The organism is Brachybacterium sp. AOP43-C2-M15, from assembly GCF_052446295.1.
In the GTDB taxonomy this organism is placed as follows: domain Bacteria; phylum Actinomycetota; class Actinomycetes; order Actinomycetales; family Dermabacteraceae; genus Brachybacterium.
Map to the genome: position 1 here is coordinate 56,115 of NZ_JBQSWB010000013.1, position 51,826 is coordinate 107,940.

At 70.7% G+C, this 51,826-nt stretch carries 42 protein-coding genes and 1 pseudogene (1 of these 43 running past the window's edge); 15 read left to right on the plus strand and 28 right to left on the minus strand.

Annotation, left to right across the window (positions count from 1 at the left end; all coding sequences use genetic code 11):
• A protein-coding gene (locus ACT3SP_RS14555; RefSeq protein ID WP_444588021.1) for a Gfo/Idh/MocA family protein crosses the window boundary here: on the minus strand, positions 1–1,061 show its 5' portion. 115 nt of this gene lie to the left of the window's left edge; the window shows 1,061 of its 1,176 coding nt (coding positions 1–1,061); it begins with the start codon at positions 1,059–1,061; its stop codon lies beyond the left edge, outside the window.
• Between the two features lie 246 nt (positions 1,062–1,307).
• On the opposite strand from ACT3SP_RS14555, the gene ACT3SP_RS14560 reads away from it, so the two are divergent.
• From ACT3SP_RS14560 to ACT3SP_RS14570, 3 genes are all read left to right on the plus strand, one after another.
• Entirely contained in the window at positions 1,308–2,408 is a 1,101-nt protein-coding gene (locus ACT3SP_RS14560) for an Rv2578c family radical SAM protein (protein WP_444588022.1), read from the plus strand.
• 455 nt (positions 2,409–2,863) lie between these two features.
• Positions 2,864–4,366, plus strand: coding sequence for a hypothetical protein (locus tag ACT3SP_RS14565; protein WP_444588023.1), 1,503 nt, complete (start codon positions 2,864–2,866; stop codon positions 4,364–4,366).
• 58 nt (positions 4,367–4,424) lie between these two features.
• Entirely contained in the window at positions 4,425–4,958 is a 534-nt protein-coding gene (locus ACT3SP_RS14570) for an AAA family ATPase (RefSeq protein ID WP_444588024.1), read from the plus strand.
• Positions 4,959–4,974: 16 nt separating this feature from the next.
• On the opposite strand, the gene ACT3SP_RS14575 is transcribed toward ACT3SP_RS14570, so the two are convergent.
• The gene (locus ACT3SP_RS14575) at positions 4,975–5,694 is read right to left on the minus strand and encodes an HAD family hydrolase (RefSeq protein ID WP_444588025.1); all 720 of its coding nucleotides are present in this window, start codon (positions 5,692–5,694) and stop codon (positions 4,975–4,977) included.
• Positions 5,695–5,921: 227 nt separating this feature from the next.
• Positions 5,922–6,800, minus strand: coding sequence for a phytanoyl-CoA dioxygenase family protein (locus ACT3SP_RS14580; RefSeq protein ID WP_444588026.1), 879 nt, complete (start codon positions 6,798–6,800; stop codon positions 5,922–5,924).
• On the opposite strand from ACT3SP_RS14580, the gene ACT3SP_RS14585 reads away from it, so the two are divergent.
• Both ACT3SP_RS14585 and ACT3SP_RS14590 read left to right on the plus strand, forming a co-directional pair.
• On the plus strand, positions 6,799–7,767 hold the full coding sequence (locus tag ACT3SP_RS14585) for a helix-turn-helix domain-containing protein (protein ID WP_444588027.1): 969 nt from the start codon (positions 6,799–6,801) through the stop codon (positions 7,765–7,767). The two genes, ACT3SP_RS14580 and ACT3SP_RS14585, sit on opposite strands and share 2 nt — an antisense overlap.
• A 185-nt stretch (positions 7,768–7,952) precedes the next feature.
• On the plus strand, positions 7,953–9,476 hold the full coding sequence (locus ACT3SP_RS14590) for an HNH endonuclease signature motif containing protein (protein ID WP_444588028.1): 1,524 nt from the start codon (positions 7,953–7,955) through the stop codon (positions 9,474–9,476).
• Between the two features lie 86 nt (positions 9,477–9,562).
• On the opposite strand, the gene ACT3SP_RS14595 is transcribed toward ACT3SP_RS14590, so the two are convergent.
• The 11 genes from ACT3SP_RS14595 to ACT3SP_RS14645 all read right to left on the minus strand — a co-directional run bounded on the left by ACT3SP_RS14595 (position 9,563) and on the right by ACT3SP_RS14645 (position 23,419).
• Complete coding sequence (locus tag ACT3SP_RS14595; RefSeq protein ID WP_444588029.1) at positions 9,563–11,248, minus strand: ribonuclease J; 1,686 nt, start codon at positions 11,246–11,248, stop codon at positions 9,563–9,565.
• 196 nt (positions 11,249–11,444) lie between these two features.
• On the minus strand, positions 11,445–12,380 hold the full coding sequence (locus ACT3SP_RS14600) for a dienelactone hydrolase family protein (protein ID WP_444588030.1): 936 nt from the start codon (positions 12,378–12,380) through the stop codon (positions 11,445–11,447).
• The gene (locus tag ACT3SP_RS14605) at positions 12,377–13,756 is read right to left on the minus strand and encodes a pectate lyase family protein (protein ID WP_444588031.1); all 1,380 of its coding nucleotides are present in this window, start codon (positions 13,754–13,756) and stop codon (positions 12,377–12,379) included. The genes ACT3SP_RS14600 and ACT3SP_RS14605 overlap by 4 nt, the downstream gene beginning before the upstream one ends.
• 46 nt (positions 13,757–13,802) lie before the next feature.
• Positions 13,803–15,299: a pectate lyase family protein gene (locus ACT3SP_RS14610; protein WP_444588032.1), complete on the minus strand. Its 1,497-nt coding sequence runs from the start codon at positions 15,297–15,299 to the stop codon at positions 13,803–13,805.
• Positions 15,300–15,321: 22 nt separating this feature from the next.
• Positions 15,322–17,160, minus strand: a complete 1,839-nt coding sequence (locus tag ACT3SP_RS14615; protein WP_444588033.1) for a pectinesterase family protein — start codon at positions 17,158–17,160, stop codon at positions 15,322–15,324.
• A 276-nt stretch (positions 17,161–17,436) separates the two neighbouring features.
• A complete protein-coding gene (locus tag ACT3SP_RS14620) occupies positions 17,437–18,402 on the minus strand; it encodes a carbohydrate ABC transporter permease (protein ID WP_444588034.1) in 966 nt (321 codons plus the stop codon).
• Complete coding sequence (locus ACT3SP_RS14625; RefSeq protein WP_444588035.1) at positions 18,399–18,857, minus strand: DUF4064 domain-containing protein; 459 nt, start codon at positions 18,855–18,857, stop codon at positions 18,399–18,401. The genes ACT3SP_RS14620 and ACT3SP_RS14625 overlap by 4 nt, the downstream gene beginning before the upstream one ends.
• Positions 18,841–20,136 carry a glycoside hydrolase family 28 protein gene (locus tag ACT3SP_RS14630; protein WP_444588036.1) on the minus strand — a complete coding sequence of 432 codons (1,296 nt, stop codon included), beginning with the start codon at positions 20,134–20,136 and terminating at the stop codon, positions 18,841–18,843. Before ACT3SP_RS14630 ends, ACT3SP_RS14625 begins: the two co-directional genes overlap by 17 nt.
• A 45-nt stretch (positions 20,137–20,181) precedes the next feature.
• Positions 20,182–21,558: an extracellular solute-binding protein gene (locus ACT3SP_RS14635; protein ID WP_444588037.1), complete on the minus strand. Its 1,377-nt coding sequence runs from the start codon at positions 21,556–21,558 to the stop codon at positions 20,182–20,184.
• 125 nt (positions 21,559–21,683) lie between these two features.
• Positions 21,684–22,415 carry a YesL family protein gene (locus ACT3SP_RS14640; protein WP_444588038.1) on the minus strand — a complete coding sequence of 244 codons (732 nt, stop codon included), beginning with the start codon at positions 22,413–22,415 and terminating at the stop codon, positions 21,684–21,686.
• A complete protein-coding gene (locus ACT3SP_RS14645) occupies positions 22,415–23,419 on the minus strand; it encodes an ABC transporter permease (protein WP_444588039.1) in 1,005 nt (334 codons plus the stop codon). The genes ACT3SP_RS14640 and ACT3SP_RS14645 overlap by 1 nt, the downstream gene beginning before the upstream one ends.
• 375 nt (positions 23,420–23,794) lie before the next feature.
• Here ACT3SP_RS14645 and ACT3SP_RS14650 point away from each other — a divergent pair, with 375 nt between their 5' ends.
• Genes ACT3SP_RS14650 through ACT3SP_RS14660 form a run of 3 tightly spaced genes read left to right on the plus strand, consistent with a single transcriptional unit; the run spans position 23,795 to position 28,094 of the window.
• Positions 23,795–25,369, plus strand: coding sequence for a family 43 glycosylhydrolase (locus ACT3SP_RS14650; RefSeq protein WP_444588040.1), 1,575 nt, complete (start codon positions 23,795–23,797; stop codon positions 25,367–25,369).
• A complete protein-coding gene (locus tag ACT3SP_RS14655; RefSeq protein WP_444588041.1) occupies positions 25,369–27,342 on the plus strand; it encodes a DUF6807 family protein in 1,974 nt (657 codons plus the stop codon). Before ACT3SP_RS14650 ends, ACT3SP_RS14655 begins: the two co-directional genes overlap by 1 nt.
• A complete protein-coding gene (locus ACT3SP_RS14660) occupies positions 27,339–28,094 on the plus strand; it encodes a rhamnogalacturonan acetylesterase (protein WP_444588042.1) in 756 nt (251 codons plus the stop codon). The genes ACT3SP_RS14655 and ACT3SP_RS14660 overlap by 4 nt, the downstream gene beginning before the upstream one ends.
• Here the strand turns inward: ACT3SP_RS14660 and ACT3SP_RS14665 are convergent.
• From ACT3SP_RS14665 to arfA, 7 genes are all read right to left on the minus strand, one after another.
• Positions 28,059–28,907 carry a sugar phosphate isomerase/epimerase family protein gene (locus ACT3SP_RS14665; RefSeq protein ID WP_444588043.1) on the minus strand — a complete coding sequence of 283 codons (849 nt, stop codon included), beginning with the start codon at positions 28,905–28,907 and terminating at the stop codon, positions 28,059–28,061. The two genes, ACT3SP_RS14660 and ACT3SP_RS14665, sit on opposite strands and share 36 nt — an antisense overlap.
• A gap of 83 nt (positions 28,908–28,990) precedes the next feature.
• The gene (locus tag ACT3SP_RS14670; RefSeq protein ID WP_444588044.1) at positions 28,991–29,959 is read right to left on the minus strand and encodes a dienelactone hydrolase family protein; all 969 of its coding nucleotides are present in this window, start codon (positions 29,957–29,959) and stop codon (positions 28,991–28,993) included.
• Positions 29,956–30,552 (minus strand): maleylpyruvate isomerase family mycothiol-dependent enzyme, encoded by a 597-nt coding sequence (locus ACT3SP_RS14675; RefSeq protein WP_444588045.1) that lies wholly within the window; start codon positions 30,550–30,552, stop codon positions 29,956–29,958. Before ACT3SP_RS14675 ends, ACT3SP_RS14670 begins: the two co-directional genes overlap by 4 nt.
• The gene (locus ACT3SP_RS14680; RefSeq protein ID WP_444588046.1) at positions 30,549–31,067 is read right to left on the minus strand and encodes an SRPBCC domain-containing protein; all 519 of its coding nucleotides are present in this window, start codon (positions 31,065–31,067) and stop codon (positions 30,549–30,551) included. Before ACT3SP_RS14680 ends, ACT3SP_RS14675 begins: the two co-directional genes overlap by 4 nt.
• Positions 31,064–31,411 carry an ArsR/SmtB family transcription factor gene (locus ACT3SP_RS14685; protein ID WP_444588047.1) on the minus strand — a complete coding sequence of 116 codons (348 nt, stop codon included), beginning with the start codon at positions 31,409–31,411 and terminating at the stop codon, positions 31,064–31,066. The genes ACT3SP_RS14680 and ACT3SP_RS14685 overlap by 4 nt, the downstream gene beginning before the upstream one ends.
• A gap of 403 nt (positions 31,412–31,814) precedes the next feature.
• Positions 31,815–33,443, minus strand: a complete 1,629-nt coding sequence (locus ACT3SP_RS14690) for an alpha-N-arabinofuranosidase (protein ID WP_444588048.1) — start codon at positions 33,441–33,443, stop codon at positions 31,815–31,817.
• Positions 33,444–33,529: 86 nt separating this feature from the next.
• Entirely contained in the window at positions 33,530–35,047 is a 1,518-nt protein-coding gene (arfA, locus tag ACT3SP_RS14695; RefSeq protein ID WP_444588049.1) for an arabinosylfuranosidase ArfA, read from the minus strand.
• A 270-nt stretch (positions 35,048–35,317) separates the two neighbouring features.
• Between arfA and ACT3SP_RS14700 the strand changes: the two genes are divergently transcribed.
• The 5 genes and pseudogenes from ACT3SP_RS14700 to ACT3SP_RS14720 all read left to right on the plus strand — a co-directional run bounded on the left by ACT3SP_RS14700 (position 35,318) and on the right by ACT3SP_RS14720 (position 39,524).
• Positions 35,318–36,439: a LacI family DNA-binding transcriptional regulator gene (locus ACT3SP_RS14700; RefSeq protein ID WP_444588050.1), complete on the plus strand. Its 1,122-nt coding sequence runs from the start codon at positions 35,318–35,320 to the stop codon at positions 36,437–36,439.
• 4 nt (positions 36,440–36,443) lie between these two features.
• Positions 36,444–37,247 (plus strand): thymidylate synthase, encoded by an 804-nt coding sequence (locus tag ACT3SP_RS14705; RefSeq protein WP_444588051.1) that lies wholly within the window; start codon positions 36,444–36,446, stop codon positions 37,245–37,247.
• Positions 37,244–37,768 carry a dihydrofolate reductase gene (locus tag ACT3SP_RS14710; RefSeq protein ID WP_444588052.1) on the plus strand — a complete coding sequence of 175 codons (525 nt, stop codon included), beginning with the start codon at positions 37,244–37,246 and terminating at the stop codon, positions 37,766–37,768. The genes ACT3SP_RS14705 and ACT3SP_RS14710 overlap by 4 nt, the downstream gene beginning before the upstream one ends.
• A 271-nt stretch (positions 37,769–38,039) precedes the next feature.
• A pseudogene (locus tag ACT3SP_RS14715) lies at positions 38,040–38,888 on the plus strand (family 43 glycosylhydrolase); the annotation flags it as partial.
• A 3-nt stretch (positions 38,889–38,891) separates the two neighbouring features.
• Positions 38,892–39,524 carry a glycoside hydrolase family 43 protein gene (locus ACT3SP_RS14720; RefSeq protein ID WP_444588064.1) on the plus strand — a complete coding sequence of 211 codons (633 nt, stop codon included), beginning with the start codon at positions 38,892–38,894 and terminating at the stop codon, positions 39,522–39,524.
• 9 nt (positions 39,525–39,533) lie between these two features.
• Here the strand turns inward: ACT3SP_RS14720 and ACT3SP_RS14725 are convergent, their stop codons facing one another.
• From ACT3SP_RS14725 to chvE, 7 genes are all read right to left on the minus strand, one after another.
• The gene (locus ACT3SP_RS14725; protein ID WP_444588053.1) at positions 39,534–40,760 is read right to left on the minus strand and encodes a hypothetical protein; all 1,227 of its coding nucleotides are present in this window, start codon (positions 40,758–40,760) and stop codon (positions 39,534–39,536) included.
• Positions 40,761–40,921: 161 nt separating this feature from the next.
• The gene (locus ACT3SP_RS14730) at positions 40,922–41,833 is read right to left on the minus strand and encodes a carbohydrate ABC transporter permease (protein WP_444588054.1); all 912 of its coding nucleotides are present in this window, start codon (positions 41,831–41,833) and stop codon (positions 40,922–40,924) included.
• A gap of 1 nt (position 41,834) precedes the next feature.
• Positions 41,835–42,719 carry a carbohydrate ABC transporter permease gene (locus ACT3SP_RS14735; protein WP_444588055.1) on the minus strand — a complete coding sequence of 295 codons (885 nt, stop codon included), beginning with the start codon at positions 42,717–42,719 and terminating at the stop codon, positions 41,835–41,837.
• An 85-nt stretch (positions 42,720–42,804) separates the two neighbouring features.
• Positions 42,805–44,172 carry an extracellular solute-binding protein gene (locus ACT3SP_RS14740; RefSeq protein ID WP_444588056.1) on the minus strand — a complete coding sequence of 456 codons (1,368 nt, stop codon included), beginning with the start codon at positions 44,170–44,172 and terminating at the stop codon, positions 42,805–42,807.
• 377 nt (positions 44,173–44,549) lie between these two features.
• Complete coding sequence (mmsB, locus tag ACT3SP_RS14745) at positions 44,550–45,731, minus strand: multiple monosaccharide ABC transporter permease (protein WP_444588057.1); 1,182 nt, start codon at positions 45,729–45,731, stop codon at positions 44,550–44,552.
• 9 nt (positions 45,732–45,740) lie between these two features.
• Positions 45,741–47,342 (minus strand): multiple monosaccharide ABC transporter ATP-binding protein, encoded by a 1,602-nt coding sequence (gene mmsA / locus ACT3SP_RS14750; RefSeq protein ID WP_444588058.1) that lies wholly within the window; start codon positions 47,340–47,342, stop codon positions 45,741–45,743.
• 190 nt (positions 47,343–47,532) lie between these two features.
• Entirely contained in the window at positions 47,533–48,684 is a 1,152-nt protein-coding gene (gene chvE / locus ACT3SP_RS14755; RefSeq protein WP_444588059.1) for a multiple monosaccharide ABC transporter substrate-binding protein, read from the minus strand.
• 337 nt (positions 48,685–49,021) lie between these two features.
• Here chvE and ACT3SP_RS14760 point away from each other — a divergent pair, with 337 nt between their 5' ends.
• A complete protein-coding gene (locus ACT3SP_RS14760; RefSeq protein ID WP_444588060.1) occupies positions 49,022–50,044 on the plus strand; it encodes a LacI family DNA-binding transcriptional regulator in 1,023 nt (340 codons plus the stop codon).
• Positions 50,045–50,107: 63 nt separating this feature from the next.
• Complete coding sequence (locus tag ACT3SP_RS14765) at positions 50,108–51,748, plus strand: xylulokinase (protein WP_444588061.1); 1,641 nt, start codon at positions 50,108–50,110, stop codon at positions 51,746–51,748.
• Positions 51,749–51,826 lie beyond the last annotated feature (78 nt).

Here is a 51,826-nt window from a genome sequence, read left to right on the forward strand (position 1 = left end):
GGTCCGCCCGGCTCCGTCTCCGCACAGTGGCGCAGGAAGTCCTCCCACTGCACCTTGAAGCCGTTGTCGAAGCCGTCGGGCCCGGCGTTGTCCGGCACCTCGATCCAGTCGTCGTAGTAGTTGTGGGGGTCCTTGACGTCGGGGTTCCACACCGGCTTCGGGGTCGCCTCGCGCGGCTGGACGTGCGCGCCGTGGAGGCCGACGACGGCGGAGCCCTTCGTGCCGTCGACCTGGAACTCGACCAGCTCGTCGCGGTGGACGCGCACGTCCCAGCTGGAGTTCATCTGGACCACGGCGCCGCCCTCGAGGCGGAAGACGCCGTAGGCGGCGTCGTCGGCGGTGGCGGTGTACTCCCGCCCCGTCTCGTCCCAGCGGGTGGGGATGTGGGTGGCGGTCTGGGCGTAGACGTCCTCGATGCGGCCGAAGAGCTCCTCGATGACGTAGTTCCAGTGCGGGAACATGTCCGCGACGATGCCTCCGCCGTCCTCGGAGCGGTAGTTCCAGGAGGGGCGCTGGGCGCTCTGCCAGTCGCCCTCGTAGACCCAGTAGCCGAACTCGCCGCGCACGGAGAGGATCTCGCCGAAGAAGCCGGAGTCGATCAGGCGTCGCAGCTTGAGCAGGCCGGGGAGGTAGAGCTTGTCGTGCACGACGCCGTTGACGGTGCCGTGCTCCTTCGCGAGGCGGGCCAGCTCGAGGGCGTCCTCGAAGGACTCGGCGGTGGGCTTCTCGGTGTAGATCGCCTTGCCGGCGGCGATGGCCTTCTTGAGGTTCGCGACCCGCAGGTTCGTCACCAGCGCGTCGAAGTAGACCTCGTAGTCGTCGTCCTCGAGCGCCGCGTCGAGGTCCGTGGTCCAGCTCGTCAGCCCGTGCCTCTCGGCGACCTCGCGCAGCTTCTCCTCGTTACGGCCCACGAGCAGCAGGTCGGGCACGAGGCGGTCGCCGTCCGTGAGCTCGACCCCGCCCTGCTCCCGGATCGCGAGCAGCGATCGCACCAGGTGCTGGCGATATCCCATGCGCCCGGTGGCGCCGTTGACGATGATCCCGATCCTGCGTTCGGCCATGAGTGTCTCCTCGTTCGTGCTCGTCGTCACCGGGGTCGTCCCGCTCGACGTCCGCGGACGCCGCGCCCGGCACCCCCGGCGACGTCGCCGGCGGGCCCCCTCGGTCGTGGCCGTCGTCGTGGCCACCATGGCGACCGACACGGCGGTAACCGCTTTCCATTCCGCACAGTCAAACACGTCGCGGCGCGCGAGGCAAGCGCCGACGTCGGCCTTGACATCCCGTCGAACAGGTGTTCGACTCGGGTCATGCGGTGGAGCGGGCAGACGATCGGCGGCGCGGACCTCGAGAGCGCGCGCACCGAGGGCACCCCGCAGGCGCCGGCGCTGCTGCACCTCGCGGGCCTCGTGCGCAGCGTGCGCACCCCCGAGTTCCAGGGCGTCACCTTCCACGAGGTCACTGCGAAGTCGGCGCTGAACAAGGTCCCCGCCGCGAGCTCCATGCCGTTCCGCTGGACGGTGAACCCCTACCGCGGCTGCTCGCACGCCTGCGTGTACTGCTTCGCCCGTAGCAGCCACCGCTACCTCGACCTCGACTCGGGCGCCGACTTCGACCAGCAGGTGGTGGTCAAGGTCAATGTCGCCGACGTGCTCCGCGCCGAGCTCTCGCGCCGCTCCTGGACCGGGGAGCTCGTGGCGCTCGGCACGAACACCGACCCCTACCAGCGGGCCGAGGGCCGCTACGGGCTGATGCCGGGGATCATCTCCGCCCTCGCCGACTCGGGCACCCCGCTGTCGGTCCTCACCAAGGGCACCCTGCTGCGGCGCGACCTGCCGCAGCTCGAGCAGGCCGCCCGGCGCGTGCCGGTGGACATCTCGCTGTCGATCGCCGTGTTCGACGACGCGCTGCAGAAGGCCGTCGAGCCCGGCACCCCGAGCACCGCCGCCCGCCTGGCGACCGTCCGCGCCGCGGCCGACGCCGGCTTCGCCGTGACCGTCTTCCTGATGCCGATCATGCCGTGGCTGACGGACTCCGACGCCCAGCTCGACCAGGCCCTCGCCCGCATCGCCGAGGCCGGTGCGGCCCGCGTCGAGCACGGCGCCCTGCACCTGCGACCCGGCGCCAAGGAATGGTTCCTGGCCTGGATCGACCGCGAGCACCCCGAGCTCGCCGTCGGCTATCGGCGCTTCTACGGGCGCGACTCCTACGCCCCCGCCGCCTATCGCAGGGACCTGGCGCGGCGCCTGCGCCCCCTGCTCGAGCGGCACGGCCTGGAGGCACGGGAGGATGCGGACCAGCCCGAGCAGCGCCGAGCGGCCGCGCACCGCGCCGCCGCCGGAATGCCGGCAGGGACGGGGGCGGGAGCGCGGCCGGCCCTCGAGCTCACGCCGCAGCCGGCGCTGTTCTGACGAGCCCTCGCTCGGGCCGGAGCCGGCGGGCAAGCGCCGTCCGCGGACCGACGGAGAAGGTCACGAGCAGGTCACAGCTAGTTACCTGACGGTCATCGTCGTCGATCTCGGGGAACAGTGTCAGCCAGCGACGGAAACGGTCCGTCCCCTCGAAAGGACTCCTCATGGATATCGTCACCGGCCTCCTCGACACCATCCTCGGCATCGTCGGCGGACTGCTCGGCGGAATTCTCTGAGCACGCTCCACGACCGACGACGGGGGAGGACGCCACGGCGTCCTCCCCCGTCGTCGTCCGTCGCCCCCGGCGCGGGCATCGGACCGGATCCGTGCCGCCGTGCTCCGCCCGACACCCCGTCGGCCGCGCGTCCCTCCGCCGCCCCTCCCGTCTGACACGATGACACCGCCCGGGGCGCGAGGAGGATCGCCCCCGGCGGTGACGAGAGGAGCGCGAGCAGTGGGTGCACGAGGGACGGAGCGGCGGGTCCTCTCCCGACGAGCGTTCGCCGGCGCGGCGGCGCTCGCGGCGGCCGGAGCGCTCGGCGCGTGCACCGGGGACGACTCCCAGGTCGACCTCACGCTGATCGAGGAGCCGCCGGCCTCCACGGTGCTGCCGGGCGAGGACCTCGCGAGCACCGCCCTCACCCTCAGCGCCGCCCTGTTCGAGAGCGCCGACACCGCCGTGGTCGCCACCGAGGAGAGCGTCGAGGAGCTCGCCGGGGTCAGCGCGGGCAGTGGGCTCCCGCTGCTGGTCGGGACGGGTCGGCCGGTCGTCGAGGAGCTCTCGCGGCTGGGCGCGCGCACTGTGATCACCGTGGCCGGGACGGAGCTCGGCACGCTCGGCGAGGACGTCGAGGTCCTCGAGCACGGAGCCGAGGGGGTCGAGATCCCCGAGGCCCCGGAGGATGCCCCGTCGGCCGCGGTGACGCTGTTCGTCGACCCCGAGCTCGGCCTTCCCGCGCAGCCCGTCGCGGCCGCCCTGGTGCGGGCCGCCGGCGGCGCCGTCGTCGAGATGCCGGGAGGCGACGTCGGCCGCAGCGGCGACACGGTCGACGCGGTCACCGAGGCGACGGGCGAGGACCCGGCACGCGGCGTGCTGGCGCTCGGCACCAGCTTCGGCCCCGCCGACGCCTGGGCCGACACCCTCCGGCGCACCACCACCGTGCCGCAGCTGCCCGGCGGCGGCACGACGGTGTTCCCGGGCCGGCGGATGATCGCCGCCTACGGCACCCCGGGCATCCCCTCCCTCGGGATCCTCGGCGAGCAGGAGCTCGAGGAGACCATCACCCGCGTGCAGGAGCTGGTCGCCGAGTACCAGGACCTCACCGAGGAGCCCGTGATCCCGGCCTTCGAGATCATCAGCACCATCGCCTCCTCCGATGCGGGCTCCGACGGGGACTTCTCCGCCGAGGTGAGCCCCGAGTCGCTGCGCGACTGGGTCGACGCGGCGGGCGAGGCCGGGGTCTACGTGGTGCTGGACCTCCAGCCCGGCACCACCGACTTCCTCACCCAGGCGACGCTCTACGAGGACCTGCTCACCGCACCCCACGTGGGCCTCGCACTCGACCCCGAGTGGCGGCTGCGGCCCGGGCAGAAGCACCTCGAGCAGATCGGCTCCGTCACCGCCGCGGAGGTCAACGAGGTCTCCACCTGGCTGGCGGACCTCACCGCCGAGCACTCCCTCCCGCAGAAGGTGCTGATACTGCACCAGTTCACCCACTCGATGATCACCGACCGGCAGGACCTCGACGTCTCCCGGCCCGAGCTCGCCATCACCCTCCACGCCGACGGCCACGGCGTGCCCGGGGACAAGCTCGGCACCTACCGCGCGCTGCAGCAGGACCTGCCCGAGGGCGTCGCCATGGCGTGGAAGAACTTCTACGACGAGGACACGCCCCTGTTCACCCCCGAGGAGACCTACGACGTCGCACCGCGACCGTGGTTCGTCTCCTACCAGTGACCCCTCCCCTCCGAGCGCCGTCGAGGCGGACGGGGGCGAGACGCGGGAGAATGGCCCGATGGAGCGCTCCCGAGTCCACGTGATGGGAGCCAGCGGCTCCGGCACCACGACGCTCGCCCGGGCGCTGGCCGACCGCTGGTCGGTGCCCCATGCCGATGCGGACGACTACTTCTGGAGGCCGACCGCTCCTCCCTACACGCAGAAGAGACCGGCCGAGGAGCGCACCGCCCTCATGACGGAGGTCTTCGTGCCCCGCGAGGCATGGGTGCTCTCGGGATCGATGCTCGGCTGGGGCGAGGACGTCGTCGACCGGTGCGATGCCGTCGTGTTCCTGACCCTCGACCCCGCCCAGCGGATGCGCCGCCTCGAGGAGCGCGAGCGCGTGCGCCGCGAGGGACAGGAGATCGACCGGGCGGCGTGGTCGCACTTCCTGGACTGGGCGCGCAGCTACGACGACCCGAGCTCCACCGGGCGCAGCCGGGCCGTGCACGAGGCGTGGCTGCGCACGCTCGAGAAGCCCGTGCTGCGCCTGGACAGCGACCGGCCCGTCGGCGAGCTGGTCGAGGCCGTGCTGCGCTGGGCGCCGCGGTGATCTGACGGCCTGTGCGTCAGATCCGCGCGAGCAGCTCGTCGAGGCCGCCGATCCTCTGCGGAGATGCGGGGTGCCGCCCATCGCGGTCGAGGTGGAGAGCCTGGAGCCCGGCGGCGAGGGCACCGTCGAGGTCGAGCTCCCGGTCGTCGCCGACGTGCAGCACCTGCTGCGGGGCGACCTCCAGCGCCTCGCAGACGGTCAGGTAGGTCGCGCTGTCGGGCTTCTTCGCGGCGAGGAGCTCGCTGGTCCAGACTCCGACCACCCACGGGGAGATGCCGAGCGCGCGCACCTTCCGCTGCTGCCTCTCCTCGGGACCGTTGGTGAGGACCGCGGTGGGGATCCCGCGCCTGCGCAGCGCCCGCAGAGCGGGCAGCGCATCGTCGAACGCGACCCACTCCTGCTCGTAGCGATCGAGGATGCGTCCGTAGATCTCCTCGCACTCGGCCGCCTCGAGCGCCGATGCGCCGTCCCGGCCGAGGTCCCGCAGCAGCGAGCGCACCCGCTCGTGCCGATACGTCGCACGATCGATCTCCCCGGCGCGGCGACGCGCCATGAGGTGCTGGGCGGTGGTCTCCCAGGACTCGAGGACCTCCGGCGCGGCCTCCTCCCCCAGCTCCTGGACGTAGCGGGCCACGCCTCGCCGGGCCGAGGTCCGATGGTCGAAGAGGGTGTCGTCGAGGTCGAGGAGAACCGCTTCCACCCGTCGGCCCGTTCGATCCGTCGCGCTCTCCGCCATGGGGCCAGTATCCCGTTCCGGCCCACGCATGGAGGGCCCGATGCAGCACCAGTACGGGGTGATCGTCCACGTCCGCGAGGACGACCGGACCGTCCTCGTGCGGTTCGGGGCGTCCCAGCAGATGTACTACCGGGAGGACGAGCTGGAGCACTGGGAGTAGACCGCCACCGCCGCCGTGGATCCTGCGGGAGGCGCCTCCCGGCCGCGCCGATCCGCCCTCGCCCCGGTCAGTGGTTCCGCGCCACCCACCCCTCGCCGCACTGGCCTCCGTACTCGGAGGCCTCGATCTCCACCTCCCGGCCGCGGGCATCGAGCAGCGGCTGGTAGGAGCCGGCGACCTCACGGCTGCCCTCGGGGATGTAGTGGAAGATCAGCGAGCGGCGGAAGCGGTCCGTGCTCGTGTTCGGCCGGGAGCCGTGCACGAGGCTGCCGTGGAAGATCAGCATGTCGCCGGCCCGCAGGTCCGTCTGCACCACCCGGAGGTGCTCGGGGATGGAGACGGTGATGGTGGTGAAGGACTCCGTCGCGTCGGCCTCCTCGGGGCACTCGATCTCGTAGCGATGGGTGCCCGGCACCACCCCGAGCGCACCGTTCTCGGCGTCGCAGTCGTCGACCGCGATCCACGCCGCGATGCAGGTCTCGGGATGGGACTGCAGGAAGTAGTTGTCCTGGTGCATGGCCTGACCGCGCGCGCCGGCGGGCTTGAAGTAGAACATCGACTGCGCCGCCCACACGGGACCGACGGCCTCCGCCACGCGCCCCATGATGCGCTGCTCGAGCAGCCAGCGCCGGGCGAGACGGCCGGGGAGGTGGTCGTCCCGGTGGGGCTGGATCATCCGCGGGTAGGCGTGCAGCGGGTCGTCCTCGCCGATCTCGTGGAAGGCGCCGCCGGTGCCGTCCGTCTCGATGTGGGAGGTGAACGCCTCGCGCAGCTCGCGCACCTCCTCGTCGGTGAGCACGCCGCGCAGGTGCACGGCACCGCCCTCGTCGTAGGCGGTGGCGAGGCGCGGCCCGTCGACGTCGGCCTCGAAGGTCACGAGGCCTGCGCTGTCCGGCGCGACTGCGCTGTCCGCGGGGCCGACGGGGGTGTTCTCCACTGTGGTCATGCTGTCAGTCTGGTGGCCCGCACCCCCACCGGCCAGGTCCTCGGAGGTCACCGACATGGACGATCCTGCTGCGCGGCACCAGGTCGCACCCACCGAGGTGCCGCCTCCCGAGACGGGGAGGGTGCTGCTCGGCGAGCTCGACCAGGGCGCGAGCTACCGAGTGCGCCGCACCCGGGGCACCGAGGACTGGCTGCTGCTGCACACCGTGGACGGCGGCGGGATCGTCCACGGGGCCGACGGCACCTCCCGGATCACCCGTCCCGGCGAGGCGGTGCTGCTGCGTCCCGGCACGCTGCACGACTACGGCACCGATCCCGCCGTCGGGCGCTGGCACCTGCTGTACAGCCACTGCCATCCGCCGGCGACCTGGCTGGCGCTGCTGGACTGGCCCGAGGCCGCACCGGGCCTCGGCCGCATCCGTCTCGGGAGCGAGGTGGACGAGCGCGTGCAGCAGGCGCTGCGGGCCGCCGCGCGCGCCGCCCGCCTGACCGTCGGGCGGCCCGAGCTGTTCGCCCTGAACGGCCTCGAGACAGCGCTGCTCTGGTACGACAGCCAGAACCCGCGCCGGCACCAGCTCGACGAGCGCGTGCTCGCGGTGCTCGAGCACATCGACGCCCATCTGGTCTCGGAGGGAGCCTCGGGCGGAGCCTCGCGCGGGGCGTCGCGCGAGGCGTCGGGACTCTCTCCCCTGCCCGCCTCGCGTCTCGACACGGCCGCCCTCGCCGAGGTCGCCCACCTCTCCCCGTCGCGGCTGTCCCACCTGTTCAGCGCACAGGTGGGAACCCCGCTCGCCCGCTACGTCGAGGCGCAGCGGCTCGAGCTCGCGGCACGGCTGCTGGAGATGACGTCCGATCCGGTGGCGACGGTGGCCCGACGGGTCGGGTTCCGCGATCCGCTGCACTTCTCGCGCCGCTTCCGCACCCTGCGCGGGATGAGCCCGTCGGAGCATCGGGCCGGCCGCCGCTGACTCCGGTCCCGGCACGGCGCAGACGATTCCCCGATACCGACCTCTCCTCCCCACGGCAGGGTTGTCCACATTTTCCACATCATCGTTCCCGACCCTGGTGAGAAAGGGTTCCACGGGATAAAATGAAAGGGTCCGGAGAACACTGGCGGGGAAAATCCCAGAATACTCGGTGAGGAGGTGTCGCGATGACGTCGACCGTCGGCCCGCAGCCCATGGGCGACCACGCCGATCCCGCACCTTCGCCTCCCGTCCACGGCGCCGAGCCCCCGCACACCACGGTGCGGGCCCGCAGGCCGCTGGACCCGGACGACTTCGCCGCCCGCTCCTTCACCGAGCCGGGCTCCCTCGAGGTGCATGCCGCACAGGAGCTGTTCGCCTCCCATCACGACGAGGCCCGCGCCTACGCGGCGCGGCTGCGACGACTCGCCTCTCTCTGGGACGACACGGACGAGGACGGCGACACCTACGCGATCCTCGTCGCCGAGGCCCGCCGCGTCACCCTCGACCAGGCCCGGACGCTGCTGCGCGACGCCTTCCTCGCCGTCACCGCCCTGCCCCGCACCCTGGCGCGCCTCGAGGCCGGGCACCTCCCCGTCTCCTGGTTCGAGCAGCTCCTGCGCCGGATCCGCCGCCTCACCCCCGACCAGTGCCGGCTGCTGGACGACCGGGTCGCGGACTGGGACCTCGCGAACATCCGGCGCGACCGGTTCAGTCGGGAGCTGGGGACGCTGATCACCTGGTTCGGCACCGCGGCCGCGCAGCCGTCACCGCAGGAGCAGCGGGACGTCGAGCTCGACGTCGACCCCGCGCACGACGGCACCGCCCGCCTCCTCGTCACGGGCCCGATCCACGAGATCGTCGACCTCTCCCACCGCCTCGACGCCGCCGCCCGCGCGGTCCAGGACGAGCAGCGCCACGCGATCGCGGACGGCCGCGACGCGCCCTTCGACCTCGACGGCACCGCCACCCGCGACGGCCACCACCTGCCCCTCTCCGCCCTGCGCTACGCGATCCTCACCCGTTCCGTGCTCGAGACCGGGGGCATCGAGGCCCCCGGGAGCAGGATGCGACTGAACGTCATCGTCCCCGTGATGACGCTGCTCGGCGAGTCGGACGCCCCCGGAACCCTCGACGGGACGATCCCGCTGCCCGCGCCGATGGCCCGCCACCTCGCCGCCGGGGAGTCCACGTGGTACCGGATCCTCACCGACCCCTCCGACGGCGCCTACCTGCCCCTGCCGCCGAAGCGCTACCCGCCCACCCCGGCGATGCAGGAGCACCTGCGCCTCCTCGACCCCGTCTGCGCCGTCCCCGGATGCACCCGGAACACCTGCACCATCGGCGAATCGGACCATATCGAAGAATACGATCACCGGAATCCCGAGAACGGCGGCCGGACGGCGATCGAGAATCTTCATCGATTGTGTTGGAAGCACCACGACATGAAGACCCGAGGAATTCTCGATCCTGTTCGGGAACCCGACGGGAGCACCACCTGGCTCATCGACGGCCATCATCCTCTGCGGGAGCAGCCGAACAAGGATCTGCTCACCCCGGTGCTCGCCGACGCCCTGCAGCGCTCCTGGGAGATCTACGAGGAGATGCTCGCGTGGGAGGAGGCCCGCCATCTCGGTCTCCTCCAGGACGCCGAACCGGCCCGTCCGGACCCGGCGCCCGCACCGGCCGCTCCTGCCGACCCGCCATTCTGATCCAGCCGTCCGCCGTCGATGACGAAGGCCCCTCCGCCCCGGGACGACCGGGTGGGAGGGGCCTTCGTCCGGGCCTCTGCGACGACTCAGGCGTCGACCACGACCGCCTGGACCGCGGGCTCGCGGCGGTAGGTGCGGCGCAGGTAGCTGCTGACGGTCTCGACGATGGACTCCTCGATCTCGGCGATGTCCTCGACCTTGTCCGTCTTCGCGCGGGCCAGGGCCTTGGTCACCTGTGCCTCGGCGCCCTCGAAGGTGCGCTTGTCGTGCACGAAGCCCTTGGAGAGGAACTCGACCGGCTCGACCGGCTTGTAGGTCTTGGGATCGATCAGGGCCACCACGGTGACCACGCCGCCGCCGCTGAGCAGGCGACGCTCGGCGAGGGTGTCCTCGGTGGCGGCGCCGATGGTCTGCCCGTCGACGTACACCAGGCCGGCCTCGACCTTGCCGGAGACCCGCGCCTTGCCGTCGATGAGGTCCACGGTGACGCCGTCCTGGGCGATGACGACGTTCTGCTCCGGCACACCGGTGCGACGGGCCAGCTCGGCATTGGCGTGCAGGTGCTTGGACTCGCCGTGCACCGGCATGACGTTCTTCGGGCGCACGATGTTGTAGCAGTACACCAGCTCACCGGCGCTCGCGTGGCCCGAGACGTGCACCTTCGCGTTGCCCTTGTGGACGATGTTCGCGCCCAGGTCGGTGAGCTTGTTGATGATCCCGTAGATCGCGTTCTCGTTGCCCGGGATGAGCGAGGAGGCCATGAGCACGGTGTCGCCCTCGCCCACCTGGATCTGGTGGTCGCCGTTGGCCATGCGCGCGAGCGCCGCCATCGGCTCCCCCTGGGACCCGGTGCAGATCAGGGTGATCTTGTGATCGGGCATCGACTGGATCTTGCGGAAGTCGACGACCAGGCCCTTGGGGATGTCCAGGTAGTCGAGGTCGCGGGCGATCGCCATGTTGCGCACCATCGAACGGCCGACGAAGGCGACCTTGCGGCCGGCGGCGTGGGCGGCGTCGAGCACCTGCTGGATGCGGTGCACGTGGCTGGCGAAGCTGGAGACGATCACGCGCCGCGGCGAGGACGCGAAGACCTGGTCGATCGCCGGGGTGAGATCCCGCTCGGACATCGTGAAGCCGGGGACCTCCGCGTTGGTGGAGTCCGTGAGGAACAGGTCCACGCCCTGCTCACCGAGGCGGGCGAAGGCGCGCAGATCGGTGATGCGGCCGTCGAGGGGGAACTGGTCCATCTTGAAGTCGCCGGTGCACAGGACGGTGCCGGCCTTGGTGCGGATCGCGACCGCGAGGCTGTCGGGGATGGAGTGGTTGACCGCGACGAACTCGAGGTCGAACACGCCGGCCTTGTGCTTCTGCCCCGCCTCGACCTGGATGGTCTTGGGGGTGATGCGGTGCTCCTTGAGCTTCGCGGTGATGAAGGCCAGGGTCAGCTCGGAGCCGATCAGCGGGATGTCGGCCCGCTCCTTGAGCAGGTACGGCACGCCGCCGATGTGGTCCTCGTGGCCGTGGGTGAGCACGATGCACTCGATGTCGTCGAGGCGATCACGGATGGACGTGAAGTCCGGCAGGATCACGTCGATGCCGGGCTGATGCTCCTCGGGGAAGAGCACGCCGCAGTCGACGATCATCAGCTTGCCGGCGTGCTCGAACACGGTCATGTTGCGACCGACCTCGCCGAGGCCGCCGAGCGGGGTGATGCGCATGCCGTTCTTGGGCAGGCGCGCAGGGGGAGTGAGCTTCTTGCGGGGAGAGGGCATGAAGAGGTGTCTCTATCGTCGAAGGGTCATGGTCTCAAGAATCTGGTGTCGCGCGCGGCGCCAGGGGCCGCAGCAGCGTTCACAGCATTCACCGTACGGCAGGAGAGCCCTCGGAACCGCGCTCATGCCGCAAAAGGCCACGTTTGTCACGGCGATCCGCCTCTGCGTCCGACGATCTCCCGTCACCGATGGCGCCTCATCTCAGCCGCTGCACCAGCGACTCGAGGGAGCGCTCGGCGCGGAACGCGTGCCCCGCGTCGGTGACGACGAGCTCCGGCGCGGGCGCGCCCGTCGCCTCCCAGACCGGGGCCAGCTGCGCGAAGGAGCGACGGGTCGCCTCGATCGGGAAGATGCGGTCCCGCTCCCCCGCCTCCAGGATCAGCGGGCGCGGGGCGATGAGGGCGGCGATGTCCGCCATCTCGAGGTCCGGCAGCAGCCCGGGGACGATGTTGCACGGGCAGTGCCGGATCGAGCACAGGCTCGCCTCGAAACTGCAGAAATAGCTCGCGACCAGGGCTCCCGCGATCGTCGGATCCGCGGCCGCGAGGAACAGGGAGACAGCGCCGCCGCCGGATCCCCCGGCCACGCCCACGCGCTGGGGATCCACGCCGGGCAGCCGGCGCAGGGCCTGCACCGCGGCCTGGGCGTCGGCAGCCCGGGCCCCCATGAGCGGCCGCCCGTGCAGCAGGTACCGTGCGGCGTCGATGCCGCAGGAGTTCTCCGTCGGCTCGTAGGGCACGCCGCCTGCTGGCCGGGGGAAGCGCCGACGGCCGAAGCTGATCATCTCCGGGCACAGGACGGTGAGACCTGCCCGAGCGAGCTTGTGGGCGAGACCGTCGTGGTATTCATCGGCCGGATCCACGGCCACCAGATCATCGATGCCCCGGCCGTGCCCGGCCACGAGCACCACGGCGGCACCGGTGGCAGCCTCCGGGTCCGGACGCAGGAGGAAGGCTGGGATCGCGTCGCCGTCGGCGGTGACCACGCGCACCGCCGACGCACCGTCCTCGTCGGCGTGGACGGACGCCTCCGCCACCTCCATGAGGCGGGCGCTGTCCTCGTTCGGCGTGGTCGTCGGAAGGTCGAGCAGGGTGCGCAGCCGCTCTCGTCGGCTCTCGGGGGTGAACGTCATGAGCGGCAGTCCGCCCCGATCCGGCCGCGCACGGGACCAAAGCGAGGACCGGACCACGTCCGGACCACGGCGTCCACACGGGTGGCGTCATCGACGCAGGCGCGCAGGGTGGGCTGCCAGGACGTGTCCTCGGTCAGCTGCGCATCCTGGGGGGCCCGGGCGTTGTAGGCCTCGCGCAGGTCCACCTCACGGCGGTCCACGAGATTCCCGTGCGTGGCGACCTCTGTGCCCTCGAGCACCGAGATCAGGTCGCCGGCGTCGGCGACGCCACCGGTGGTGAAGCTGTTCGCCTCGACCCACAGATGGGAGTCGAAGCCCACCCCGAGCGAGTAGCCGTAGCCGACGGTCTGGTCGTCGCTGATCGCGTAGTGGTTGTTGTAGACATCGACCTGTCCGAACCGCACCCGCGGGGCGCGTTGGCCCACACCTTCGTACAGGTTGTGGTGGAAGGTCGCCCGGAGCTTGCCGGGATCACCCCGATCTGGGCTGTCCGTCGAGCCGACCAGGGTCAGCTTGTCGTGAGCGCGGAAGGTGTTCCAGCTGACAGTGACCAGGTCGGACCCGTTCGTGATGTCCAACGCTCCGTCATGACGCTGGTAGATCCGCCCGAAGTAGCTCGGGAGCTGGTCGTCCGTCATCGGCTCGTCGGTGAAGGCGTTGTGGTCCACCCAGATGTTCGTGGAACCGTCCACGATCCTCACGCTGTCGTACTCACTGTTCCAGTTGCCCTCGGCGCCGTCGGTCGGGTCCCAAGAAGGGAAGCAGTCGTAGGTGTCCGCGAACTCCAGGTTGCGCAGGATGACGTTGTGGGCGCCCGCCACCGAGAGCGTCGCCCCGGTGAACCCTGCGCCGTCGGTCGCGCCGATGATCGTGGTGTTCGACGGGACGGGTACGGCGATCAGGGCGCTCTGCTTCGCGGCCGCCGCACGACGGCTGTCCTCCTGAGCGCCCTCGGGCTCACGGTCGGTCCCCCAGGTCTCGGGGTCGTAGGCCTCCAGGTAGGCATCGAGGTCGAACCCGGTGCCCTCGGCGATCTCCTCGCAGGTGATCGGTGCTCCGTCCTCGTCCGCGTTCATCGGGATGTTCCCGTGCACGCGGAGGATCGCTGGGTCATCGCCCGCGCCGTCGAGAGCGGCGAGCAGCTCGGCGCGGGTGGAGACGTCGTACACGTGCTCGGAGGAGGCGTCCGAGCCGCCCGTGGTGCCGCCCTCCGCGCTTCCCCAGCCGTCGCCGTCGCCGAGCACCTGACGCTCCGTGATCGCGGTGGACCGCGCGGCGTCGCCGGTGGGGTCTGCGGCAGCGATGCCCGGCACCGTGGCGACCAGGGCGGCCGCGGCGGCGACGCAGGCGAGGCGTCGGGCAGTGCTGGTGATCATGATCTTCCTCGATCCGTCGTCAGGAGGCAGGAACGGGCGGCTGAGTTCATGTCCGCGGGTCGGAGACCTCGTGGGGCCCGCCGCGCAGCACGACGTCCGTGAGCTGAATGCCGTCGTCGACGGTCCGCAGGGGGTACGCCGCACCCTCGCCATCCGCCGGTTCGCCGTACACGTTCTCCAGCGTGAGGGCGCTGAGGGCGACGTCCTGTGCGAGCACCGTGACAGTCGCCCAGTCCTGCGCGGGCTTGTCATAGGTGACCAGGACATCCTCGGGCGAGCCGGAAGCACCTCGGATCACGAGACCGTCGCAGCCGGGCCAGACGGTGAGGACCTCTCGGTAGATGCCGGGATGGACGATGATCTCGACCTGGTGCGGGCCGCGCCAGGCGGCGCCGATCGCTGCATGGATCGAGGCGAGGTCTCCACTGCCGTCCTGAGCCACGTGGAGCCGGCGCGGGACATGCTCCCTGCGCGCATGCGGTCCCGCATCACGGGACAGAAGCTCTCGTACCGCGTCGACGGGATCGAGCTCGTAGTCGTAGTGATCAGCCGGGACCGCCTCGATCCCGGTGTCTTCCCAGCTGCCCCAGGAGCCCGCGTTCAGGTTGCCGTTCTGGGCGACCCGGGAGAGCTCATCGCTGGCTCCGATCGGATTGCGGACGGCCTCGAAGACGCTGTGCTCGACGAGCAGCTGTGTGGCCCCGCGCGACGCCATGCCGTAGGAGCTCGCGCCCTCCAGCCAGCAGTTGTAGACGTGCCCGACCTTCACCTGATCGATGCTGCCGTTGCGCTGATGGACGTTGGAGAAGCGGTTGTGGTGCAGGGTGAGCGTGGTGACGAGGTCCTCGGTCCAGCCCACGCCGAGAGTCTTGTTGTGGTCGCGGAACACAGACCAGGACACGGTGACGTTCGTGGAGTTCTTGCGGATGTCGACCTGACCGTCCCCGAGTCGCGCGAACTCGCAGTGATCGATCCACACATGGTGCGCGGTGTCCACACGGATGCCGTCGTTGTCGTTGGTATCGAGATTCCCGTCCCAGTCCCCCGCGACGAAGGAGTCGCGGAAGGTGAGGTTGCGGATCACGACGTTGGAGACCTCGGGAAGGCGCAGACCGCCTCCGACGAGCTCCGCTCCGCGGCTGACGCCGAGGATGCTCGTGTCGGCCCCGACATCGATCATCGTGCCGACCGGGAAGACGATCGAGCCCTCGACGAGGATGATCGTCGGCTCTTCCACGCTGACAGCGCCTGCGAACTCCTCGGCGGAGCCGACGGTGACCACACGGCCTCCGAGGCCACCAGTGGTGCCATGCGGCAGCGCGTTGGTGGGGAGGGACGCGAAGCCCGTGGGGTGCGGGGACCAGATGCGTCCGGACGCCGTCGATCGGCCCGTCGGGACGCGCATGAGCCGCAGCAGGTCGTGAGCGGAGGACCCGGGCGCCCGGGGCAGAGCGGCGGCGGGCGCGGAGGTCCCGAGCAGAGCGGCACCGCTGAGGGTGAGACCGGCGAGCGCCGGCAGAGTGCGGCGGGAGATGGAGTGCATGATCGTCCTTGATCTGTGAGTGTCAGGCCCAGGGAGTCCAGCCGTCGGGACCGAGCAGATAGGCCTCGCGGGTGCGGCTCTCGGCCTCCTGCTCGGTGAGCTGAGGGCGACCGTCGACGTCGCTTCCAACCGGGACCGCGCCGGGTCCGGTGTTGCCGTATTCGCGCAGGAAGTCGTCCTGCCAGGGCCAGCCGCCCATGTCGGACCATGCCGGGGTCCGGATGTGCGCACCGAGGTACGAGTCGCGCACGACGGCCGCCGGCTCGACCTCGGGATCGCTGCTGGGATGCCAGGGCCGTCCGAGGTGGACGGTCCCCGGGGCCGCCTCGGAGGTGAACCGGCAACCCACGAACAGCAGTCCGCACTGTCCTCCTGCGGTGCTCGGGGCGCAGACGTATCCGTTGTTCTCCTCGCCGCGGTCGAAGGAGCTGATCTCGCAGTCCTCGAGCACCATCGTGGCCCGGCCGTAGATGAAGTCGACATCGCCCTCGATGTACGATCCCGTCGCATAGACCCGGCCGACCTGGTCCTTCGAGGGCGTCTCGGCGAGGAACGTGTCCTGGTTCCCGAGCAGCCGCACCCCATCAAGCAGGATCCTGTCCCCGACCGTGCGGAGCGCCTGCGCCTGGCTTCCCCCGTGGGCCGCTTCGTCGTATCCGTTCACGACCGTCAGATCGCGGAGCGTCACGTCGTCGGCGAGCACGGCGAGCGTGGCTGCCCCGGTCGCGCCGAAATCGCCGCCGTAGAACTTCTCGGTGCCTGCGGAGAGGTCGTAGGTCAGGCGGACGTCCTCCGCGACACCGGACTCTCCCCGCAGCACGAGCCCCGCGGGAGTTCCCGGCCAGATCCGAACGATCTCCCGATACGTGCCCGGTGCCACGACGATCTCGATCGGGTCCGACGAGCGCCAGGCCGCTCCGACCGCCGCCCCGATGCTGGCGACGTCGCCGGTACCGTCCAGTGCGACGCGGATCCGGCGCGCGGCCCGCTCGCGTCGTGCATGCGGACCGGCGTGCTTCGTGACGACCCCGGTGAGGTCGTCGATCGGTTCTGCGGCGTATGAGTAATGGTCCGACGGCTCGAAGGTGGGCCCGGTGTGGTCCTGCCGGCCGCGGATCGAGGTGAACCGATTGCCGCGGGAGTCGACCCGGGACAGCGGATCCTTCGCGACGATCGCGTCCTCGCCGTTCTCGTAGAGGCAGGACTCCACGACCAGTTGCGAGGCACCGCGCGACATCGTCCCGTAGTGGGCCTGCCCCTGGAACACGCAGCTGTATACATGGCCGGCGGCGACGTTGTCGATGCTCGCATTGCGCTGATACGTGTTCGAGGACCAGTTGTGGTGCAGCGTGATCGTGGTCAGGACGTTCTCGGTCCAGCCGACGCCCACCGTCTTGTTGTGGTCACGGAACACGCACCAGGAGATCGTGATGTTCGTGGAATCCTTCCGGACATCGACCGTCCCGTCGCCCAGGCGCGTGAACTCGCAGTGATCGATCCACACATGGTGCGAGGTGTCCACGCGGATGCCGTCGTTGTCGTTGTCATCGCTCTTCCCGTCCCAGTCCCCCGGCACGTAGGAGTCACGGAAGGTCAGATTGCGGATCACGACGTTCGCGACACCGTCGAGGTGGAACCCGCCGCCGACGATCTCCGCTCCTCGGCTCACGCCGAGGATGCTGGTGTCCGAGGAGATCGCGAAGGTGGCCCCGAACGGTTCGATGGAGACCGCCCCCTCGACGAGCACGATCGTCGGGCCGTCCCGGAGCACCGCCTCGGCGAGCGCCTGCGCATCCTTGACCACGACGACGTCGCCGCCGAGGCCTCCGATCGCTCCCTCCGGTGCGTCCGGCGTGCTCACGCCCGCGAACCCCGTCGGCCGCGGCGACCAGACGGGGCCATCCGCCGTCCCCCTGCCCGGTGGGACTCGCATCGTCGTCAGGACCTCGCTCCCCGTGGTCGGGGAAGTCGGCGCGGCCGCCACGGGGGCGAGCGGGACCAGCGTCGTCGCGGAGGCGACGCCGAGGGCTGCAGCGAACTGGCGGCGAGACACGGAAGGCATGATCATCCTCGATCTGTCGTGGCGAACTGCGGGGGCGAGTCGGGCAGAGAGCGGGGCCTGAGCCTGAGCGGATGGTCAGCCCTTCACGGAGCCGATGAGGGCTCCCTTGACGAAGAAGCGCTGGATGAAGGGATAGACCATGAGCATCGGCAGAGTGGCCACGGTGATCACGGCCATCTTCACGGACTGCGCGGGAGGCACCACGTCCACGGCCGAGGCGTCGGCGTTGACGCCGCTGGCGACGATGACGATCTGGCGCAGCAGCACCTGGATCGGCCACTTCGAGGAGTCGTTGATGTAGAGCACCGCGTGCATGTAGGTGTTCCAGTAGGTGACCCCGTAGAACAGGCCGATGGTGGCGATCGAGGCGACCGAGAGCGGCAGCACGATGCGCACGAACACACCGAGTTCGGAGCAGCCGTCGATGCGCGCGGCCTCCTCGAGGCTGTCCGGGATGCCCTGGAAGAAGTTCCGCATGATCACGAAGTTGAAGGCGTTCACGGTCACCGGCAGCACGAGCGCCCACAGGGAGTCCAGCAGCCCGAGCTTCGAGACCACGATGAACGTGGGGATCATGCCGCCGCTGAACAGCATGGTGAAGATGACCATGAAGTTGATGACGCGTCGACCCATCAGGTACGGCTTGGCCAGGGCGTACGCCATCAGGGCCGTGACCACGAGGCTGAGCAGGGTGCCGCCGACTGTGACGATCGTGGAGACGCCCATCGCACGGAAGATCGTCGGCGTCGACAGGATGTAGCGATAGGCGTCCACTGTGACGTCGCGCGGTATGAGCAGGAAGTTGCTCGTCGCGAGTTCCCCCGGGGTGGCGAAGGAGCTGCCGATGACGTGCACGAACGGGATCAGGCAGATCAGCGAGAAGCCGCTGAGGATGATCACGTTGACCACCCGGAACGCCTGCTCCCCGCGAGTGAGCCGACGCGCCGTGGGCTTCTTGGGCTTCACCGGCTCGGGCGGCGGGCTGCCCAGCACGGCCGTGGCCGCGTCGTCGGTCGCGGGGCTGGGGGAGGGGGCGGTCATGAAGGGCTCCCATCGGTGACCGTACGCAGGGCGAACAGCCCGGCGCTGACGAAGAAGACGAAGGCGATCGGGTAGAGGATCAGCTGGCTGCCCAGCAGGCAGACAAGGCCTGCGGCGAGGAACCACCAGCCGGTGCTGCGGCGCGAGGGTCGACGGCGCGCGAAGAAGATTCCCACCACGGACAGCAGCAGGACGACGATCAGGGTCACCCCGAACCACGCTCCGAGGGTGCGGCCCGCCTCATACGCCTGGTCGAGGCCCATGTCGGACTCGGCGCCCAGCAGGCTCGGCAGTATGACGCGCTCGAAAGTGGGGGCATCGGCCTGATTCATCACCAGGGAGAACCCGCCCAGACCGACGGTGGAGAGCACCATCGCGATCCCGACCAGCCACAGCTCCGCCGTGCGACGGACCCGGGACGCGGGTCGACGACGCGCCTCAACGATGACGCTCATCGCTCCCCCTCACGTCGAGCTCGAGGTCCTCGCAGGCGGTCGCGGTGACGGCCTCTCCGTCGGCCCCGAAGACCCGAACGCGGCTGAGCTCCCCGCCCCGGACGAACCCGAGTTCGATCCCCGAGCGGGTGCGCGGCTCGACGCCCGAGGCCATCTCGGGCGAGGCCGCCCGGGGCACCGCGGCGAAGGAGACGGTCAGGTCGTGGATCGAGAGGTCCGCCAGCGGGGCCTCGGGCAGACCGTAGAGGTGACCGGCCGAGGCATGGACGTTGCGGGCGGTGAGGTGAGCCAGGTGCAGGCCGCGGATCTGCGGGGTCCCTGCGTCGACGGGTCGCGTGGAGCGGTCCCCGACATGGGGGTCCTTCCCATCGGGCCCGCAGAAGTAGAAGGGATTCACGGCGATCGGGCACAGCACGTCGTCCATGACGATGTTCGTCCCCCGCACGTCCTCGACGGTCCCGCCACGATCCCGGCGGGTCTTGATCCGGATCCCGCGATCGGTGCCCTGGAAGACGCAGTTGCTGATCACGACGTTGCGCACGCCGCCGCTCATCTCGCTGCCGATCACCACGCCGCCGTGTCCATGGACCATTGTGCAGCCCGTGATCACTATGTTCTCGCTGGCCACCCGATCCGGGGTGCGCTCCGTGCCGGCCTTGATCGCGATGCAGTCGTCGCCCACATCGATGTGGCAGTCGCTGATGCGCACGTTGCGGCAGGACTCGGGATCGATGCCGTCGGTGTTCGGGGAGTCCGACGGGTTGGTGATGCGGACGTTCGTGATCGTCACGTCGTCGCACAGCGCCGGGTGCACGGTCCACGCCGGCGAGTTGCGCAGCACGACGTCGCGGATCGTGACGCGCTCGCATCCGTGCAGTCCGATGAGCGTGGGCCGCGGGTGGGAGAGCTCGCCGCGACGGTTCCGGAAGGTGTCCCACCAGGCGAGCCCTCCGCCGTCGATCGTGCCGAGGCCGGTGATCGCGATGTCCGTCTCTCCGAGGGCGAACAGGCACGGGGAGTGCACGGTGCCGACGGCGCCCTCCCATCGCGCCTCGACCGCGGGATACAGCTCCGGCTCCGGCACGAACTGCAGCAGGGCGCCGGATTCGAGATGCAGATCGATGCCGGAGCGCAGGCGCAGCGCCCCGGTGCGGTGGACGCCGGCCGATACCCGCACCTGCCCGCCGCCGCGGCCGGCCGCCTGGTCGATGGCATCCTGCAGCCACGCCGTCGCCAGTTCGGGGGCTGAAGCGTGTTCGATGAACTCCACGGTGGGCACGGAGGCGACCTTTCGCGAGCGGTAGGGGCGTTCGCCCGAGGGTGGTCAGGCGTTGAACTTCTCGTACGCCTCGGTGTACTCCGAGATGATGTCGTCCAGGCCCTGCGAGCGGACTGTCTCGATGGCGGACTCGTAATCGGCCATCGAGGCCTGGCCCATCATGAAGTTGTTGTACGCGTCCTGGATCGTCTGCTCGATCGTCGCCCACTGGGAGTTGAAGGTCTCCGAGTTCAGCGACTGGACCGGATTCGTGATCGCGTACTCCGAGCTCTCTTCCATCATTTCGTTGGCGAGGTTCACGTACGGGTCCGAGGACGTGTAGGTGAATGCGTTCTCCGCCAGGCGGGAGCTCGAGTACGGCTGCACCTCCTGCTCCCACAGCGCCTGGTCGATGATCGTGACCGCGCCGTCGCTGTCGATCTCGTAGTGGGTGCCCTCGATGCCGTTGGTCATCAGTCCGTGGGCTTCCTCGGTCATCAGGGCATCCGCGTAGCCGAGCACCCGGCGCACGTCCTCCTCGGTCTTCACCGTCTGGGTGGACAGCGCCAGCAGGCCGCCCACGCCGCCGCCGGTGTCCGAAACGATCCGACGCGGCACGTCCTCGAAGGTGATGTCATTGATGAGGGTCCACTTGACCGAGGTGTCAGGGTTGATCGACTCCGCGAGGGCCACGTAGTTCTTCGCCTCGAACAGGCCGGTGACGACGATTCCGCCCTTGTCCTGCGCGATCGCCTGCTGCTGGTTCTCCTTCTGGGTGGTGATGAACTCCTGGTTCACACCGCCCGCCTCGAAAACGCCGCGGTACCACTCCATGGCCTCCTTCCAGGGATCGCTGATGATCGCCGGGATGACCTTCCCGGAATCGTCCAGCTGGAACGTCTCGCCAGCACCGAAGTATCCGGCGAGCGACCGGAAGGCGACCTTGAAGCTCTCCTCGCGGTCGATGAACCCCGTGACCGACTGACCGGTGCCCGTGGGGTCCCCCGCGGCGAAGGCCTTGGCGACCTCGCCGAGATCTTCGATGGTGTGCGGCACCTCCAGCCCCAGCTCGTCCAGCCAGTCCTGGCGGATCAGCACGCCGTAGCGCGCGAGGATCTTCTGGAACGGCACCCCGTAGAGCACGCCGTCCAGGCGCGCGCCGTCCAGGATCGTCGGGTCGATGCCCTGAAGGTTCTCGAACTCGGAGAGGAACGGCTCGACATCCCAGAACAGCCCGGACGTCACTCCGCTGCGGATCGAGGAATTGTTCAGCTGCGCGATCGACGTGATGTCCGCGACGGAGCCGGAGGCGAGAGCCGCGTTGATCTTCTCCTCTTTCGACGCGTCGGGCACCCACTGCATCGTGAAGTCGGTCCCGACGAGATCGGTCAGCGCCTTCTGGACCGGGCCGCTCGCATCTGGCGTGCTGGGCGTATGCAGCATCGCCATCCAGGTCAAAGGACTGTCGCCACCACCCGAATCGTTCGAGCCGCTGCTTCCGCACGCGGAGAGGGCGAGGGCGCCTGCTGCGGCGACGGGCACGGAGGTGAGGAGATTCCTGCGAGAGATCATGCCGGGGTTCCCTTCTGAGGAGTGGTCGCTCGGTCGGAGGCCGACGGCGAGCGGCGCAGGAGCGCATCGGTGCGCTCCGCGGAACGCGCTGCGATGCGCGGGAGACGAGAAGCGTGGGAGAGAGCCGGACCGGACTCGAGATCACGCAGGATGCGACGGCAGATCGCCGCGAAGACGGCGGCGGGCAGGGCCACTCCGAACAGCGCCAGCAGAGGCACGGCGAAGCGGATCATCAGCCCGTAGCCCGCGAGCACGGCGGTGGTGCCGAGGATGGTCCAGTGCAGGGAGCCGAGACCCATGAGCAGCGCGCCGGACAGCTGGGCCCGCACCCCGCGCAGATCCATCGCGGCCATCACGAAGAAGACGTGCACAGCGATGATCCAGAGCACAGCGAGGACCAGGAGGTTCGCCGCCCGGAGGTACCAATCGGTGAGGCTGAGCAGGTTCATCAGGATCACGGCGCCGGCGGCCTGCAGAACAAGTCCCATCAGCACCGGATGCCATCGCAGCTCCCGCGCGTATCGGAAGAACATCGGCGCGGCGGGCGGGGTCTCGCCATGGCGGAACCAGCGGTCGAGGTACTTCGCCAGGGCGTAGCTGGCAGGTCCCGCGCCGAGCACACCGAGTCCGAGCGCCGTCACCGCGAGCCACAGGATGTTGAGCCAGGCCAGCCGCCAGAACCCGGTGAGCCACCGGTTCAGCGTCACGAATTGCTCGAAGCCGAACATCAGTACACACCCTCTTCACCGAGCTTCTTGGCGAAGGTGTTCGCGCCCATCACGAGGATGAGACCCACCAGGCCCTTGAACAGGCCCACCGCGGTGGCGAAGCTGAGCTGGCCGTTCTGGATGCCGGCGGTGTAGACGAAGGTGTCGAAGATTTCGCCGACCTCGCGGTTCATGGAGTTCAACAGCAGGAACATGTGCTCGAAGCCGAGCTCGAGGAAGTCGCCGATGGAGAGGATGAACAGCACGATGATGGTGGCGCGGATGGCCGGCAGGGTGATGTGCCAGGTCTGCTGCCAGCGGTTCGCGCCGTCGATCTCCGCGGCCTCGTACAGGCTCATGTCCACGGCCGTCAGGGCGGCCAAGTAGACGATCGTGCCCCAGCCGGCAGTGCGCCACACGTGCTGGAAGACGTACATCGGCCGCAGCCAGTCGGGATCGGTGAGGAAGCCGACGGGGTCGCCGCCGAGGGAGACGATGAGGTTGTTGATCGCGCCGCCGTCGGTCGTGAGCATCACGTAGAACAGCGAGACCACGATGACCCACGACATGAAGTGGGGGATGTAGATGATCGTCTGCACGCTGCGCTTGAAGAGGAGGCCGCGCAGCTCGTTGAGCAGCAGCGCCAGGATGATCGGCACCGGGAACGAGATGATCATCAGCAGGAACGACAGGAACAGCGTGTTGCGCAGGAGCATGACGAAGGTGTCCTGCGTGAACAGCCGCACGAAGTGCTCGAAGCCCACCCACGGGCTGTCCAGGATCCCCAGGAACGGCTTGTAGTCCTGGAAGGCGATGATCAGGCCGCCCATCGGCAGGTACTTGAACACCAGGAAATAGGCGATGCCGGGCAGGGCCATCAGGTAGAGCGAGCGGTAGCGCCAGAGCGTCCTGCGCAGCGGCTTCCTGCGCACCTGGAGCGGGGAAGGATCCGTGGCTCCGTTGGGCACGGTCGCTGCGAGCACCGGGGAGCTCATCCGGGGGTCACCTGCGGGGTCAGCCACCATTGGCCATCCTTGCTCGTCGTCGGGCGCCCTCGTCGTGGAGAGCAAGCGAGAAACCGTTCCACGGGAAACCGGTTCCCGAACAAGGCCCAGTGTGCTGTCGCCCTCGGCGGCTGTCAACGACTTCTTCGAGATTCGCAGGAACACGTACACCCGCAAGCACTGCCGTCCATCTCATCACCCCAGGTCAACGACCGTCCGAAGGCCGGCCTCGTCGCCACCCCCGCAGCCCACGCTGCTCACGATGACCGCTGCCGGGCCCTCGATCACCCCTGGTACTGTCTGATCTCGGCGGGGAGAAACCGGTTCCCCATTTTGAGATCCCCGGCCGAGATCTCGTGTACCGACAGTCAGCACCCCGACCTGGAGGAGTACCCCGTGGAGCATCGCGCGAACCCCGTCCTCGATGCGGACTGGCCCGACCCTGACGTCATCCGCGTGGGCGACGAGTTCTGGATGATCGCCTCGAGCTTCCAGCGCGCCCCGGGGCTGCCGGTGCTGCGCTCGACGAATCTGGTGGACTGGGAGCACATCACCAATGCGCTGCCCGCCCTGGTTCCCACCGAGCACTACGCACTCCCCCGCCACGGCAGCGGGGTCTGGGCGCCATCGCTCCGCGAGCACGACGGCACCTTCTTCCTCGTCTATCCCGACCCCGATCACGGGATCTTCGTGCTCGACGCCCCGCACCCCTCCGGCCCGTGGAGCGCACCGCGACTCCTGCTGCCCGGGCACGGCCTGATCGACCCGTGCCCGCTGTGGGACGACGACGGTCGGGCGTACCTCGTGCACGGCTGGGCCCGCTCCCGGGCACGCATCAAGAACCGGCTCTCGCTGCTCGAGGTCACCCCCGACCTCACCGCTCCGCTGTCGACCTCGCAGGTCATCATCGACGGGGCGGCCATCCCGGACATGCTCACCCTCGAGGGCCCCAAGGCGTACCGGCACGACGACTGGTACTGGATCTACGCCCCCGCCGGTGGCGTGGCCGACGGCTACCAGGTCGTTTTCCGCTCCCGGGACCTGCACGGCCCCTACGAGCATCGGATCGTGCTCGAACAGGATTCGACCCCCGTCAACGGTCCCCACCAGGGTGCCCTCGTGGAGGACCCCGCGGGCGGATGGTGGTTCGTGCACTTCCAGGACCGCGACGTGTTCGGCCGGGTCACCCACGTGCAACCGGTGCGGTTCGACGCCGAGGGCTGGCCGCACATGGGTGAGCGCATCGACGACGTCCGCGGCCGCCCTGTCGCCGTCGTACCCCCGCGCGACGCCGACGACGACGCAGTCGGCGAGCCGTACCGCGAACCCTGGCGCTCCGACGACTTCCGCTCCGCGGAACTCCACCCCCGCTGGCACTGGCAGGCCAATCCGCAGACCCAGTGGTGGCGCACCGGCACCGGACGTCTGGACCTCGCCTTCGCACCGAGCCCTCGCGGTGACCTGCGGGACCAGGGGGCGATCCTCGGCCAGCAGATGCCGGGGCGGCCCTCGGACTGGACGGTGCAGCTGCACCTTCCCGGTACTGCGACCACCTCCGCGATCGGCCCGGAGCGGGCCGGCATAGTGGTGCTGGGATACTCCTATGCCTGGGCAGGACTGCGGCGCGACGCCGACGGGATCGCGCTCGTGCACTCCACCATGGAGTCGGACGGGACTGACGAGGTAATGGTCGTGCACCGACTGCTCAGCTCCGATCCCGACGCGGAGGCGAGTGTGCATCTGCACGTCACGGTCGACGCGAAAGGACGAGCTTCCTTCGCCGCGGCCGGGACGGGGCTCGACGGGCAGCGGGACATGCTGCTGGCAGACTGGCAGGCGACCAAGGGGCACTGGATCGGCGCCGAGATCGGACTGTTCGCGACCGTCACCTCCCCGATGGGTCATGATCTCTCCGAGCGCCGGGCGAGCTTCGGCCCGGTGACCGTACGACGAGAAGGACGTGACGCCTGATGGCTCGAGCCGGCGGAGGACCGACCATCACCCAGGTCGCGGAGGCGGCCGGAGTCTCGCGCGCCACCGTGTCCCGGGTGCTCAACGGCCGCACCAGCGTGGATCCCTCGATCGGCGCCCGCGTCAAGGAGGTCGCCGACAAGCTCCATTACCGACCGAACCTCACGGCCCGCTATCTCTCCACCGGCCGCACACTCACGATCGCGCTCGTCATCCCCGACCTCGGCAACCCCATGTTCCAGACGATCCTGCGCAGCCTCTCCCGCGCGGCCGAGGCCGACGGATACAGCGTGCTGGTCGCCGAGGCGCCCTCGCCCGAGCGGGAGGCTGCCGTCGCCCGGGATGCCCGTCGGCGGTGCGATGCCGTCGTGCTGGTCTCCCCGCGCATGGACGACCTCACGCTGGACGACCTCGTCGAGCAGATCTCCCCCGTCGTGCTCGTCAACCGTCGCTCCGCCCACCCGCGCATCTCCTCGGTGGGCATCGACTACGCGGCGGGTATGAGCCAACTGGTGACCCACCTCGAGGGCCTCGGCCACCGGGACCTGCTGTACGTGGCCGGGCCGCCCCGCAGCGCCGCGAACCGGGAGCGGCTCCGGGCGCTGAACGCCCTGGCCGACGCGGATCCGACGATGATGCTGCGATCGATCCACGGCGGTTCGTCGATGGCAGACGGCTACCGGGTGGCCGAGCAGGTGCTCGACTCCGGCGCCACGGCGGCCCTGGCGTTCAACGACCTGTCGGCCTTCGGGCTGCTCGCGCGCCTGAACGAGTTCGGGGTCGACGTCCCGGGAGACCTCTCCGTGACCGGGTTCGACGGCATCACGCTGACCCGCTTCGCGGTGCCGAGCCTGACCACGGTCGCCCAGGAGGAGCTCGATGCCGGGGCAGTCGCGTGGAGACTCCTTCGCCGTGGCATCGAGGGGACGGGCGCCGAGGGCTCCGGGGACTCGTCCGATGCGGACAGCTCCCGCCACGTCCTGCTCGAGCCGCAGATCCTGCTGGGCGACAGCACCGGAAGGGTTCCGCCGTCCCGGATCCCGGCCGCGTCCGCCCGTCCCGAACGGACCGCGGCCGACGAGGTCGCGCTCGAGGACAAGCCGCTGGGATGGGTGCGGGAGGGCCGCGACTGGACCCTGCTGCACGGAGGTGTGCTGCTCTCCGCAGCACTGACCGGCGCGTCGATGGCCCCGGTGCACAGCCCGAGGCCGCATCTGCATCCGGTGCGCTCGCTCGCCGGCCACGCGATGACCGTGACCAATCCTGTCGACCATCGCCACCATTTCGGGGTCTCGCTCGCGCTGCCCGACGTCAACGGCACCACCTACTGGGGCGGCCGCACCTATGTCGAGGGGCAGGGACCGACCCTCCTGGCCAACCAGGGCCGCCAGGAGTCTCTGGGGGAGGAGCTCACCGAGAACGGCCGCGACCTGCACGCCGAGGTGCGGTGGCGCACGCACGGCGGGTCGGACGTGCTGCTCGAGCAACGTCGGATCGGCGCGTACCTGCTGCCCGAGCACCGGGGCTGGGGCCTGTCATGGCGCAGCCGCCTCGAGGCGGATTCCGGAGCGGTGCACCTGACCAGCCCTGCCACCCGCGGCCGACTGGGTGCCGGATACGGCGGCCTGTTCTGGCGTCTGCCCACTGCGGACGAGACACGGATCCTGGTCGAGGGCGGCCAGGGCGAGTCTCACGCCCACGGCTCCACCAGCGAGTTCATCGTGGTCAGCCGGCGCCACGGCGACGACTGGACGAGCCTGCTGCTGGTCCAGGACGAGGCGGCGCAGGGTCGGATCGATCCGTGGTTCGTGCGGGTCATGGACTACGTCGGCGTGGGCACGAGCCTCGCCTGGACGCAGCCGCGGGACATCCCGGCCGAGGAGTCGCTCGACCTGAGGGTCCGGGCCGCCGTGCTGGATCACCTGGTGGATGCCGACGGGGTCGCCGGGATCATCGCGGCGATGCCCGCATGAGCGCCGGGGCACGACCGCTGCGCGTGGTCCTCGCCGGGGATTCGACCGTCGCGCCGTATGTGGCGACGGCGTACCCGATGTGCGGCTGGGGTGCGCATCTGGGGGCGGCGCTGACAGCCCGCGTCGCCGAGGCAGCCGCCGCCGCCGGCCCGGTGCACGTCGTCGACCTCGCGAAGAACGGCGCCACGACACAGAGCCACCGGGACGACGGTCTATGGGCGGGCGTGCTCGATGCGGCGGCACCGGGGGACGTCGTGGCGATCCAGTTCGGGCACAACGACGCCAAGCACGAGCATCTCGCTCCCTGGGGCGGGTACACCGCAGCACTGGACCGGATGGTGGAGGAGGTCCGAGCGCTCGGGGCGCTCCCGGTGCTGTGCACGCCGGTCGCCCGTCGCCACTACGAGGACGGAACGCTGCTGCACACCCACGGCGAGTATCCCGCGGCCGCCATCGCCCTCGCGGAGCGTCGGGACGTACCCCTGCTGGATCTGAATGCTCGGACCCGCGGGCTCATCGACTCCCTCGGGGAGGAGCCCTCCCGGCGCCTGTTCACGCAGCTCCCCGCCGGTGCGAGCATCCTCTACCCCGAAGGGATCGAGGACAACACGCACTTCACCGTCGACGGCGCGATCATCGTCGCCGAGGTCGTCGCCGAGCTGCTCGCACCGATGGTGCTGCATGCGCTCGCCGCGCGAAGCCAGGCACCGGACCGGTCATGCCGCCGCGACGGCGCGATCGAGCCGGGCTGAGATGTCGCCGAGCACCTCGTCGACGGGCTGCTCGGCGAGGGACTTCATGAACGGCTCGACCTTCACGGGACCGGTGTACCCGGCCGCGTGCACGGCGCCCATGAACCCCTCGAGGTCGATGACCCCGGTGTCGTAGGGCAGGCGTCGGTCGAGGTCCTGCTGCTCATCGCGCTCCCGGTCGGCGCGGGCGTCGTTGATGTCCACCGAGACGATGTCCGCGTCCGTGAGGCCCTCGAGGTCCTCCGCGCTCTCCCCGGCGGTGTACCAGTGGTAGCTGTCCAGGATGAGGCCGACGTTGGTGGCCCCGGTCTCCGCGATGAGCTCCCGCGCCTCCCGCAGGGTGTGGATGAAGGGGAAGCGCTCCGTGGACCAGAACGTCTTCGGGCCGATGTACTCCAGTCCGATGCGCAGCCCCGAATCGGCGAGCAGCTCGGCGACCAGGGAGAGACGGCCGACGTGCAGGCGCCAGTTCTGGCGGTGGTCGAGCTCGTCGTGCATGGGGCGCAGCCAGGTGCCCACCCGGGTCACGCCCGCGGAGCGCAGCAGGTCGAGGGAGCCGGGCAGCTCGACGAGGGCGTCGCGGAACTCCCCGGCGGGGGCGTCGAGCGGGACCGGCAGGCCCGCCATGCCCCATTCGAGGCCGCGCTCGCGCACGGCGTCGGCGTGCTCGGAGACGGCCGCGCGGCTGCCGAGGGCGCGGAAGAATTCCAGGTCGGGGTCGACGCCGCCGAAGCCGTGCTGCGCAGCGAGGTCGATCGAGGTGGTGTGGTCGAGGGAGAGGCCCAGGGCGCCGGGCGAGAGGGTGGAGAACATCCGAGAAGCTTATGCACGGTACGTGGCGCCGGTCACCCCCTGTCCGCATCGTTTCAAGAACGACGGGCCGGAGAGAACCGCGCTCAGTGCTCGCGGCGCCCGATGTGCTCGAGGTGCTGAGGGGGCTGGAGGTGTTCGAGCAGCGCCTCGAGCGAGCGCTCAGCCCGGAACGCGTGCCCGCCGTCGGTGACCACGAGCCCGGGAGGAGGTGCGCCGTGCGCCTGCCACACCGGGGCAAGGCGGGAGGACGCCTCTCGGGTCGCCGCGATCGGGAAGAGCGGATCCTGCTCCCCCGCCTCGAGCACGAGGGCGCGCGGGGCGACGAGAGCGGCGATGTCCGCCATCTCCAGATCCGGCAGCAGACCGGGGATGATGTTGCAGGGGCAGTGCCGGATCGAGGCGATGCTCGCCGCGAAGGTGCAGAAGTAGTTCGCGACCAGGGCCGCGGGGATCGACGGGTCCACGGCCGCGAGGAGCAGGGCGACCGCGCCGCCTCCGGAGCCGCCCGCCACCGTGACCCGGGACGCCTCCACGCCCGGCAGGCCCCGCAGCGCCTGCACGGCGGCGCGGGCGTCGGCGACCCGGCGCCCCATCACGGGCCTGCCGTGCAGCAGGTGGGAGGCCGCGTCGATCCCGCAGGAGCTCTCGCCCTCCTCGTACGGCGGCTGGTCCGCGCTGCGCGGCAGGCGCCGACGGCCGAAGCTCACCATCTCCGGGCACAGCACGGTGACCCCGGCCCGCACGAACTTGTGGGCGAGCGCGTCGTGGTACTCGTCGGCGGGGTCGGTGACGACCAGGTCGTCGACGCCCCGGCCGTGCCCCGCCACGAGGACCACGCCGACACCGGTCGCGATCCTCGGGTCCGGGCGCAGCAGCAGGGCGGGGATCGACTCGCCGTCCGCGGAGCTCACCTGCACCTCGACGGGCGAGCCCGCTGCGAGCCCACCCCGGAGGCCCTCGATGCGCCCCTGTCGTCGGTCCTCGAGATCGAGCCCCAGCAGCTCACGGAGGTGAGCGCGCAGACCGTCGGCGTCGGCGGAGGGGTCGCTCACGGCGTCCACCGCGGATCCCGCCCGAGGAAGGCGAAGAGCTCCTCCTGCTCGGTGGCGTCCTCGGGGACGGGCTGCTGCTGCCCGAACTGGCCGCTGGACCGCAGCATCTCCTCCATCGCGCGCATGCCGGTGAGGGCCTCGTGCACGAGGTCCGGATCGAGGGTGTCGTCCTGCCCGGAGGAGCGGGCCAGGTCCCAGGTGTGGAAGAAGACGTCCCCGGTGAAGGCCTGGTCGATCACCTCCGGCAGCGGACGGTCCTGACCGGTGTGGGGGTTGGAGTGCAGGTGCTGGGCGGCGGCAGGATCATCGAGCAGCTCCTGCACCTGAGCGTCGAGATGCGTCCAGGCACCCAGCGGATCCTCGTCGGCCGCGGGCCCCTCGGCGAAGCGGACGTCCGAGCCGGCGTGGACCATCCCCGGCAGCCAGGTCACCAGGTGCCCGACCACGTCGCGGGCACGCCATTCCGTCACGGGTGTGGGGGCGTCCCAGTCGGTGACGCCCCGGGCCACGTCGGTGAAGCGGGCGGCGATCACACGATGCTTCTCGGCGGGCGGCAGCTGGGGCAGGGGCGTGCTCCCCGCTCCCCCGCTCATCGCTCCGCCTCCGCGGCGAGCAGCGCGTCGAGCGCCGCATAGCCCTCGTGGATCCCGACGTCCATGCCGGACTCGAGCATCCGGTTGCGCCCCTCGAAGGAGTCGAACAGGGAGGTGGCGTGCAGCCGGGTGCGTCCGTCGCCGAGGTCCTCGAGGCGCAGGGTCTCCAGGGAGACCGCCTCGGGCCAGCCGTCGTAGGTGAAGGTCTGGACGATGCGGTCCGCGGCGACCTCGTGGAAGCTGCCGTGGAAGGAGTACTCCTCGCTGCCGTCGCGGATGTTGGTGAAGGCCCAGGCACCGCCGGTGCGCGCGTCCCAGTGGTCGATACGGGTGGAGAGGTCCGCGGGCCCGACCCAGCGGGCGTAGAGATCCGGATCGGTGTGTGCGCGATGGACCTGCGCAGGGGTGGCGCGGAAGTCCCGCGTGACGCGGATCAGAGGGACCTCGGGGTCGGCCTCGATGGCGGCGGTCGGAAGGGGGTCGGGGGTCGTCTGCTGCTGCTCGGGACTGCTCATGGCGTGTGCTCCTCGGGAGGCGTGCCGTCCAGGTCCTGCAGGACGGCGTCGAGGCGGGTCATCCGCGCCTCGACGGCTCGGCGGTGTCGGTCGATCCAGTGGGTCAGCTCCCCCAGCACCTCGGCCTCGAGGTGCACGGGGCGCCGCTGTGCGTCGCGTCGGCGGGAGACGAGCCCCGCCGCTTCGAGGACCGCGAGGTGCTTGCTCACGGCCTGCAGGGAGATGTCGTAGGGGGCGGCGAGCTCGCCGACGGTGGCGTCGCCGAGGGTGAGGCGGGAGACGAGGTCCCGCCGCGTGGAGTCGGCGAGGGCGGCGAAGGCCCTCGAGAGTGCGTCGTCGTCCATCCCTCCCTTTCTCAACTGATCGGTTGACAACTCTGACGCTACGCCCGCCGGGTGCCGTTGTCAACCTCGGAGTTGAATACCCTGGTTCCGTCGCTCTGGGGCACCGACAGGGTCGTCGGGGAACGAGCCGGGCGTGCTGCAGGTGACACCCATGACGCAAGGCCGGTCGCAGGTGCCCCGGGATCACAGAGGCCGCACGCGCCGGAGGGGCGACGGGCCGCGCTGCAGGACCGACGAGGCCGCGCCCGGCCACGTCGCCTGACGTGTCGCTATCGCGCTGTCATAGCGACACGTCAGGCGACGTGACCCCGCACGCCCCGGCCCCACGGGACCCAGCCCCAGATCACCCGGCCCCGCACGCCGACGGTCACAGTCCGCGCGAGCGCCTGCGAGGGCCCGGCGATCACTCCCCCAGCTGCAGCTCCACGGTCGCGAAGGAGTGCGGGGGCAGCGTGAGCTCGAGGCCGCGTTCGTGCTCGCGCACGTCCGGGAGCTCGGCCGGCGCGACCGCCTCGGGCTGCTCGGGGGTGTTGTGCGCCGCCGAGCTCGCGCCGGTGAGCACGCGGGCCGTGTGGCCGGTGACCGAGCGCCCGCGCAGATCGAGGACGAGCGTACGGGGCTCGGCAGCATCGAGGTTCGACAGCGACACCAGCGCCGTCTCCCCCGTCGTCGAGGCCGACGCCGAGATCATCGGCAGCGCACGGCCGTCGACCTCGGCCACCTCCTCGGGCAGCAGCACGTGCGCGGCGAGCGCGCGGGCGTCCTGGTGCCCGGCGTTCATGGCGAACACGTGGTACGTCGGGGTGAGCACGAGGGCGCCCGACTCCGGGTCGGTGAGGATCATCGCCTGCAGCACGTTCACGGTCTGGGCGATGTTGGCCATGATCAGGCGGTCCGCGTGGCGGTGGAATCCGTCGAAGTGGATCGAGGCCACCAGGGCGTCGCGCACGGTGTTCTGCTGGTACAGGAAGCCGGGGTTGGTGCCGGGCTCGACGTTCCACCAGGTGCCCCACTCGTCGAACACAAGGCCGACCTTCTTGTGCGGGTCGTAGTGGTCCATCACCGTGGCGTGGCGAGCCACGAGCTCCTCGGCGCGTGCGGCCCGCGAGAGCGTGCGGTACCACTCCTCCTCGCTGAACTCCGTGGCGCTGCCCTTGTCCTCCCAGGGCCCGGACATCGTGTAGTAGTGCATCGAGATCGCCTGGTAGGGGCCGGCCTTCCCGTCCCGACCCTCGAGGTCCTTCGCCGCGCGCATGAGGGTCTCGGTCCAGGCGAAGTCGTCGTCGCTCGCGCCGGCGGCGATGCGGGTGACGGTGTTCCCCGGATCCCCACCCTGGTCGCGCACGTAGGTGGAGTACTGACGGGCCAGCGCCGCGTAGTCCTCGGCGCGCATGTTCCCGCCGCAGCCCCAGGCCTCATTGCCGATCCCGAAGAATGGCACCTTCCACGGCTCCTCGCGACCGTTCTCGCGGCGCAGCGAGGCCATCGGGGAGTCGTCGGCGCGGGTGAGGTACTCGATCCACTCGCTCATCTCCGCCACGGTGCCGGAGCCGACGTTGCCGTTGACGTACGCCTCGGTCCCCAGCAGCTCCACGAGATCCATGAACTCGTGGGTGCCGAAGGAGTTGTCCTCGACGATGTCGCCCCAGTGGGAGTTGACCATGCGGGGGCGGTCCTCGCGCGGGCCGATGCCGTCCTTCCAGTGGTAGTCGTCGGCGAAGCAGCCGCCGGGCCAGCGCAGGTTGGGGATTCGCAGGGCGCGCAGCGCCTCGACCACGTCGTCCCGGATCCCGCGGGTGTTCGGGATCTCGGAGTCCTCCCCCACGAAGAAGCCGCCGTAGATGCAGCGGCCCAGGTGCTCGGCGAAGTGGCCGTAGAGATGGCGGCTGATGGTGGCGCCGGGCAGGTCGAGATCGATGACCACGCGGGCGGGGCCGTCGGTGGGGGTGCTGCGCGGGGCGAGGGGGCGGGACCCGGTGGTGGTCGGCGCGAGGGCGCCGACGAGGCCGGTGGTCAGGGTGCGGGCGGTCATCGGAGCTCCTCGAGGGACGGGCGGCGGCAGGGGGACGGGCATCGGCCCGGCCGGGGCGTCCTCACCCGGCCGGACCGTGTACGGGGTCAGGCCCGGCGGGCCAGACGGATCAGGGACCAGGAGATCGCGGGCAGCTCACCGGTGAGGCGGCCGTCCGCGATCGCCACGGAGTCGTTGGCCGCGGGGACCACCGTGTCGGGGGCGTCCTTGGTGTTCGCGGCGTAGGGGTCCTCGTGGTGGAGGGTGAGGGCCTCGACCAGCTCGAGGTCGCCGAAGGAGCCGAGCTCCGCGTCGAGCGCGAGCGGGGCGTCGGCGCCGCGGTTGACCACGAACACGGCGAGCGCGCCGTCGGCCTCGTCCCAGGTGGCGACCGCGTCGGCCGCGGAGCTGGTGCCGAAGCGGGCGTTGTCGAACGCCGGAGCGTCCAGGCGCACGTCGAGCACCTCGCCGCGGGCGTGCTGCGAGGTCAGCGCGAAAGGGTGGAAGGTGGTCTGCTTCCAGGCCGCGCCGCCCGGCTCGGTCATGATCGGGGCGATGACGTTGACCAGCTGGGCGAGGGAGGCGGAGGCGACACGGTCGCTGTGGCGCAGCAGGGAGATCAGCAGGTTCCCGAAGACCACCGCGTCCTGGGCGGAGTAGACGTCCTCGAGCAGCACCGGCGCGACGGGCCAGTCATCGCCGCTGGGCGGGCGGGACTCGGCGCGGTGCTGGTACCAGATGTTCCACTCGTCGAAGCTGATCATGATGCGCTTGTCCCGCTTGAGCTTGGCGCGCACATGGTCGGCGGTCGCGACGACGGAGTCGATGAAGTGGTCCATGTCGTCGGCCGAGGCGAGGAAGGAGGCCTGGTCGCCGTCCTTCTCGGAGTAGTAGGCGTGGGCGGAGATCATGTCCACGTGGTCGTACGCCTCGGTGAGGACGGTGTTCTCCCAGGCGCCGAAGGTGTCCATCGAGGAGCTCGAGGAGCCGCAGACGATGAGCTCGAGGTCCGGGTCCTCCATCCGCATGGCGCGGGCGGTCTCGGTAGCGAGGCGGGCATACTCCTCGGCGGTCTTGTGGCCGATCTGCCAGGGGCCGTCCATCTCGTTGCCCAGGCACCACAGGCGGATGTCGTGGGGGGCGTCGTGGCCGTGGGCGCCGCGCTGGTCGGAGAGGTGCGTCCCCGCGGGGGCGTTGGCGTACTCGAGCACGTCCAGCGCCTCCTGGACGCCGCGGGTGCCGAGGTTGACCGCGTACATCGGCTCGACCTCCGCCGCGCGGGCCCAGTCGACGAACTCGTCGATCCCGACCGTGTTGGGGTCCGAGCTGTGCCAGGCGAGGTCGTGGCGGACGGGGCGGTCCTCGACCGGTCCCACGCCGTCCTCCCAGCGGTAGCCGGAGACGAAGTTGCCGCCGGGGTAGCGCACGGAGCTGACGCCGAGCTCGCGGGTGAGGGCGAGGACGTCGGTGCGGAAGCCCTGCGCGTCGGCCTGCGGGTGCTCCGGCTCGAAGATGCCGGTGTAGACGCAGCGGCCGAGGTGCTCGACGAAGGCGCCGAAGGTGCGGCGGCGCACGGGAGCGACCCGGAAGGCGGGATCGAGGGTGAGGGTGACGTGCGAAGACATCGGTGTCGGCGTCCTTCTCCAGGGGTGGGGTCGGCCCGTCCACGGCGGTGCGGCGGCCGGATCTGCAACTGCTGCAAGCACTTCTACAACGTTGCAAACAGCGTTCCACAGCTCGGCCCCGACGTCAACGGGGTCCCGGACCGCCGGCGCGACCGGGGTCGGGGCCCGTCGGCCTCCCCGCCCGCGCCCTCGCGTCTCCCCGGGCCCGGCCGGACACGACCTCCGTCACGTTCGCCTCCCCGGATCGGCGACGGTGCGAGAATCGACCGCATGTCCCCGCGATCCTCCTCCGGCCGACGGCGCCCGCCGTCGCTGCGCGACGTCGCCGAGCTCGCGGGAGTCTCCATCAAGACCGTCTCCAACGTGGTCAACGACTACCCGCACGTGCGGGAGTCCACCCGGGAGAAGGTGCGCGCGGCGATCCTGCAGGTGGGCTACCGCCCGCAGATGGCCGCCCAGCAGCTGCGCACCGGCGCGAGCGGGATGATCACCCTCGCGGTCCCGTCCCTGGCCTTCACCTACTTCTCCGACGTCTCGCAGCACTTCATCGACGAGGCCCAGCGCCGCGGGCAGACGGTCGTGCTGCACTCGACCTCCGGCGGCCAGGAGGCCGAGCGCACGGTGCTCGAGGGGTTCAAGCGGGTGCTCGGGGACGGCGTCATCTTCAACCCGCTGATGCTCGCGGAGGAGCACTTCGCACAGATGGAGCGCACCAGCCAGCCCACCGTGTTCATCGGCGAGCACCTGCCCGAGCAGATCCCGCAGGGCAGCGACTACGCCCGCATCGACAACGTCGCCGCCTCGCGGGCCGCGACCACCCACCTCCTGGAGACCGGTCGGCGCAGGCTCGGGTTCATCGGTGTCATCGACACCGACCTCGGCCTGCAGCCGCACAGCTCGGGCTCACTGCGCCGGGACGGATTCCTCGCCACCCTGCAGGCCCACGGCCTCCCGGCCGAGGCAGACGTCCTCCAGGCCGTCGACGCCTGGCACCGCCCCGACGGGTTCGACGGGACCGAGCAGCTGCTGCGGCGCCACCCGGACCTCGACGGCCTCGTCTGCGGCAACGACGAGCTCGCGATCGGCGCGATCGCGAAGCTCCGGCAGCTGGGCCGACGGGTACCGCACGACGTCGCAGTCATCGGCTACGACGACACCCCCGACGCCCCGTTCGCCTCGCCGCCGCTGAGCACCATCTCCCCGAACAAGGCGGCCCTCGCCCGCACCGCGCTGGACCTGCTCGGCGAGCGCATCGCGGGCCACGACGGCCCGCCGAGGGTGGTCGACATCCCCTACGAACTGGTGGTGCGCGGCTCCACCACGGGAGCGAGCTCCCGCGACGGCTCCCGCCCCACCGACCCACCGACCTCCGACCGCCCCGAGAAGGAGTGACGCGATGACCGTCCCCACCCCGTACGAGGACCTGCTGCGCGAGGTCATGGAGACCGGGCACGCCAAGGGCGACCGCACCGGCACCGGCACCCGCAGCCTGTTCGGCAAGCAGATCCGCTACGACCTCTCCCAGGGGTTCCCGCTGATCACGACCAAGCGCGTGCACACCCGCTCGATCATCGTGGAGCTGCTGTGGTTCCTGCGCGGCGACACCAACGTGGGCTACCTCCACGAGCACGACGTGAGCATCTGGGACGAGTGGGCCGACGGGGACGGCGACCTGGGTCCGGTCTACGGCGCGCAGTGGCGCTCCTGGCCCACCCCGGACGGCGGCGTGATCGACCAGATCACCGAGGTGGTCGAGCAGATCCGCACGAACCCCGATTCCCGGCGCCTGATCGTGAGCGCCTGGAACCCGGCCGACATCCCGCAGATGGCGCTCGCCCCCTGCCATGCGCTGTTCCAGTTCGAGGTGCATGACGGGAAGCTCTCCTGCCAGCTGTACCAGCGCAGCGCGGACCTGTTCCTCGGCGTGCCCTTCAACATCGCCAGCTACGCGCTGCTGACCCACATGGTCGCCCAGCAGACGGACCTCGAGGTGGGCGACTTCGTGTGGACCGGCGGGGACTGCCACATCTACGACAACCACCACGAGCAGGTCGAGCGGCAGCTGTCCCGCGAGCCCTTCCCCTACCCCACCTTGCGGATCACCCGCCGCCCGGAGTCGATCCTCGGCTACGCGCTGGAGGACTTCGAGATCGTGGACTACCAGCACCACAAGGGCATCAAGGCGCCGGTGGCGGTGTGAGCGCTCAGGGAGCCGGCGGGATCGGACTGATCTGGGCGCAGGCGCGGGGCGGCGTGATCGGCGCCGGCGGCACCATGCCCTGGCACCTGCCCGAGGACCTCAAGCACTTCTCGCGCACCACCACGGGCTCGCCCGTCGTGATGGGCCGGCGCACCTGGGACTCCTTCCCCGCGAGGTACCGCCCCCTGCCCGGGCGCACGAACATCGTCATCACCCGCGACGACGCGCTCGAGCTGCCCGGCGCGGTGCGGGCGCGGTCCCTTCCGGAGGCCCTCGAGCTCGCGGCCTCCGAGGCCGCGCCGGGCGCGCCCACCTGGGTGATCGGCGGCGGCACGATCTACGCCGACGCGATCGAGGTCGCGGAGCGGCTGGTCGTCACCGAGATCGACCTCGACGTCGACGGGGACACCACCGCCCCGGAGATCCCGGAGGACTTCGCCCTGCGCAGCGCCGAACCGGCCGAGGGCTGGCACGTATCGGCGAGCGGCCTGCGCTACCGGATCCTCACCTACACCCGCTGAGCTCTCCGACCCGTCGCGGTCGGACCGCATGCGCTGCGGGGACGCGCTCGGCGTCAGTTCCGGGGTCGATGCCCAGGGAGCGCATGCCCTTGCCCCGGCATTTGCAACGTTGTAACGTGCTCTGCGGAGGGTCGCGGCCGCTCCATGGCGGCTGTCGCCCACCTCCGCGCTCCCGCCCCGCACCCCTGCGACCCCCTCAGCCCCGGAGCGGCACCTCGGAGCGCGGCGCCCACCGGCGGGCGGCCCCGGGGACCCGACGAAGGAGTCGATCATGGTGACCATCTCTCGACGCGGCCTGATCGCCGCCACCGCGACACTGTCCACGGCCGGTGGCGCCGCCGCCCTCGGCGCCTCCCGCGCCGAGGCGCGGCCTCCGCTCACGCAGCCCCCGCCCGACCCGAGCTTCACCGAGGTCTCCGTCCACGACCCCTCGGTGATCGCCGCCGACGGGCGCTTCCACGTCGTCGGCTCGCACCTGGCCGCGGCCCGCAGCGACGATCTCCTGCACTGGGAGGGCTACGCCGACCTGGTCACCCCGCAGAACCCGCTGTTCGAGGACGTCACCCAGGAGCTCGCCGAGGCCTTCGCCTGGGCGAACACCGACACCCTCTGGGCGGCCGACGTCTCACGGACCCCCGAGGGCCGGTTCCGCATGTACTACTGCGCCTGCGAGGGCACCTCCCCGCGCTCGGCGATGGGCACCGCGATCGCCGATCACGTCGAGGGGCCGTACCGGGACGAGGGGATCTTCCTGCGCTCGGGCATGTAGGACGAGCCCAGCGAGGACGGAACGATCTACGACGCCCAGATCCACCCCAATGCCATCGACCCGCACGCCTTCGTCGACGCCGGGGGACGGCACCGCCTGGTCTACGGCTCCTATTCCGGCGGGATCTTCCTGCTCGAGCTGGACCCGGCCACCGGGCGCCCTACGCCCGGACAGGGATACGGCATCCATCTCGTCGGCGGGAACCACGCCCGCATCGAGGCGCCCTACATCCTGCACTCCCATCGCAGCGGCTACTACTACCTGCTGCTCACCTTCGGCGGTCTCGACGCCGACGGCGGCTACAACGTGCGCCTGGGACGCTCCCGCGATGTGGAGGGGCCCTACCTCGACCCGATGGGACAGGACCTCCGCGAGGCGGCGGCGGACCCCGACCTGCCGCTGTTCGACGACGCCTCCATCGAGCCGTTCGGCGCGAAGCTCCTGGGCAACCACCGGTACGCCGACGCGGAGGAGGCCGGCCCCGGATCCGGCTACGTCTCCCCCGGCCATGTCTCCGCCTGGAGCGGCGAGGACGAGGAGGACATCTTCCTGTTCCTGCACAGCAGATTCCCCGGCACCGGGGAGCTGCACCAGGTGCGCGTGCACCGCATGCACGTCAGCGCCGACGGCTGGCTCGTCGTCTCGCCCCACCGGTACGCCGGGGAACCGGCGAGCGATGCACGCGCATCCCGCCTGCACCGCACCGACCTCGAGGGCGACTGGCAGCTGGTGGACCACGGCCGCGCCATCAGCCCGGAGGTGGTCGAGTCCCTGCCCGTCCGTCTCCACCGCGACGGGAAGATCTCCGGGTCCCGCACCGGACGCTGGAGGCTCGAAGGGGCCTCCCGCGCCACCCTGACCCTCGACGGCGAGGCGTACCGAGGCGTGGTCACCCGCGGGTGGCGGGAGAGCGCGGGGGCCTGGACCCTCACGTTCAGCGTGCTGGGGGCCGACGGCCGCTCGCTCTGGGGCACGAAGGAGCTCTGAGCCGTCCTCTCACCCCGGAGCCGCAGCGACCTCGAGCTCGGCGCCGGGGATCTCCGCGTCCCGCGCCACGGCGGCGTCCCAGGCAGGGTCGAGCTGCGCGGCGAGCTCCCGCTGGAACCTGCCGGCGAGGCCGCTCGTCGCGCCCCCGGTCCTGCGCACCACCTCGCGCAGCGTCACCGCCCCGACGGCCGCCATGGTCATGCCCTGCCCGTACAGCGGGGTGAAAGTCGCGGCCGCGTCGCCGAGATGGACCAGGCCCTCGGGAGCCGCCTCCGCCGTCTCCCAGAGCAGTCGGTGGCCGCCCGCCGCCCTGGCACTCGCCGGCTCCCCCACCGGCTCCGCGTCCGCCAGCGCGTCGGCGACCGTCGCCGCCGGCAGCTGGGCCAGCAGGTCCCGGAGCCCCGCGAGATCGCTCGGCGGGAGGTTCCGTGCGGTGCCGGCGACGGACAGCACGTGCTCCCCGTTCCCGCAGGGCTCGAGATCCACCGTGAAGGGAGCCTGCGCGCCGGCCGGGACGGACACGGTCCGCAGACCCTCGGGCAGCGCCCCATCGCGCAGACGCAGCCGCTGGCAGGTGTAGGCGACGTGGACCCGCGTGGTCAGCGCCCGAGGGCGTTCGGCTCCCAGGGCCTCGACCCAGGTGGCCGCACGGCTGCTGCGCCCGGCGGCGTCGACCACCAGGGCGCCGCGCAGCTCGTCGACGTCGGCCCCGCGCAGCCGCACGCCCCGGACGGTCCGCCCGTCGGCGTCGGCCAGGAGCCCGGCGACGGCTCCCTGCCGGGCGGTGACCGCGGGCAGGGCGAGCACCCGGCGGCGGAGCACGCCCTCGAGGACGGGCCGCGTCAGGCCCAGCGACCCCGGCGCGAGCACGGGCCCGTCGACACCGGCGCGGTCCCGCCGGACGTCGCGGTCCTTGCGGTGGTCGAGCGCCCCGGGGCCGTCGCGGTCCTCGATGCCGTCGCGCCGCCCCGGGCCGTCGAGCTCGGTGCAGCCGGCGGCCAGCAGCTCTCTCCGCAGTCCGGGCAGCAGCTCCTCCATCCGCTGCTCGCCCCGGGCGAGCAGGCGGTGGACGATCCGCCCCTGCGCGACCCCGCGCCGCGGTGCGAACGCCTCCGGTCCGTCGACGGGCAGCGGGTCACGGTCGATGATCGTGATCCGGTCGCACTGCTCGGCGAGGCCCGCCGCGGCGAGGAGACCGGCGACGCTCCCGCCCATGACGATCGCGTGGTCCAGCATCGTCCCCGGCCTCCTGCATGGTGTGCGGTCGCCGACGTTCGGCGACCGTCCTGCCATCCCACGCGAGGTGGGTCAGGTGAGGCAATCCTTCTGTGATGTTCGCTGCGGAACCTGTCGTCGCGGGCCACTCCCTCAGGGCCCGTCACGAGGCGCGGGGCGGTTCAGCCCTTCAGGCCGGAGCCCGTCACTCCCTCGACGATCTGTCGCTGGAAGAACATGTACAGCACCACCAGCGGGAGCGCCGCGAGGATCGCGCCCGCCTGGATGTCCGCGTAGCGGAGGCCGAAGCTGCCCTGCACTGTGGCGAGGCCGACGGGGATAGTCATCAGGCTCGGGTTCGACATGACGAACAGGGGCAGCAGCAGGTTGTTCCAGGTCCAGACGAAGGTGAGGATCGCGACCGCCGCGGTCACCGGTCGCGACAGCGGCATCACGACCGACCAGTAGATGCGCCACGAGCTCGCGCCGTCGACGCGCGCCGCTTCCTCGAGCTCCCGCGGGATCCCGTCGAAGAACTGCTTGAAGATGAAGACGGCGATCACCGAGGGCACCTGCGGGAGGATGACCGCCCAGTAGGTGTTCAGCAGCTGGGCGATCCGCAGCTGCTCGAAGATCGGCACGATCAGCACCTGGCTGGGGATCATAAGCCCGATGATGATCGCCAGGTAGATCACGGCTCGGCCTCGGAACTCCATGCGGGACAGGGCGAAGGCCGCCATGGAGGCGAACAGCAGCGTCAGCACGGCGGTCACCACGGAGGTCACACCGCTGGCGAGGTACCAGTTCCAGATGTCGCCCTGTCGCATGAGACCGAGGTAGGAGTCCAGCGTCGGGCTCCAGCTGCTGAGGATCTCCTGCGCACCGAGGGCGGCCACACCGTTGTCGGTCAAGGACGTCTTCAGGGCGAACATGCTCGGGATCAGCCAGATGATCGCGAAGACCACGAGCACCACCGTGGAGGCCACGGTGAAGCCGCGGCCGCTACTGCCGGCGTGGGCCGAGGGCCGGGCCGGAGCGGCGGCAGAGATGCCGGAGCGTCGGGAGCGGGCGGGGCGGGCGTCGGTGAGAGTCATGTCAGGAAGCCTCCTCGCGCTTGGCCCCGATGCGGCTGACGAGCTGCTGGGCGATCGCGATCACGAGAATGATGAGGAACAGCAGGACGGAGGCGGCGGACGCGGCACCGATCCGGTTGTCGGTGAAGGCCGTCTCGGTGATGAGGCCGAGCGCGACCTGGGTCGAGATGCCGGGGCCGCCCTGCGTCATCAGGTAGACCTGGTCGAAGATCTTCAGGCTGGCGATGATCTGCAGCAGGATCACCAGGGCCGTCGTCCGCGTGAGCAGCGGGATAGTCACGGACCGGATCTGCTGCCAGGCGGTCGCGCCGTCCACGGCGGCCGCTTCGTACAGCTCGCGGGGGATTTCCTGCAGGCCGGCCAGGTAGAGCACGAAGTTGAAGCCGATGGTCCACCAGATGGTGGCGATGGCGATGCCGATCATGGCGGTGCGCGGGTCGGAGAGGATGCCGTCGCCAGGCGTCAGGCCGAGCAGGCGGGCCGGCAGCGACCAGAGCCCGGTCGACGGGGTGAACACGAAGACCCAGATGAGGGAGATCGTGGCCGAGGGCAGGATGAACGGCAGGAAGAACGCCAGCCGGAAGAACCACTGCCCGCGGGAGACCCGGTTCGTGAGCACCGCGAAGATGAAGGAGAGGATCACCAGCGGGGGCACGGTGTACAGCGTGAACTGGAGGGTGTGCCAGAGGGAGGACCAGAAGTCGTCCCTGGCGAACATCTCCAGGTAGTTGTCTAGCCCGGCGAAGGAGCCCAGGCCGGAACGGACGGTGGAGGTGTTGAAGAAGCTCGCGATCATCATCCAGATCGTCGGGCCGATCATGAAGGCCGCGTAGAAGAGGACGAAGGGGGCGAGGAAGAGCCAGGCCTGCGGGGTCCTGCGGCGCACGGAGGCCGCCTGCTTAGCGGTCCTCCTCGGCGGAGCGGACCGTCGGGCGGTCGGGGACGTCGTCGTCATGTCGGTGGCCTTCCGGTCAGAGGGGGCTCGGCGTGGAGGTGTAGATCTCGAGCTGGTTCCGGATGGCGGCGAACGCCCGCTCCGGGCTCAGCGCCCCCTGCTGGACCAGTCCCAGCTGAGCCCCCACGGTCGCTTCGAAGGTGGAGCCGGAGCCGCCGTACCAGGCGGGGTCGTCGTACACCGCGTGGTCGGCCGCTCCGGCGTAGTGCTGCTGCGGCTCGAGCGACTGGAACTCCGAGCTCTCGAACGTGGGCAGGTAGGAGGGGACGTGACCGCCCTCTGCCCAGATGAGGCTCTGGTCGAGCATCGCCTTGATGAACTCCATCGCCAGCTGCCGCTGCTCGGGCGAGCGGTCCTTCCGCGGCAGGATGAAGGTGTGGGAGTCGGCTTGCACCGCGGGCTTGTCGAAGATCCGGGGGATCTCGGCCATCCCGAAGTCGAGGCCCTCGATCGACTGCGCCGTCGCGATCTCCCACTCGCCCTGGAGGTAGAAGCCGGCATTGCCGATGAACATCTCCGTCTGCGAGCCGGCGTAGTCGAGGTTGGAGTTCAGCCAGCCCTCGTCGACCCAGCTCGTGACCAGATCCATCACCTCGAGGAAGCTGGGCTCGTCGACGCTCAGGACGGCGCCGTCCTCTGAGAGGAACGGCGTGGCACTCTCGAGCTGGTTGTACAGGGTCCAGAAGAACCGCCACGGAGTGGAGGTCTCCGCAACGTTCGCGACCGTGATCGCGGTGCCGCCCGTGACGGCGCTGATCTCCGCCAGCGCCGCCTCGAAGGCGTCCCTGCCGTCGAGGTCGATGAGGATCCCGTCGGCGTCCAAGAGCCCGGCCTGCTCACAGACCTCCTTGTTGTAGAAGAGGGTGAACGGGTGTGTGTCCAGCGGGATGGCGATGTTCTGCCCGTCAGTGACCTGCGTCGTCCATGCCTGCTCGGCGAAGTCTGCGCTCGAGAGCCCGACGCCGGCCAGGTCCTCCTCGGTGATCGGGTCCAGGATCCCCCCGGCCCAGAGCGGCTTGGCACGGGTGAGGTGGGCGACGGCGACGTCGGGCGGCTGGTTGCCGACCGTGGCCAGCGTCAGCTTCGAGTAGTACGGGTTGCCCCAGGCCAGGGTGGTCGCCTGGAGGGCGGCGGCGTTCTGCTCGCGGTAGCCGGCCTGCATGTCCTGCATGCGCACGCCGTCGCCGCCCCCGAACAGGTTCCAGTACACGACGGTGCCGGGGTCGAGCTCCGTTCCCAGCAGACCCGCCGCCAAGGGGGTCGAGCACCCGGAGAGCACCGTTCCGGCGACTCCGAGGGCGGCCGCTCCGAGCACCCGACGACGGGACATCCCCGGGATGCCCGGAAGCTCTGCGATCGATGTTCGGGGTGGGCGGTTGCTCATCTCAGCTCTCCATCGGCCGGTGGTCCTCCGGGCCGAGCGGCCCGACGGCGTTCGTCTCATCGGTGCGGAGGGGCTGCGAGTTCGTCTCGAACGGATGCTCCGGGTCTCGCAGCGCGCCTTCGCGGCGAACGACGCATCGCAGGGGCGGACGGGCCGAGGAGCGTCTGTGCTGTCCGTCGGCGCCGAGTGCGCTGCGTCACGTCCTCGACTTTACATCGTTGCAGGAGACCGTGCAACGGATCTCCACCGCAGGTTGCGGCCACTTTTCTCGATGCATCGCGCCGTCCGCGCACGACGGCCTCCCCGGACCTCGCAGGAGGGTCCGAGGAGGCTGTCGCGCGTCCGTCGCGCGCCCGTCGGGCGCACGCCGTCGCGGCTCAGGCGCCCGCGCCTGACCTCTTCTTGTTCCAGACGTCGAAGGCGACGGCGATCAGCAGCACCACGCCGCGCACGACGGACTGGGTGGACTGGTCGATGCCCATGATCTGCATGCCGTTGGACATGACCGCCATGATCAGGCCGCCGATGATCGCACCGTGCACCTTGCCGATGCCGCCGGTCACCGCGGCGCCGCCGATGAAGGCGGCCGCGATGGCGTCGAGCTCGAACATGTTGCCGGCGCCCGGCTGGGCGCTGTTGGAGCGGGCGGAGTAGACGATGCCGGCGATCGCGGCGAGCAGGCCCATGTTCACGAACAGGAGCATGTTCACCCGCCGGGTCTTCACCCCGGAGAGCCGGGCGGCCTGGAGGTTGCCGCCCATGGCGTAGATGTGCCGGCCGAAGATCGTGCGCTGGCTGATGAAGCCGTAGATGAGCACCAGGGCGGCCAGCAGGATCAGCACCACGGGCAGGCCGCGCGAGTGCGCGAGCTGCCAGGCGAAGGCCATCACCACCGCGGCCACGGCAGCATTCTTGATCCAGAACAGGTACTGCGCCTCGACCTGCTGCTTGTACTTGAGCTTCGCGAGGCGCCCGCGGTACTGCTGGGTCGCGAACACGACGATCAGCGCCGCGGCGAGGATCAGGGTGAAGGCGTCGTACCCGTTGCCGCCGAGGATCCCGTTGAGGAACCCGCCGGAGATGTACTGGTACTCCCGCGGGAACGGCGAGAGCGAGACGTTGCCCAGCACCTGCATGGTCAGGCCGCGGAAGATGAGCATGCCGGCCAGGGTGACGATGAAGGCCGGGATGCCCACATAGGCCACCCAGAACCCCTGCCACAGCCCCACCAGCACACCGGTGCCCAGCGCCGCGATCACGCCCACCCACCAGGGCAGGCCGTTGCCGATCACCACCACGGCGGCGACGGAGCCGGTCAGCGCCACCACCGAGCCCACCGACAGGTCGATGTGCCCGGCCACGATGATCAGCACCATCCCGATCGCGAGGATCAGGATGTAGGAGTACTGCAGAACGAGGTTGGTGAGGTTGCCCGGGCTGAGCAGCCTGCCTCCGGTGAGGATCGTGAACAGCACGATGATGAACACGAAGGCGATGTAGATGCCGCTCTGGCGCAGGTTGCGCGTGAACAGCTCTCGGATGTCAGAGGTGCCGGCCATGAGCCGCGCTCACTCCCTCTCCATGGTCATGAGCTCCATGAGGCGCTCCTGCGTGGCGTCCTGGGCGGCGACCTCACCGGTGACCCGGCCCGCGGACAGTGTGTAGATGCGATCGGACAGCCCCATCACCTCGGGCAGCTCCGACGAGATGACGATGATCGCCTTGCCCGCCTCGGCGAGCTCGTTGATGATCGAGTAGATCTCGAACTTGGCGCCGACGTCGACGCCCCGGGTGGGCTCGTCGAGGATCAGCAGCTCCGGCTCGGTGTACAGCCACTTGCTGAGCACCACCTTCTGCTGGTTGCCGCCGGAGAGCTTCCCGACGGTGGACATCACCGTCGGCGTCTTGATGTTCAGCGAGGAGCGGTAGCGCTCGGCGACCGCGATCTCCTCGTTGCCGTTGATCCAGCCGCCGGTGGTGACCTTCTTCAGGGCCGCGGCGGTGACGTTGGTGCGGATGTCCTGGATGAGGTTCAGCCCGTACTGCTTGCGGTCCTCGGAGACGTAGGCGATGCCCGCGTCGATCGCGTCGGCGACGGTGCGCAGGCGCACGGGACGACCGTGCACGTAGGCGCTCCCGGAGATGTCGCGGCCGTAGGACTGGCCGAACACGCTCATCGCGAGCTCGGTGCGCCCCGCGCCCATGAGTCCCGCGATGCCGACGACCTCGCCGGCGCGGACGGTCAGCGACGCGCCGTCGACGACCGTGCGACCGGCCTGGGTGGGATGGCCGACGTGCCAGTCCTCGATCCGCAGGATCTCCTCGCCGATCCGGGCGCTGCGCTCCGGGTAGAGGTTGTCGATGTCCCGACCCACCATGCCCTTGATGATGCGGGGCACCAGACCGCGCCGCTCCTCGGCCGGGACCTGCATGTCGATGGTCTCGATGGTCGAGCCGTCGCGGATCACGGTGGTGGCGTCGGCGACCGCGGCGATCTCCCCCAGCTTGTGGGAGATGATGATCGAGGTCACGCCCTCGTCCCGCAGGTCGCGGATGAGGCCGAGCAGGTGCTCGGAGTCATCGTCGTTCAGGGCGGCGGTGGGCTCGTCGAGGATCAGCAGGCTGACGTTCTTCGAGAGCGCCTTGGCGATCTCGACCAGCTGCTGCTTTCCCACGCCGAGCTGGCCGACGGGGGTGACGGGCTTCTCCTTGAGGCCCACGCGGGCCAGCAGCTCGGACGCCCGCGCGTTGGTCTCGTGCCAGCTGATCACGCCGGCCCGGGCCTGCTCGTTGCCGAGGAAGATGTTCTCGGCGATCGACAGGTGGGGCACCAGGGCGAGCTCCTGGTGGATGATCACGATGCCCTCGGCCTCGGACTCGTTGATCGAGGCGAAGCGGACGGGACGGCCGCGGTAGTGGATCTCGCCCTCGTAGGTGCCGGCCGGCTCGACGCCGGAGAGCACCTTCATGAGCGTGGACTTGCCGGCGCCGTTCTCCCCGCAGATCGCGTGGATCTCCCCCTCGCCCACCGTCAGGGACACGTCCTTGAGGGCGATGACGCCGGGGAATCGCTTGGTGATGGACCGCATCTCGAGGAGGTGCGCGGCCGCGTCGGACGAGGACGCAGGCTGATCGCTCCCCTGATGATCGGTCCCCTGGTGTTCGGTCATGGAGCCCTCCTTCGGGCAGGGGGTCCCGGTGCGCGACGGCGCCCCGGGACCCCACCGGGGTTCTGCTGAGGAGAATGTCGACTCTGGGCCCGCCTCCTACCGCCTCGTTCCTCGGCAGCATGTCGGCGAACCATCTCTCCGGGCCCGCCTCCTACCGCCTCGTTCCTCGGCAGCACGTCGGCGAACCATCTCAGAGCTGTCCGGATTCCACCTGCTCCTCGGTGTAGTACCCGGAGTCGACCATGATCTCCTCGTAGTTGTTCTCGAGGACCATCTGCACCTCGAGCAGGTACGAGGGGACGACCTTCACCCCGTTGTCGTAGGTCTCGGTGTCGTTGGCCTCGGGCTCGTCGCCCGTGAGGATCGACTCCGCGGCGACGATGGCCTGGTCGGCGAGGTCGCGGGTGTCCTTGAAGATCGTCGAGGACTGCACGCCGTCGGCGATCAGCTTGATCGAGGCGATCTCGGCGTCCTGACCCGTGACCACGGGCAGGCCCTCCTCGATCGTCGGCCCCAGGCCCGAGTTCTGCAGGGCGTTGATGATGCCGCGCGAGAGCGGATCGGCGGGCGCCAGCACGCCGGAGAGCTCCTCGCCGCCGTTGTAGTGGGTGGTCAGCAGGTTCTCCATGCGCTTCTGGGCGGTCTCCTGCTCCCAGCGCTGGGTGGCGGCCTGCTCGATGTCCAGCTGGCCCGAGAGCACCTCGAGCGTGCCGTCGTCGAGGAAGGGCTGCAGGGTGTCGACCGCGCCCTCCCAGAACAGGTGGGCGTTGTTGTCGTCGAGGGAGCCGGCGAACAGCTCGATGTTCAGCGGGCCCTCGGGGGCGTCGTCGGCCGGCTCGAAGCTCTCGTCGAGCAGACCCAGGCCGAACAGCAGGGCGTTGGCCTGGTTCACGCCCACCTTGTAGTTGTCGAAGGTGACGTAGAAGTCGACGTTCTCGTTGTCGGTCAGCAGGCGGTCGTAGGCGATGACCGGGATGCCGGCGGCGGCCGCGGCGTCGAGCTGGGCGGAGAGGGAGGCGCCGTCGATCGAGGCGATCAGCAGCACGCTCACCTCCGAGTTGACCATCTGATCGATCTGCTGCTGCTGCGTGGGGATGTCGTCGTCGGCGTACTGCATGTCGACGACGAAGCCCTTGTCCTCCAGGCCCTTCTTGATGTTGTTGCCGTCGGCGACCCAGCGCTCGTAGGTCTGGGTGGGCATCGCGACGCCCACGGTCTGCTCGCTGGGCGGGGCGTCGGGGTCGGGGCCGCCGGAACCGGCGCCCTCGCCGCCGCAGGCCGCCAGTCCGAGCGCGGCCGCGGCGGCCGACGCTCCCAGCATGAAGGTTCTCCGGTTGTGCATGGCTTCTCCTCGTCGAAATCACCGTCTGCTGACTGCAGCAGGGACAACGCGCCGGTGCACCTGCGGCCCCGCGCGGCGTCCATGCCGCGCGCGAGGCCGACGGGGCGTCGGCGGAACTTCCGGGCCTGGTCAGGTCCGTCTCGAGCGGTCCTCACGCCGTCTGTGGCGTGCCGCCGTGGGCGGTGGGGACCGCTCGAATGATAACGTTCACATCGACGCCGCTGTCAACACGTCCCGGCCGCACCCGGGTCACAACTCGGCAACGGGGCGAGGGCCCGCCGCCCGGACCGCCCCGCGCCCGGTCGCGGCCTGATCCGTCCGACGCGAGGAGACACCGATGAGCCCCACCCCGCGCCGCCCCTCGATGGGGGACGTCGCCGCCCGCGCCGACGTCTCGTACCAGACCGTCTCCCGCGTCCTGAACGACCCGGGCATCGTCAGGCCCGCGACCCGCGATCGGGTGCTCGAGGCGATCGCCGCGCTCGGCTACACGCCCAACCGCGCCGCCCGCACGCTGAAGACCACCCGCTCCTCCCTCGTCGGCGTCCTCAACGACGGCTCCTCGCTGTTCGGGCCCGCGGAGACCACCTCCGCGATCGAGGCCGCCGCGCGCGAGGCCGGCTACTCGCTGCTGCTGACCTCCCTGCCTCCCGGCGGCGACGGGGAGCGCCAGGTGGGGGCGGAGCTGCTGGGGTCCGGGGTCGACGGGATCCTCGTGGTCGCCGGCCATGAGGGGATGACCGAGTCCGTCGCCGCGGTGGCCGGCTCGACCCCGGTGGTCGCGGTCTCCGCGCAGCCGCCGCAGGAGGCCGGGGTGGAGGTGGTCGGCATCGACCAGCGCCGCGGAGCGCACCAGGTGGTCGAGCACCTGCAGCGCACCGGCGCCCGCTCGATCGTCCACGTCTGCGGTCCGACGGACTGGTTCGACGCCCGCGCGCGCCGGGGCGGCGTCGAGCAGGCCCTGGACGAGTTCGGGCTCGACGGCGCGATCATCGGCCCCGGCGACTGGACACCCCGCTCGGGCTACGAGCTCACCGGCGATCTGATCCGCTCCGGCCCGCCGGAGGCGATCTTCGCCGCGAACGACATGATGGCCATCGGCGTGCTCCACGCCCTGCACGAGCACGGCCTGCGGATCCCCGAGGACGTCGCCGTCGTCGGCTTCGACAACACGCTCGGCGCCGAGTTCCTGCTCCCCTCCCTCACCACGGTCGCGCAGCCCTTCGCGGCCGTCGGCCGGGCGGCGCTGGGGCACCTGGTGGAGCTGATGGAGAACGCGCCCGCCCGCGCCGACCCCCCGCAGGAGCTGGCGCCGCGCCTGGTCGTGCGCCGCTCCACCCGGCCCGAGCGCACGCACTGACCCGCCGCCCCCCCGCCCGAGACGACCTTCCCCGCTCCGCCGCCCAGATGATTGAGTGATGCCATGACGCCCGCCGCCGCGCCCGCCGCAGACCACCAGGACCCCGCCTCCCGCCAGACCTCCTCCGCCCTCATCGAGGACGGCCGCGCCCATCTGGGCATCGAGCTCGGCTCGACCCGCATCAAGGCGGCGCTAATCGACGACGCCGGCACGGTGCTCGGCGCGGGCTCCCACGCGTGGGAGAACCGGTTCGAGGACGAGAGCTGGACCTACGCGCTCGAGGACGTGTGGACCGGCATCCAGGACTGCTACGCCGACCTGGTGCGCGATGTCCGCGACCGCCACGGCGCCGAGCTCACGCGACTGCGGAGCCTGGGGATCTCGGCGATGATGCACGGCTACCTCGCCTTCGACGCCGACGGCGCCCAGCTGGCCCCCTTCCGCACCTGGCGCAACACCTACACGGCCGACGCCTCCGCCGAGCTGAGCGAGGCCCTGGGCCTGAACATCCCGCTGCGCTGGAGCGTCTCCCACCTGCTGCACGCCCTGCGCGGGGGCGAGCGGCACGTGCCCGACCTCGCCTTCCTCACCACCCTCTCCGGCTACGTCCACTGGAGGCTGACCGGGAGGAAGGTGCTCGGCGTCGGGGACGCCAGCGGCATGTTCCCGATCTCCGCCTCGGGCGACTCCTTCGACGCCGAGCAGCTCGAGCGCTTCGCCGCCCTGGACGGCGTGGCGGAGCTGCCCTGGTCCCTCCCCGAGGTGCTGCCGGAGGTGCTGATCGCCGGTCAGGACGCCGGCTCGCTGACAGAGGAGGGCGCGGCGCTGCTGGACCCCACCGGGGCGCTCGGCCCCGGCGCGGTCACCGCCCCGCCCGAGGGTGATGCCGGGACCGGCATGGTCGCCACCCACGCGATCGCCCCCCGCACGGGCAACGTCTCGGCGGGCACCAGCGCCTTCGCCATGGTCGTGCTCGAAGGGCGGCTGTCGGGCCCGCGCGAGGAGATCGACATGGTCACCACGCCGGCAGGCGATCCGGTGGCGATGATCCACACCAACAACTGCACCACGGACCTCGACGCGTGGCTGGGGCTCTTCTCGCGCTTCGCCGAGCTGATCGGACGCCCCGTCGACGCCGAGGAGCTCTACGGCGCCCTGTTCGGCGCGGGCGCGGAGGGCGAGGCCGACGCCGGCGGCGTGCTGAGCTACAACTACGTCTCCGGCGAGCACCAGACGGGCGTGCCCTCGGGCCGTCCCCTCCTGGTGCGCGAGCAGGAGGCGCGCTTCAGCCTCGAGAACTTCATGCGCGCCCAGCTCTACGGAGCGTTCGGGGCGCTGGCCGTGGGCATGGAGGCGCTGCTGAAGGACGAGGGCGTGCAGCTGGACGTGATGTACGCGCACGGCGGCATCTTCCGCACGAAGGGCGCGGCGCAGCAGGTGCTGGCCGATGCGCTCGCCACCCCCGTGGCCGTCGGCGACTCCGCCGGCGAGGGCGGGGCCTGGGGGATGGCGCTGCTCGCGGCGCACACGGCGCAGGACGGCTCCGACTCCCTCGAGGACTACCTCACGACGCAGGTCTTCTCCTCCCAGGAGCTGACCGCTCTCGAGCCCGACGAGGCCGGGATGGCCGGGCACGCCCGCTGGCTGGAGAGCTACCGCACCGGGCTGCCCGTCGAGCGCCTGGCCGGCGAGACCCTGAGCTGAGGCAGGCCGTCCCGGCCCTCCACCGAGCCTCATCCACCCAGGTCAGCGCAGTGGACTGCCCTTGCAATCCGGGCGTCG

Excerpts from the sequence above, each read along its gene's own strand:
- ACT3SP_RS14560 (WP_444588022.1), top strand. The coding sequence starts at position 1,308 with ATGCGGTGGAGCGGGCAGACGATCGGCGGCGCGGACCTCGAGAGCGCG.
- ACT3SP_RS14570 (WP_444588024.1), top strand. The coding sequence starts at position 4,425 with ATGGAGCGCTCCCGAGTCCACGTGATGGGAGCCAGCGGCTCCGGCACC.
- ACT3SP_RS14575 (WP_444588025.1), bottom strand. The coding sequence starts at position 5,694 with ATGGCGGAGAGCGCGACGGATCGAACGGGCCGACGGGTGGAAGCGGTT.
- ACT3SP_RS14585 (WP_444588027.1), top strand. The coding sequence starts at position 6,799 with ATGCTGTCAGTCTGGTGGCCCGCACCCCCACCGGCCAGGTCCTCGGAG.
- ACT3SP_RS14580 (WP_444588026.1), bottom strand. The coding sequence starts at position 6,800 with ATGACCACAGTGGAGAACACCCCCGTCGGCCCCGCGGACAGCGCAGTC.
- ACT3SP_RS14590 (WP_444588028.1), top strand. The coding sequence starts at position 7,953 with ATGACGTCGACCGTCGGCCCGCAGCCCATGGGCGACCACGCCGATCCC.
- ACT3SP_RS14595 (WP_444588029.1), bottom strand. The coding sequence starts at position 11,248 with ATGCCCTCTCCCCGCAAGAAGCTCACTCCCCCTGCGCGCCTGCCCAAG.
- ACT3SP_RS14600 (WP_444588030.1), bottom strand. The coding sequence starts at position 12,380 with ATGACGTTCACCCCCGAGAGCCGACGAGAGCGGCTGCGCACCCTGCTC.
- ACT3SP_RS14605 (WP_444588031.1), bottom strand. The coding sequence starts at position 13,756 with ATGATCACCAGCACTGCCCGACGCCTCGCCTGCGTCGCCGCCGCGGCC.
- ACT3SP_RS14610 (WP_444588032.1), bottom strand. The coding sequence starts at position 15,299 with ATGCACTCCATCTCCCGCCGCACTCTGCCGGCGCTCGCCGGTCTCACC.
- ACT3SP_RS14620 (WP_444588034.1), bottom strand. The coding sequence starts at position 18,402 with ATGACCGCCCCCTCCCCCAGCCCCGCGACCGACGACGCGGCCACGGCC.
- ACT3SP_RS14625 (WP_444588035.1), bottom strand. The coding sequence starts at position 18,857 with ATGAGCGTCATCGTTGAGGCGCGTCGTCGACCCGCGTCCCGGGTCCGT.
- ACT3SP_RS14635 (WP_444588037.1), bottom strand. The coding sequence starts at position 21,558 with ATGCTGCATACGCCCAGCACGCCAGATGCGAGCGGCCCGGTCCAGAAG.
- ACT3SP_RS14640 (WP_444588038.1), bottom strand. The coding sequence starts at position 22,415 with ATGTTCGGCTTCGAGCAATTCGTGACGCTGAACCGGTGGCTCACCGGG.
- ACT3SP_RS14645 (WP_444588039.1), bottom strand. The coding sequence starts at position 23,419 with ATGGTGGCTGACCCCGCAGGTGACCCCCGGATGAGCTCCCCGGTGCTC.
- ACT3SP_RS14655 (WP_444588041.1), top strand. The coding sequence starts at position 25,369 with ATGGCTCGAGCCGGCGGAGGACCGACCATCACCCAGGTCGCGGAGGCG.
- ACT3SP_RS14660 (WP_444588042.1), top strand. The coding sequence starts at position 27,339 with ATGAGCGCCGGGGCACGACCGCTGCGCGTGGTCCTCGCCGGGGATTCG.
- ACT3SP_RS14665 (WP_444588043.1), bottom strand. The coding sequence starts at position 28,907 with ATGTTCTCCACCCTCTCGCCCGGCGCCCTGGGCCTCTCCCTCGACCAC.
- ACT3SP_RS14675 (WP_444588045.1), bottom strand. The coding sequence starts at position 30,552 with ATGAGCGGGGGAGCGGGGAGCACGCCCCTGCCCCAGCTGCCGCCCGCC.
- ACT3SP_RS14680 (WP_444588046.1), bottom strand. The coding sequence starts at position 31,067 with ATGAGCAGTCCCGAGCAGCAGCAGACGACCCCCGACCCCCTTCCGACC.
- ACT3SP_RS14685 (WP_444588047.1), bottom strand. The coding sequence starts at position 31,411 with ATGGACGACGACGCACTCTCGAGGGCCTTCGCCGCCCTCGCCGACTCC.
- ACT3SP_RS14690 (WP_444588048.1), bottom strand. The coding sequence starts at position 33,443 with ATGACCGCCCGCACCCTGACCACCGGCCTCGTCGGCGCCCTCGCGCCG.
- arfA (WP_444588049.1), bottom strand. The coding sequence starts at position 35,047 with ATGTCTTCGCACGTCACCCTCACCCTCGATCCCGCCTTCCGGGTCGCT.
- ACT3SP_RS14700 (WP_444588050.1), top strand. The coding sequence starts at position 35,318 with ATGTCCCCGCGATCCTCCTCCGGCCGACGGCGCCCGCCGTCGCTGCGC.
- ACT3SP_RS14705 (WP_444588051.1), top strand. The coding sequence starts at position 36,444 with ATGACCGTCCCCACCCCGTACGAGGACCTGCTGCGCGAGGTCATGGAG.
- ACT3SP_RS14720 (WP_444588064.1), top strand. The coding sequence starts at position 38,892 with ATGGGACAGGACCTCCGCGAGGCGGCGGCGGACCCCGACCTGCCGCTG.
- ACT3SP_RS14725 (WP_444588053.1), bottom strand. The coding sequence starts at position 40,760 with ATGCTGGACCACGCGATCGTCATGGGCGGGAGCGTCGCCGGTCTCCTC.
- ACT3SP_RS14730 (WP_444588054.1), bottom strand. The coding sequence starts at position 41,833 with ATGACTCTCACCGACGCCCGCCCCGCCCGCTCCCGACGCTCCGGCATC.
- ACT3SP_RS14740 (WP_444588056.1), bottom strand. The coding sequence starts at position 44,172 with ATGAGCAACCGCCCACCCCGAACATCGATCGCAGAGCTTCCGGGCATC.
- mmsB (WP_444588057.1), bottom strand. The coding sequence starts at position 45,731 with ATGGCCGGCACCTCTGACATCCGAGAGCTGTTCACGCGCAACCTGCGC.
- mmsA (WP_444588058.1), bottom strand. The coding sequence starts at position 47,342 with ATGACCGAACACCAGGGGACCGATCATCAGGGGAGCGATCAGCCTGCG.
- chvE (WP_444588059.1), bottom strand. The coding sequence starts at position 48,684 with ATGCACAACCGGAGAACCTTCATGCTGGGAGCGTCGGCCGCCGCGGCC.
- ACT3SP_RS14760 (WP_444588060.1), top strand. The coding sequence starts at position 49,022 with ATGAGCCCCACCCCGCGCCGCCCCTCGATGGGGGACGTCGCCGCCCGC.
- ACT3SP_RS14765 (WP_444588061.1), top strand. The coding sequence starts at position 50,108 with ATGACGCCCGCCGCCGCGCCCGCCGCAGACCACCAGGACCCCGCCTCC.